Raw genomic sequence first — 55,334 nt, forward strand, 5'->3', positions numbered from 1 at the left:
CCGGCGCGGCGGCCGGAGCCGGGGCAGCGGCGGGAGCGGCCGCCGGAGCGGCGCCGGTCGGAGCCGTCGCCGTCGGCGCGGACTCTACCGCGGGTGCCGTGCCGTCGGCCGGATGGTAGGCCTCGAGAACGGGCCACCATGCCTTGTCGACGGAGTTCCGGTCGATCTTGAACTGTTCGTACAGCTCCTCGACGAGCCACTCGTTGGCTCCGAACTCTCCCTCGTTCGAAACCCCGACGCCCGTCACCTGGCTCGACACGCTGAATCGCCTGCTTTCATCGGTGAAGTTCTGGGATACGCGCGGGGCTCAAGATGCCTGCACACGCGTCTGTTAAGCCTAGCCCAGTCTGCGTGGGCGGTTCCGGCCTCACGGGGTCGCAAAGCTGAAAGAACCCGCATGATTATCCGCACAGGAACTGTCACTACCCTTGGCGTACATGGAGTTCTACGGCGAAGCACCCGACGTCGACTTGACCTATTCGGACGTCTTCCTGGTTCCGAGGCGGTCCGCGATCACGAGTCGGCTGGACGTCGATCTCGCCCCCGGCGACGGCACGACCGCGACGCTGCCGCTGGTCTCGGCGAACATGAACTCGGTCACCGGGGCGCGCCTCGCCGCCACCCTGGCGCGGCGCGGAGGTCTCGGCGTGCTGCCGCAGGACATGCCGCTGCAGGAGCTCGACGCCGCGATCCGCTGGGTCAAGGCGCAGCCCGTCGCGTGGGACACGCCGCTGGTGCTGCCCCCGGATGCCACCGTCGCCGATGCCGCGCGGCTTCTCCCCGCCACCGACGGCCACGGCATCGTGGTGGCCGACGCGTCGACGGGCCACGTCGACGCCGACGACATCCTCGGCATCGTGCCCGCCAAGCGCCTGGGCACCGCGCTGCCGGACGCGCGCCTGGGAGACCTCGCACGCGGGCGCGCGGCATCCGTCGACGCGGACGACATCGAAAGCGCGCGCCACGCGTTCGACGTGATCGTCGCCGCCGAGGCCGAGACGGTGTGCGTGCTGCACCACGGTCACCTCGTCGGCACCTTGTCGCGCCGCAGCGCCCTGCGCTCGACCCTGTACCGGCCGGCTGTCGACGCCTCGGGCCGCCTCATCGTGGCCGCCGCCGTCGGCATCAACGGCGACGTCGCCGCCAAGGCGCAGGCGCTCGCCGCCGCCGGCGTCGACGTGCTCGTCGTCGACACGGCGCACGGTCACCAGGAGGGCATGCTGCGCGCCCTGCGCGCGGTCGCCGACCTGGATCTCGGCATCCCGATCGCCGCGGGCAACATCGTCAGCGCCGAGGGCGTCCACGATCTCGTCACGGCGGGGGCGACCATCCTCAAGGTCGGCGTCGGGCCGGGAGCGATGTGCACCACGCGCATGATGACCGCCGTCGGGCGTCCGCAGTTCTCCGCGGTGCTCGAGACGGCCGAAGCGGCCCGCGTCATGGGCGCGCACGTGTGGGCCGACGGCGGCGTCCGCTACCCGCGCGACGTCGCGCTGGCGCTCGCGGCGGGCGCGGCATCCGTCATGATCGGCTCGTGGTTCGCCGGCACGATCGAGGCGCCCGGCGAGCTGCAGATCGACGAGGCCGGCCGTGCGTACAAGGAGTCCTGGGGCATGGCCTCGACCAAGGCGGTCCACGAGCGGTTCGGCAGGCTCGACCCCTACGAGCTCGCGCGCAAGGAGCTGTTCGCCGAGGGCATCTCGTCGTCGAAGATCTACCTCGACCCGCTGCGTCCGGGCCTGGAGGACCTGCTCGACATGATCACCTCGGGCGTCCGCTCGTCGTTCACGTACGCCGGCGCCTCGACGGTCGCCGAGTTCCACGACCGCGCGCGCGTGGGCCTGCAGTCCGCCGCCGGGTACGAAGAGGGCAAGGCGCTCCCCGTCAGCTGGTGACGGGCACCCGCCGGCACGACGCCGGGGGGACGGATGCCGTCGGGCTCGGCATCCGTCCAGCTCACGCGTCCTGGCGGCGGCCGTCTCGACGGTCATCGCGGCTCCGGTCGTCGGACTCGTCGCGGTCGTCGTCGTCCTCGTGCTGCTCTCGGATGCGGCGGCCCTCCTCGATGTCCTTCTTCTCCTTCTCCTCGGCCTTGTCGCTCTTGCGGGTGTCGCGCGGCGGCAGCTGGATGTCCTCCTCGGCGGCGATGCCCGCCTGCAGCTGGCGACCGCGTTCGAGCTCGGCATCGAACTCCGCGCCGAACAGCAGCGCGATGTTCGCGATCCACAGCCACAGCAGGAAGATGATGACGCCGGCCAGCGACCCGTACGTGCGGTCGTAGTTCGAGAAGTTGGCGACGTAGATGCCGAAGGCCACGGACGCGATGACCAGCGTGAGGATCGCCAGGAGCGACCCCATGCTGACCCACCGGAACTTCGGCTGCTTCGCGTTCGGCGTCGCGTAGTACAGGATCGCGACCATCAGCACCACGATGAAGGCGAGCACCGGCCACTTGACGATCGACCAGACGGTGGTCGCGACCTCGCCGAGGCCGAGCGCCGATCCGACGGCGTCGGCGACCGGGCCCGAGACCACGAGGATCACCAGGGCGATCACGATGAGCGCCACGCCGATGATCGTGACGAGCAGCTGAGCCGGCTTGAGCTTCCAGAACGGCCGGCCCTCCGGAATCTCGTAGATGCGGTTCATGGCGCGGCTGAAGGCCGCGACGTACCCCGAAGCCGACCAGATGGCCAGCAGCAGACCGAGGACGAGGCCCCAGCCGGCCGCGGGGGAGTCGGCGAGCTGCTCGAGGGGACCGGCAAGCGTCTCCGCGGTCTCGGGGGAGGCGGACTCCACGACTCCCAGGATCGCGTCGGTGGCCTGCCCGTTTCCGGCGATGAGCCCGAAGATCGAGAAGACCGCGACCAGGCCGGGGAAGATCGCCAGCACGGAGTAGTACGTGAGCGCGGCGGCGATGTCGGTGCACTCGTCGGCGGCGAACTCCCGGGCGGTCTTGACGAAGACGTACTTCCAGGAGCGTTTCTCGATCTCGCGCGGGCTGTCGGGCTTGTCAGGGTGCTCGGGGGAGGGAGCGTTGCGGGGGTCCGTCCGCCGATCGGCGCTCGTGTCGGTCATCCCGCGAGCGTGCCGGGCGCCGGGCGGATCCGCGGAGGGGGTTGACAGCGGGGGCGGTGCTCGGATGCCGCCGCTCGCGGTCCCCGTCGCGCAGGCGCGAACGCACGCAGACGCGTGCGGGCGCCTGCCGTAGACTGATCCGCACGATGGACGACCCTCCTAGTTGCAGACGATCGCCCCACCGACCCTCCTCCCGGACGAACGGGGGTGACGTGTGATGGATTACGTCATGTTGGGCGTGGGGCTCCTGCTCACCATCGGGACCGGACTGTTCGTCGCGAGCGAGTTCGCCCTGGTGAACCTCGACCGGGCCGACCTGGAGGCCCGCCAGACCGCCGGCGAGAGCCGCCTGTCGCTGACCATCGGTGCCCTGCGCATCACCTCCACCCACCTCTCCAGCGCACAGCTCGGCATCACGCTGACGACCCTCCTCACCGGTTACACGATGGAGCCGGCGATCTCGAACCTGCTCGCGCCGGTGTTCGACGCGTGGGGCATCCCCGAGGGCGTCTCGCGGCCGCTGGCCGCCGTCATCGGCGTGTCGATCGCCACGATCTTCTCGATGATCATCGGTGAGCTGGTTCCCAAGAACTTCGCGCTCGCCGTGCCGCGGCAGACCGCCAAGCTGGTGATGCCGTTCCAGGTGGCGTTCACCACGGTCTTCCGCCCCGCCATCGTCGTGCTCAACGGCAGCGCGAACGGCGTCCTTCGCGCGGTCGGCGTCGAGCCGAAGGAGGAGCTCTCGGGCGCCCGCACGGCCGAGGAGCTCTCGAGCCTCGTGCGCCGCTCGGCGAGCGCGGGCGTGCTCGAGGAGGACACCGCGTCGCTCCTGGACCGCAGCCTCACCTTCGCGCGCCTCTCCGCCGCCGACGTCATGACGCCCCGGCCCAGCATCCACGCCCTCGCCGCCGACGACTCGGCCGAGGACGTGATCCAGCTCGCCCGGCGCACCGGGCACAGCCGGTTCCCCGTGTACGGGGAGTCGATGGACGACATCACCGGCATCGTGCACCTGAAGGCCGCCGTCGGCGTGCCGCGCGAGCGCCGCGCCGACGTGCCCGCCGCGGCCCTGGCCACCGAGCCGCTGCGCTTCCCCGAGGCGGTGCACCTGGACGTCCTCGTCGCCGAGCTGCGAGCTCGCGGGTACCAGATGGCCGTGGTCGTGGACGAGTACGGCGGCACGGCGGGCGTCGTCACGCTCGAAGACCTCGTCGAGGAGATCGTCGGCGAGGTCCTCGACGAGCACGACCGCCGCCGGGCGGGCATCGTGCGCGTGGACGACACCGTCATCTTCCCCGGCGAGCTGCGACCCGACGAGGTGCGCGACCGCACCGGCATCCGCATCCCCGAGGGTGACGTCTACGACACCGTCGGCGGCTACATCATGAGCGTGCTGGAGCGCATCCCCGCGGTCGGCGACAGCGTCGAGATCGAGGACGGCACCATCGAGGTGCAGCGCATGGAGGGGCGCCGCGTCGACCGCGTGCGCTTCACGCCCACGCCGATGCCCCACGAAGAGGCTACGGAAGGGGGTGAGGGCCGATGAACGACTGGGCAGGAATCGCCTGGCTGGTGGTGCTCCTCATCGCCAACGCCTTCTTCGTCGGCGCCGAGTTCGCCGTCATCTCGGCGCGCCGCTCGCAGATCGAGCCGCTCGCCGAGCGCGGCTCGCGATCCGCCAAGACCGCTCTGTACGCGATGGAGCACGCGACGCTCATGCTGGCGACCAGCCAGCTCGGCATCACGATCTGCTCGCTGCTGATCCTCAACGTCTCGGAGCCGGCGATCCACCACCTGCTGGCGGAGCCCCTCGGCCTCACCGGCTGGTCGGAGGCCGTCGTGGACGGCATCGCGTTCGCCGTCGCCCTCCTGCTGGTGTCGTACCTGCACGTCGTGTTCGGCGAGATGGTGCCCAAGAACCTCGCCTTCTCGGTGCCCGATCGTGCGGTGCTGATGCTCGCCACCCCGCTGGTGTGGGTGTCGAAGGTCTTCCACCCGGTGATCGTCTCGCTCAACTGGACGGCGAACCACATCGTGCGCCTCTTCCGCGTCGAGCCGAAGGACGAGGCCTCCTCGACCTTCACGCTCGAGGAGGTCGCGACGATCGTGAACCAGTCGCGCATCGAGGGCGTGCTCGACGACGCCGCCGGAACGGTGGCGGCCGCGGTCGAGTTCACCGACAAGAAGGCGGCCGACGTCGCGGTGCCGCTGTCGCAGCTCGTGACGCTCCCCGAGACCACGACGCCCGACGAGATCGAGCGCGCCGTCGCCAAGCACGGCTTCTCGCGCTACGTGATCGTCGACGAGGCGCACGTGCCGCTCGGCTACGTCCACCTGAAGGACATCCTGCGGGCGGCGGAGGGGCCGGATGCCGCGGCCGACGTCGCACGGCCGATCGCGACCAAGCGCATCCATCACATGGTGCCGGTGCTCGAGTCGACCGACCTCGAGGACGCCCTGGCGCTGATGCGCCGCGCCGGTCGCCACCTCGCGCAGGTGCGCAACGAGTCCGGCGAGATCACCGCGGTGCTGTTCCTCGAGGACATCATCGAGGAGCTCATCGGCGAGGTGCAGGACGCCACCCGGCGCCGCCTGTTCTGACGCTGCTGCGATCGCTGAACGAGCGAGGCGAGACGAAGCGCCCTGAGTCTGCGAGAAGGCTCGAGCGTTTCGTCTCGCTCGTTCCTCGCTCGCTCAACGACCGGGATCAGGCGAGCGTCTCGTCTCGCTCGTTCCTGGCTCGCTCACCGACGGAGATCAGGCGAGCGTCGGGCCACCGGGCGGGCGCGGAGGTACTGCGCGGGCCAGTAGTCGATGTCGGCGCCGAGCTCGGAGGCCGCGCGGAGGGCGTAGTGCGGGTCGCGGAGCCATTCGCGCCCGGCCATGACGGCGTCGGCGTCCTCGTCGGCGATCACCCGTTCGGCGTGCGCGGCGTCGTCGATCATGCCGACCGCGTTCACCGGGACGCCCGCCTCGCGCCGGATGCGCGAGGCCAGCGGGACCTGGTAGCCCGGGCCCGTGGTCAGCTTCTGGTGCGCGACCAGCCCGCCGCTGGAGATGTCGAAGAAGTCGGCCCCGCGCTCGGCGGCCCAGCGGGCGACCGTGACGGTGTCTTCGGCATCCCATCCGCCGTCGGCCCAGTCGGTGGCCGAGAAGCGCACGATGACCGGCACGCCGGGTGCGGCATCCGTCACCGCGTCCAGCACTCGCAAAAGCAGCCGGGCGCGATTCTCGAGCGAGCCGCCGTACTCGTCCTCGCGGCGGTTGGACAGCGGCGAGAGGAACTGGTGCAGCAGGTAGCCGTGGGCGCCGTGGAGCTCGAGCACCTGGAAGCCCGCCTCGACCGCGCGGCGCGCGGCGGCCGCGAAGGCGGCCACGACGCGGTCGATGCCGTCGCGGTCGAGCGCCACCGGCTCGGCATAGCCGTCGAAGGCGATCGCCGACGGCGCGACCGTGGTCCAGCCGCCCTCGTCCAGCGGGACCGAGCCGCGGCGCTCGGCGAACGGCGGCCAGGTCGACGCCTTTCGGCCGGCGTGGGCGAGCTGCACGCCGGCGACGGCGCCGCGGCGGCGGATCGCCGCGACGATGGGCGCCCAGGCGTCGCGCTGCTCGTCGTTCCAGAGCCCGGCGTCGTCGGGCGAGATGCGCCCCTCGGGCGCCACCGCGGTCGCCTCGGCGACGATGAGACCGGCGCCGCCCGACGCGAACTGCACGAGGTGGGTGTGGTGCCACTCCTGGGGCACGCCGTCCACTGCGCTGTACTGGCACATCGGCGAGACCCACAGGCGGTTGCGCATCGTCACGTCGCGCAGGGTGAGCGGGGTGAACAGGCGACTCATCGGTCCTCCGGGTCGGGTCGGGGCAGCGGTACTGTGACCGCATGGCAAGGACGTGGGGGCGCGCGGACGCGGCGCTGGCCCTGCGGAGGCCGACGGCCTCCGACGACAAGTATTCCCGAGGCGTGCTGGGCATGCGGACGGGGTCGGACGCGTACCCCGGTGCCGCGGTGCTCGGCGTCGAGGCGGCGTGGCGCACGGGCCTCGGCATGGTCCGCTACCTCGGACCCGACCGGGCGAGCGGGATGGTGCTCGCCCGCCGCCCCGAGACGGTGACCGCCGACGGCCGCGTGCAGGCGTGGGTCGTCGGGTCGGGAACGGATGCCGCGGTCCGCACCTCGGCCGACACCGACGCCCTGCGGGCGATCCTGTCCGACACCGACCCCGTCGTCGTGGACGCCGGGGCGCTCGACCTCGCGGCGGAGGCGACCGCCCCGCGCATCCTCACGCCGCATGACCGGGAGCACGCGCGGCTGCGCTCCGCCCTGGGCCTCGGGCACGCGCCCTCCGATCGCGCGGCGGCCGCGCGCGAGACGGCGGAGGCGACCGGTGCGGTGGTCCTGCTCAAGGGATCGGCGACGATCGTCGCGGCGCCCGACGGCTGGACCGCGACCGTCGAGGCGGGTACGCCCTGGCTCGCCACCGCCGGAACCGGCGACGTGCTCGCCGGGGTGATCGGCGCGCTCGTCGCCGGTGCGATGGCGCGGGACGAGCAGGCGGATGCCGCGTCCCTGGCCGCGCTCGCCGCCTCCGGCGCGTGGCTCCACGGGAGGGCCGGGGCGGTCGCCGCCCTCGGTGCGAGCATCGCCGGAGTGCCGAGCATGCCGGCGTTCCCGGACGGGCCGATCACGGCGCTCGACGTCGCCGAGGCGCTGCCGCGCGCGGTCGCCGAGGCGCTGCGGCGCTGACCGGTGCGCCGGGAAGCCCACAGCCCTGCCCGCCGGCGCACAGAATCGGAGGTTCTGATCGACACGCCGGGTGGCGGCATCCGTCAGCCGGCGTGTCGCCGAAGTTCTCCGACGCTGTGCCGCGCTCGCGGGGGGACAGGAGCCTGCCGTCCCTAGGATGGGGAGGTGTCTCGGCGGGCGGTGGTGTGGATCGCGTTCGCGCTCGTCCACGCGGTGGTCATCTGGCTCGGCTTCGCCGACGACCACGCCGCCTCGTGGGACGTCGGCCAGCTTTACCGCTGGTGGGCCTGGCAGACGCTCAACGGAGAGGCGTTCCCGGGCATCACCGAGGACTGGATCTATCCGGCGCTGGCGCACCTGCCGATCCTCCTCGCCGGTGTGTTCTACCCCGTCGTCGACTACACGCTCGTGTGGGGGCTGCTCGTCACGGCGCTGGATGCGGCGGCCTTCGCGCTGCTCGTCGGTGGCGGGCGGTCGCGCGGTCGGCTGATCGCGGCCTGGTTCTGGCTCGCGGCGATCCTCGCCCTCGGCGGGGTCGGCATGTTCCGGCTCGACGGCGTGACAGTTCCCCTCGCGGTGGCCGGCTCGCTGTGGCTCGTCGGGCGTCCGTGGCTCGGATCGGCGATCCTCGCGGTGGCCACCTGGATCAAGGTCTGGCCGGCAGCCGTGCTCATGGCCGCGGTCATCGCGGTGCGACGGCGCCTCGCGATCGTGGGCGGCGCCGCCGCGGTGACGGCGGTGGTGGTCGCCGTCGTGCTCATCGCCGGCGGCGGTGCCCACCTCTTCAGCTTCGTGGGGGATCAGACCTCGCGCGGACTCCAGATCGAAGCCCCCGTGAGCACTGTCCACATGCTGATCGCACTGACCGGGCATTCTCACACCGCGGTCGTTCACGACCAGGAGCTCAACACGTTCCAGGTGGAGGGCCCGGCCGTCGATGTCGTGATCGCTGCGATGACCCCGGTGCTCGCGTTCGGCATGCTCGCCCTCGCCGCCATCGGTGCCGTCAAGGCCTGGCGGGGCGCGACGTTCGCCGCACTGTTCGCTCCTCTGGCCACAGCGCTCGTGCTCGGGTTCGTCGTGCTCAACAAGGTCGGTTCGCCCCAGTACATGACGTGGCTCATCGCGCCGCTCGTGATCGGACTGGTGCTGGACTCCCGGCGGTGGTGGCGGCCCGCCGCGCTCGTCGTGGTGATCCTCGCCCTCACGCAGGGCATCTTCCCGTTCTGGTACGACGCGATCCTCGTGCTGCGCCCCGGGGAGGTCTGGATGCTCGCCCTGCGGAACGTGCTGCTCGTGGCCCTCTTCGTGTGGGTCGTCGTGCGGCTCGTGCGGGTACGCGTGCGCGGAGCGGTGCGGCTGCCCGTGTCAGAGTAGAGGTCGGCCCCTCGCCGCTTCGCACCCGTCTCCCCGAACCGGAGGTTCGCATGCTCGTCGCCTTCTCCGTCGCCCCCAGCGGCACCGGCCGTGCTGACGGCTCCGTGCACGACGCGGTCGCCGCGGCGGTCCGCGTCGTCCGTGACAGCGGACTGCCCCACCGCACCACCTCGATGTTCACCGAGATCGAGGGGGAGTGGGACGAGGTGTTCGATGTCGTCAAGCGGGCCACGGAGGCGGTCGCGCCGTTCGGACCGCGCGTGTCGCTCGTGCTGAAGGCCGACATCCGGCCCGGCTGGTCGGGTGAGCTCGACGGCAAGATCGAGCGGCTGGAGGCGGCGATCGACCGCCACGCCGACGACGCCGAGCTCGCCTGACGACATCTTCCGACACACTCCGGCGTACCGCTCCGAATCGATTCGACACGGTGTCGTTGCCGCGGCTGCCGACGTCGACCTCAAGCGCACGCTCGCAGGACAACCAGTCGATCGCCGCCGCGCTCAACCACTCCGCCCTCAACATCGGCAACAGCCTGGGCGCACTCCTCGGCGGCGTCGTGATCGCGGCGGGCTGGGGCTTCCGCGCCCCCGCGTGGGTGGGCGTCACGCTCGCCGCGGCAGGTCTGGTGCTCGCCGCCGCCAGCCTCGCGACCGAGCGGCGTCGCGCTCCGGTTCACGTGTAGCCGCGGCATCCGTCCCCTCCTCGCGGGCTGGAGCGCGGCGCGGCCCGCGCACGCGCCGCGGATAGAGTGAACGCGTGTCAACGTCGAGACCCGCCGATCGCGCTCTGCGCGCCGTGGCGGACTCCGTGGCCGAATCGCGGACGCGGCGGCCCGAGGATGCGCGCGACCCGGCGATCCCCGTCGCGGCGACGGCCGTGCTCCTGCGGGACTCTGCCGGCTCGCTCGAGGTCCTGATGATCGAGCGACCCGACCGCGGGTCGTTCGCCGGCGCGTGGGTCTTCCCCGGCGGCAAACTCGAAGCCGGCGACCGTGACGCCCCCGACGAGCCCGAGGCCGAGACGGCTCGGCGCGCGGCGCTGCGCGAGACGCAGGAGGAGACCGGGCTCGCCCTCGAGGCCGACGACCTCGTCACCCTGTCGTGCTGGGATCCGCCGCCGGGCATCGCGCTGCGCATCCGGACGTGGTTCTTCCTCGCGCGCGTAGCGCGCGGCACGCTGGCCCTCTCGCCGGACGAGGCGGTGGCCGCGGAGTGGATGCGGCCCGCCGAGGCGCTCGCACGGCACGGCCGCGGCGAGCTGACGCTCTACCCGCCGACCTGGGTCACGCTCCATGGCCTGACGGTGCATGCCGACGCGGGTTCCGCCGTCGACGCTGCACGCCTGGTAGGCGTGCAGCGGTTCGAGACGGTCGCCCGCCGCGGTGGCGAAGGACCGCTGCTGCTGTGGGAGGGCGACGACGAGTACGATCCGGATGCCGCAGCCGCGGCATCCGGATCGCGTCATCGCCTCGAGATCGGCGCCCTGCCGTGGCGCTACCAGCGCAGCGGCTGAGCGGCCGTCACGGCTCGATGACCTTCGCGACGCGCACGAGGTCCGCGAACGTGAAGTCGCCCGGCGTCTCGCTCGGCAGCGACGGTGCGAAGGTGACGTTGAGCATCGACAGGGCGTCGCGGCGCAGCATGCGCACGAACGTGTCGGCGACGATCTTCGCGCCGAGCGGTCCGAGGTGCTCCCCGTCGCTGGCGACCATCGCCTCACGCAGCACGTAGTACCACAGCGGCGTCTTCTCGAGCAGCAGACCGTTCTGCTGCTGCAGCACGGCGATCTCGTTCGCCGGCAGCCCGTCCGTCAGCTGTGCGCTCGTGAGCACCGGCACGCCGAGCGCCGCGGCGGTGGCCTGGCCGCTCGGGAGCCCCAGCACGAGCCCGCGCTGCAGGTTGCGCGCGGCGAGCACGCTCATGAGCTGCGTCGTCGTGCCCTTGCCGTCGAGGTCCTCGAGGGCGCTGGCGAGCACGCTGTCGATCTTGCGGGCGTTGTTGAAGATCGGCACCGGGATGCCGGTCTCGAAGAACGCGTTGAAGTCGACGACCCAGTTCGAGCGCACCGGCAGGTGCGGCTCGTGGATGAACGCGAAGACGTCCGTCATGGGCTTGGTGCGCAGCTCGAAGTTGAGCCAGTAGTCGTCGCGGATCATGCTGTGGCCGAAGCGGTACGCCGCCACGGAGAACTCCACCGGCATCTCGAATCCGCCGCCGACCGGCGCCACGACGTTCGCCACCGCGTCGTCGACGGCCGCCTGCCCGCAGATTCGCGGCAGGAAGTCGTGCAGCACGGCCCACTGGTAGTGCAGCGTCGCCTGTCGCTTGGCCTCCACGAACACGTCGCCGCCGAACCCGTCGGCGACGAGCGTGTCGACGATCGCGTTGTGGAACTTCAACATCGCGAAATGCAGCTGCGACACGATGAGGTTCTCGTTGTTGCGCGGGTCGCCGATGATCGCCGTGAGCGCTGTCGTGCGCGGCACGTCGCGGTCGTTGTGCGAGATCATGCCTGCGGCGGCCGCGGGGCCGCCCGGTCCGCCCACGCCGCTCTGCAGGTTGGTGCCCAGCAGCATGCGGAACGCCGAGGCGGGTTCGCCCGGCGCCGGCGCGGCGTAGAGGTACGCGTCCACCGCAGGACCCCTGCCGTAGACGCTGTCGAGGTCGAGCATCGGCGAGCGCATGTTGTTGATGACGCGCGCGTCGACGATCTCCGGCGCATCCAGCGCCGACGACACGTCGAGGGTGATGTCGTGGTCCACGAACTGGCCGACGTAGGTGAACCCCGAAGGCGTGGCCGAGTCGGCCGCGGTTTCGCGGCCGCTGTCGCCCATGAGATGCCCGAGCTGCCCGAGCAGCTCGCGCGTGGCGTCGTCGAGGGGCAGGCGGCTCTGCGCGCGCACCTCTTCGGACGTCATGTACCCGAACTTGTCGGCCGCGGCCGAGAACACCTCGTGCTGCGGGAAGTATCCCAGCGAGAACTTCGCGCCGTGGAACCTTCCGATCTCGGGGCGCACGAGTTCGAGAGAGGCGCGGATGTCGACGGGAAGACGCGGTTCCGCGCCGCCCGGCCCGCGCTCGCGCGTGCCGTTGAGGCCCAGCTGCTCTCGCAGGAAGGGCTGCGCGGCGAACGCGTCTTCGGGCGTTTCGGCACCCGCTCTGGTTTCAGTGCTCATTGTTCCCTCCTTGGGACGGTTGGCGCCCTGAAGGAGGGCCGCCCCGCGGACGGTGATACCGAGCAGGTCAGGACTCGAGGAGACGCCGCACGTGCGCCCCGACGGCGGTCGTCTCGATGAGGAAGCCGTCGTGGCCGAAGTCGCTCGAGAGGACGACGGCGCGATCGCCGTCGAGGGTGTTGCGGATGCCGCGTGCGATGCGGTGCTGCCCGTCGATCGGGAAGAGCCGGTCGCTGTCGATGCCGAGCACGAGCGTCGTCGCCGTGACCCGGGCGAGAGCGTCCTCGATGCCGCCCCGGTCGCGGCCGACGTCGTGCGAGTTCATCGCCTCGACGAGCGTGATGTACGAGTTGGCGTCGAAACGGCGCGTGAACTTGTTGCCGTGGAAGTCGAGGTACGACTCGACTGCGAAGCGGCCGCCGTGGCCCAGCGGGCTCACGCCGGACTGCCAGGTGCGCTGGAACCGCTGGTTCAATTCGGTGGGGGAGCGGTAGTTCAGCAGCGCCATACGGCGGGCGAGGGCCAGTCCGCGCGTCGGACCGTCGCCGTCGCCGGCGTCGTAGTACTCGCCGCCCTGGAATCGCGGGTCGATGCGGATGGCCTCGAGCTGCACGGAGTTGAGGGCGACCTGATCGGCGGTGTTCACCGGCGGAGACGACAGGATGCCGACCCGCTCGACGCGGTCGGGGAGCGAGACCCCCCATTCCAGCGCGTGCATGCCGCCCATCGAGCCGCCCACGACGGCCGCCCACACGTCGATGCCGAGCGCGTCGGCCAGACGCACCTGCGCGTTCACCTGGTCGCGGATCGTCAGGTACGGGAAGCGCGAGGCCCACTCGTAGCCGTCGGGCCCGATGGACGCGGGACCGGTCGAGCCCTGGCATCCCCCGAGCATGTTCGGCGCCACGACGAACCAGCGGTCGGTGTCGATCGGGGCACCCGGGCCGACGATGTCGTCCCACCAGCCCGACGTCGGGTGCCCCGCGCCGGCAGGCCCGCGCACGTGGCTGTCGCCGGTGAGGGCGTGGAGCACGAGCACGGCGTTGTCGCGCGTGGCATTGAGCTCGCCCCACGTCTCGTACGCGAGGCGGTACGCGGGCAGCTCGCGGCCACCCTCGGTGCGGAACGCGCCGAAGGCGGCGAAGTGCCGGTCGCCGACCGGATCGCCGTCGCGCCACGCGCCGGTGGCGGGCGGGCGCCCCAGCAGCAGGCGCGCGTCGGCCTCCGTCACGGGCGCGCTGGGCACCGTGTCTTCGGAGGTCTGCCAGTCCATCGGTCCATTCTCGCCTGAGCATGCGGGCTCGTGCTGTCTGTTACACCTTGCGGCGTTCCGAGGGCGGCGGCCGTCCACCGGCGCATGGCAGAATGCGCGCATGTCCAGCGCCGAGCCGTTCATGCCCGCCCACGAGCCTCCCGCCCACCTGCCGCCGCAGGAGCACGACATCGATCACGACACCGACGTCCTGTTCGACTCCGAGAGCCCCGGTGCGCCCGAGACCGATCCGGAGCCCTGGCACACAGGCGACGCCCCCGCCACCCTGCCCCGGCCGGTGCCGGGCGAGCACCTCACGGCCGAGCAGCTCTCGGCCGATCTCGGCACGGACGAGGCGGAATGACGGATGCCCCGTCCCGACGCGTTGCGCCGGGACGGGGCATCCGTCATTCAACCGAGGAGGCGTCAGGCGCGAGCGGCCTCCGACACGCGCCGTGCCGCGGCGAGCGCCTGCTCGAGGTCGGCCTTCAGGTCGTCGATGTTCTCGAGGCCCACCGAGAGGCGCACGAGGCCCGGCGTGACGCCGGTCGTGAGCTGCTGCTCGGGGGTGAGCTGCGAGTGCGTGGTCGACGCGGGGTGGATGACGAGCGAGCGCACGTCGCCGATGTTGGCGAGGTGGCTGAAGAGCGTCAGCGAGTTGACGAACGCGCGGCCCGCCTCGACGCCGCCCTTGAGCTCGAACGACAGCACCGCGCCGACGCCCTTGGGGGCGTAGGTGTTCGCGGCGGCGTACCAGGGCGAGGTGGGCAGGCCCGAGTAGTTCACCGAGGCGACGTCGGAGTGGTTCTCGAGCCACTCTGCGATCTCCTGCGCATTCTGCACGTGGCGCTCGAGGCGCAGCGACAGGGTCTCGATGCCCTGGATGAGCAGCCACGCGCTGTTGGGCGAGATGGCCGAGCCGAGGTCGCGGAGCAGCTGCACGCGCGCCTTGATGATGTACGCGAGGCCGTCGCCCACCGCGGCCGTGTAGGACGCGCCGTGGTACGAGGGGTCGGGAACGGTGAGGCCCGGGAACTTGTCCACGTTCTTCGACCACTCGAACGTGCCGCCGTCGACGATCACGCCGCCGATGGTGGTGCCGTGGCCGCCGAGGAACTTGGTGGCGGAGTGGACCACGATGTCGGCGCCGTGCTCGAACGGCTTGATGAGGTACGGGGTCGCGATCGTGTTGTCGACGATGAGCGGCACGCCGTTCTCGTGGGCGACGTCGGCGACGCCGCGGATGTCGAGCACGTTGATCTTGGGGTTGCCGATGGTCTCGGCGAAGAACAGCTTGGTGTTCGGGCGGACGGCGCGGCGCCACTCCTCGAGGTCGTCCTGGTTCTCGACGAACGTGACCTCGATGCCGAGCTTTGCCAGCGTGTACTTGAAGAGGTTGTAGGTGCCGCCGTAGATCGAGCTGGACGACACGATGTGGTCGCCGGCCTCCGCGATGTTGAGAACCGCGAAGGTGGCCGCGGCCTGGCCGCTCGCCAGCAGCAGCGCGCCGGTGCCGCCCTCGAGGGCGGTGAGGCGCTCCTCGACGACCGCCTGCGTCGGGTTCTGGATCCGCGTGTAGATGTTGCCGAACTCCGCCAGGGCGAATAGGTTCGCCGCGTGGTCGGCGTTGTCGAAGACGTACGACGTGGTCTGGTAGATCGGCGTCGCGCGAGCCTTCGTCACCGGGTCGGGCTGAGCTCCCGAGTGGATCTGCTTGGTCTCGAAACGCCAGTTCTCGGGTGCGGACATGGCTTGCTCCTGCGGAATCGGATGCCGGGAGCGTGCCCCCCAGCCGCGTTCGAGAGTACGGAAACCGGCCACTTGTCAACAACGTGGGGGAAATGTGACGTAACGCGGTCGCGCTCCCCGAATGGGACGTCGGCGAGCGGATGGGTAGCGTTGACGCCATGGCGAACAGACGAGCGGTGGTGACCGGGGCGAGCTCGGGGATCGGTGAGGCTGCGGTGCGCGCCCTCCGTGCGAGCGGCTGGGACGTGGTGGGGGTCGCGCGGCGCGCCGACCGCCTCGCCGCGCTGGAGGCCGACACCGGCGCCGTCGCCTTCGCCGCCGACCTCACCGCCGATGCCGACGTCGAGGCCCTCGCGGCCTTCCTGGCCGACACCGGCCCGGTGCACGCGCTCGTGCACGTCGCCGGCGGTGCACGCGGCACGGACCGCGTCGAGGACGGCCGGGTCGAAGACTGGCAGTGGATGTTCGACGCCAACGTGCTGTCGGCCCAGCGGCTCGTCGCCGCGCTGCTGCCGCAGCTGCGCCGGGCGGCGGCATCCGACGGCCACGCCGACACCCTCTTCGTGACCTCGACGGCGGCGACGACCGCGTACGCCGGCGGCGCCGGGTACAACGCGGCGAAGGCCGGCGAGGCGATGCTGGCGCACGCGCTCCGCCTCGAGCTGAACGGCGAGCCGATCCGCGTGGTCGAGATCGCTCCGGGCATGGTCTATACGCCCGAATTCACCCTCAATCGCCTGGGCGGCGACAGCGTGGCGGCGGAGCGCGTGTACGAGGGCGTCCAGAACCCGCTCACGGCCGACGACGTCGCCGACGTCATCGCGTACGCGCTGAACGCCCCCGGGCACGTCAACCTCGACCTCGTCACGATGCGCCCGGTCGCGCAGTCCGCGCAGCACCTGCTCGCCCGCGGCCCGCTGCGCACGCGGGGCTCGGGGGAGCTGTGATCCCCGAAGCCGGAACCGTCATCACCTATCCGGCGGGCGACACCGCATCGCGCGGCACGGTCGTCCACGTGGCCGACGCCGGGGCCGGACGCACCGCCGTCGTGCTCGATCGGACCGCCTTCCACCCCGTCGACACCGCCTGGCCCGACCAGCCCGCCGACCGCGGTGCGCTGCGGATCGGCGGAACGGCGATCGAGGTGGTCGACGCGGTCGTCGGCGCCACCCAGGGCGACGAGCTCGTGCTCGGCGCCGACGTGCCGGTGCGCACCGGCACCGAGGGGTGGACGTTCGTCGTCGCCCACATCGTCGAGGGCGACGCCCCCGTCGCCGAGGGCGACACCGTCGAGGTGACGGTCGACCCCGACCACCGGGCGGCTCTGTCGGCCGGGCACACCGCCTGCCACCTCGCCTCCCTCGCGCTGGACGCCGCGCTGGCCGGCGCCTGGCGCAAGGACGCCCCCACCGACGCCCTGGGTGCGCCCGCCTTCGACGCCCTCGCGATCCAGCAGTCGCGGATCGTGCCCGACGGCTCCCGCGACGCGTACCGCATCGGCAAGTCGCTGCGCCGCAAGGGCTTCGATCCGTCCGTGCTCGACGACCTCGTCGGGCTCGCCGCGCGCGTCGACGCGCAGCTGGCCGCCTGGATCGCAGGCGGCGGCACCGTGCGCATCGACCCCGACGGCGACACCCTCGCCGACCGGCGGACCTGGGTGTGCGAGCTCCCGGGGGCCGACGCGCGCATCCCGTGCGGGGGCACGCACGTCGCCTCGCTCGGCGACCTCTCGGCCGCCACCGTGTCGTTCACCAGGACCGAGGTCGAGGGCGGCCTCGAGCTGGTCATGACCACGACCGTGGAGCGCGCCTGAGATGGCGATGACCCTGCCCGAGCTCGCCGACGCGGGTCTGCTCGATCCCGAGTGGTCCGCCGCGCTGGCCCCGGTCGCCCCCGACATCGCGGCGCTCGGCGAGCGCCTGCGCGCAGAGGTGGCCGCCGGGCGCCACTACCTCCCGGCGGGCGACCGCGTGCTGCGGGCCTTTCAGCGCCCGCTGCCCGACGTCAAGGTGCTGATCGTCGGCCAGGATCCGTATCCGACCCCGGGCCACCCCATCGGCCTGTCGTTCGCCGTCGACGTCCACGTGCGACCGCTGCCGCGGAGTCTCGCCAACATCTACCAGGAGCTCGAGGCCGACCTCGGCATCCCGCGAGCGGGCCACGGCGACCTGTCGGCGTGGAGCGATCAGGGCGTCATGCTCCTCAACCGCGTGCTGACCGTGGCGCCCGGGGCACCGGCATCCCATCGCGGCTGGGGCTGGGAGAAGGTCACCGAGCACGCCATCCGCACCCTCGTCGCCCGGGACCGGCCCCTCGTGGCGATCCTGTGGGGGAGGGATGCCGCGAACCTGCGGCCGATGCTGGGCTCGACGCCGATCATCGAGTCGGCCCATCCCTCGCCGCTGTCGGCGAGCCGCGGCTTCTTCGGCTCGCGTCCGTTCTCGCGGGCGAACGACCTGCTCGCCCGTCAGGGCGCCGAACCCGTCGACTGGCGGCTGCCCGAGGCGGTCGTCCCTCTGACCCCCTGACTCCGGGAGGATCCATGCTCGAAGAGGAATACGAGAAGGACCGCCGTCGGCTGCCGCGGCACCTGCAGCGCCAGCCCGAGCGCGAGCGGCCCTTCGCCTTCGCCATCCGGCCGGTCGAGGATCGCGACATCCCCGACATCCGCGAGATCTACAACTACTACGTCACCAACTCGGTCGTGACCTTCGACGAGGACACGTGGTCGGTCGGGCAGTGGCGCAAGAAGCGCGACCACCTGGCCAAGCTGGGGCTTCCGTTCCTGGTCGCGGAGTCGCCGAGCGGACAGATCCTCGGCTACGCGCTGGTGCAGCCGATGTCGAGCAAGTCCGCCTACCGGTTCTCCGTGGAGAACTCGATCTACCTGGGGCAGGCGGCGACCGGCAAGGGCCTCGGGCGGGCCTTGCTGGAGGCACTCATCGACGCCTGCGAGGCGGCCGGCATCCGCGAGATGGTCGCCGTCATCAGCGACAAGGGCGCTGAGGGCTCGATCGCGCTGCACGAGAAGCTCGGCTTCGTCGAGGTCGGACGCATGGGGCGGGTCGGCTTCAAGTTCGACCGCTGGCTCGGCACGATCTACATGCAGAAGAGCCTCAAGCCGTCGAAGAAGAAGGGACTGCTCGGCCGCGCGGCCGGCGGGTAGCCCACAGGCGAGAAGGCGCTTGCCGTAGCGGAACGTGACCCGCGCCGCTATCGTGTGGCCCGTGCGCCCCCGCCGATCCCTCGCCCGGACCGCCGCGGCCGTTTCGACGGCAGCGCTGCTGGTCGCGTGCGGACTCGTCGTCGGCGCCGCTCCCGCGAACGCCGCGGTGCCCGCCGACAACCCCTCGATCCCCCGCCAATGCGGGCTCGGGGTGACCCTCGTTCTGGATGCCTCGGGCTCGGTGCAGTCCTCCAACGCGGTCGGGTCCGTCCGGACCGCCGCGGACGCGTTCCTGGATGCGTTCACCGACACCGGATCGACGGCGCGCGTGCTGCAGTTCGCGACCTTCTCGGAGCAGCTCGCCCCACGGACGATCGTGGACGGCGCGAGCCTGGGAGGAGGCGGCGTGCTGGCGGACGCCGTCGCCGGCTACTACAACCCGATCCCGCCGCGGCCGTCGGGCTCGACCATCCACCGCTTCAACGGGGGAAGCATCTCCAACCCCGCGAGCTACACCACGTCCAACTCCAGCAACCAGTACACCAACTGGCAGCAGGTGCTCGATGACACCTCCGCCGATGCGGGCGACTACGTCATCTTCATCACCGACGGCGATCCGACGGCGTACGACTTCGGTGAGGCCGGCGACCCGTTCCCCGCACCCGACGTCGCCGTCGGCACCGACCGGACCGCGGCGTCTGCGGCCGAGACGCTCGACCGCGCCGTCACCAGCGCCAACGTCGTCAAGGCGAGCGGGGCGAGAGTGCTGGCGCTGGGCGTGGGCGAAGCACTCCAGAACTCCGCAAGCGTGCAGAGGCTGACGCAGGTCTCCGGGCCGGAGGTCGTCGACGACATGGCGGACTTCGACGTCGAGACGACGGATGTCGCCCTGGTGCGCGACTTCGACCAGCTCGCCGACGCCGTACGAACCCTCGTGCTCGACCTCTGCTCGCCCTCATTGACGATCCGCAAGCTCGCACAGTCCGCCGACGATGCAGCCTACGTCCCTGCCGAGGGATGGGACATGACCGTCACGCCCACGGTGGCCGGCGGTTCGTTCGACTGGGTGCTGCCCAGCGGCGCCGCCGGTCCCTCGTCGACGGTGTCGACCAACGCCGATGGATTCGCCCAGTTCCAATGGGAGCCGGATCCGGGTGATGCGCTCAGCGATGCCGACGTGGTCGAGACGATGGAGCCCGATTTCCTGCCCGGCCGCCCAGGGCCCGACAACGACTACCGGTGCGAGTTCCGCGATGCCGAGGGCAACCTGAGGATCGTCGAAGGCGAGCTCGAGGAGGACGACGCGACGGCGAGCTTCTCCCTGACGGGCATCGCGGCGGAGATCGGCACGTGCTCGGTGTTCAACTCGTTCGACTACCAGTCCGCGATCGCTCTCGAGAAGGTGAACTCGCCGACGGTGGTGCGCGGCGATCTCGATGGCGGAGCCCTCGTGACGTCCACCTATACGGCGACGAACCCTGGGAACGCCCCGCTCGCGCAGGTAGAGCTGACCGACGATCAGTGCGACGACGTGACGGCCGTGACGGCGCCGGGCGGCGATCTCAACGTCGGGGACGCCGACCAGGACACGCTCCTCGACCCGGGTGAGGAGTGGCTGTTCACGTGCGGCCGGAATCTGAACGCCTCCGCCGGAGCGCCCGGCCCGCAGACCATCGAGAACGTGGCAACCGTGTCGGGCGTCGATCCCACGGGCGCCTATCGATTCGCGACCGCCACCGCCGAGGTCGACCTCTACGTGCCGCTGATCACTCTCGACAAGCTCGCGAACGGCGCTGACGAGGTGACGGTCGTCCCCGGCACGACCGTCACCTACACGTACCGCGCCGAGAACGTCGGAGAGACGAGCCTGTCCGGCATCGTCATCGCCGACGACACGCCGCCCTGCGAGACTCCGGTGCGAGGGGCCGACGATCCCGGAGACGGAGACGACGTCATGGCGGTCGGCGAGGTGTGGACGTGGTCGTGCGACTCCGCAGTCTCGGAATCCGTCATCAACGTCGCCACCGTCGCGGGGACACCGCTCAATCCGGATTCCGGCGTCGCGTTCCCCGAACCCAACCCGCCCGTGTCGGCCACGGACGAAGCGTCGGTGGAGGTCACGACGCCGGAGCTCCTGCTCGTCAAGACCGTCGACCAGAATCTCGTCTTCCCAGGCACGACGGTCGACTACACCTACGAGGCGACCAACACCAGCGTCGATCCGGCGGTGGATCTGCGCAACGACACCGGAGTGGGGGCATGGGTGACCGACGACACCTGCCCCGGTGTCGCGCAGACCCTCGCGGGCGGCTTCAACGTGGGCGACGTGAACACCGACGGCCTCATGAACCCTGGCGAGACGTGGCAGTTCACATGTTCGATGCCGATCTCCGACACCACCGTCAACACCGCGGAGATCATCGCCCAGCCGCTGATCGCGGGGGAGGAGGCGGGGGCGGAACTGGTGCGGACAGACCAGGCGCTCGTGGAGGTGATCACCCCCGCCATCGATCTGCGCAAGCTCGCCGTGCGCGGCGTCGTCCTGGACCCCGATGCGACGCCCGTCGCCGGCCCCGACGTGCCGGATGTCCGCCCGGCCGAGTACGTGTACGCCGTCCGCAACACCGGCCAGGCTCCGCTGCGGGATGTGGTCCTCGGCGACGACAAGTGCGCGCCGGTGACGCTCCTCGGGGGAGACGAAGGCGACGACGGCATCCTCGCGGTCGGAGAGACCTGGGCCTACGAGTGCGCGACGGTGCTCGAGCGGCAGCAGGGAACGCCGCCGCCGCTCGGCGCCGAGTCGTCCCTGGTGAACAACACCGCGACGGTCACGGCGACCCCCTACCTGCCCACCGCCCCGGGGGTCGAGGGGGAACAGGTTCAGGACAGCGATCTCGCGCAGGTGCTGGTGACCGAGCCCTCCCTCGTCCTCACGAAGACTCCTTCCGCGCCGGTGGTGCGGCCTGGGGACACCGTGACCTACACGTTCGCGGTGACGAACACCGGTGACGTCGGGCTCGATCCGATCGCGATCAACGACGACAAGTGCGTCGACATCGAGTTCGTGGGCGGCGACCTTCGCCAGAACGGTCTGATCGACGGCGCGAACGGCGTGGACGGTGTCATCCTCACTCAGCCGGAGACGTGGACCTTCACGTGTTCGAGGGTCATCGAGATGCCGCCGGACGGGGCGGACGCCGATGAGAACGTCGCCACGGTGACCGCGTTCGGCACCCTCGGCAACGTCTACGGGGCGGACGCGTCGGCGACGGTCACCGTGATCGATCCCGCGATCCGACTGGAGAAGGCGGTGAGCGAGGTGCTCGTCCCCGCGGGGACCACCGTCGACTACAGCTTCGATGTCACCAACGTGGGTCGCAGCCCGGTCGCAGCCGACGACGTGCTCGCGCAGATCAGCCTGAGCGACGTGAGCCTGCCCGCCAATCCCGCGTGCGCGAACCCGGTCTTCGTCGGCGGGGACGACGACGGCGACGGACTGCTCGCCCGCGAACCTGCCGAGGTCTGGCATCACGAGTGCTCGGGGGTGATCACGGAGCAGACCGTGGACCTCGCGGGGGTCGCCGGTGTCGGTGGCACGACATTCGGACTGGAGATCCCGGTGTACGACTTCGACGCCGAGGTCGTGCAGCCGTTCCATCCGGCCCTGACGATCGAGAAGAGCGCGACTCCGACCCTGGTGGTGGCCCCCGGCGGGAACGTGACGTATGGCTACGCCGTCCGCAACACCGGCGACGTGCCGCTCGCGAACGTCGCCGAGACGATCCAGGATGACCGCTGCGCGCCGCTGACCTATCTCTCCGGAGACCTCGACGAAGACGGTCTGCTCGACACCCCCACGAGCATCTTCGAGGACGCCGCCGACGAGACGTGGCTCTTCTCGTGCACGGCCTTCATCGCCGAGGACACCGTGAACACCGTGATCGTCACCGGGTCCCCGGTGGACGCCGGCGGCGTGCCGCTGTGCGGTGCGGCGGACGCGCAAGCTCTCGCCCGGGTACTCGAGCCCTGCGATGTCTCGGCCACGGACACCGCGACGGTGACGGTGGCCGCGCCGCTGCCGCCGACGGGCGCGAGCGCGCCGTGGACCGCGCTGTGGGTCGCGGTGGCGACCATGCTCGGCGGGTTCGTGCTGTGGATGTGGGGCAGGGGGCGGCGGGCGGCGCGTCGCTGAGGTCAGCGCCCGGCGCATCCCTGGCCGTTCAGCGTCCCGCGCGCTCTGATCCGGGGCTCTGCCGGCTCCAGTCGCGTACGGCGTCGACGAGCTCGCGCCACGCGCCGACGACGTCTTGATCGGGCAGTTCGGCCTCCCGGGCGTCGGCTCCCGACCATGTCGCCCGGATCCACCACACGAAGCCGTCGGCGATCGGCTCGGCGGGAGGCGGTTCGTCCCAGGGGCAGCGGTCGATGAGCGAGATCCACTCGGATGCCTCCGCCGCCGGTGGCTGCGCCGACCACCGGCGCGTGATGCCGGCGATCCCGCCGGTGCGCGCGACGTCGACCTCCACCGCCGGCGGTCGGGCGGCCGCCTCAGTGCTCGCTTCGGGTTTGTGAGTCATCCGGGATCACGCCGACGCCCGTCCACCCGGCGCGGACGGCGTCGACCTCCTCCGAGTTCTCACCGTACTCCGACACCGCGGCCGAGAGGGTGGCGCGGGCGAACATGGAGAAGTCTGCCGTCGACGACAGCGTGCCCCCGGTGAGCGTGCGGTACCAGATGAGCCCGGCGCGCTCCCAGGCGCGGCCGCCCAAAGCGGACGCCGTGAGGTAGAACGCGTGGTTGGGGATGCCGGAGTTGATGTGCACGCCGCCGTTGTCGTCGCGGGTGTGGACGAAGTCGCGCATGTGCGCGGGCTGCGGGTCCTTGCCCAGCACATCGTCGTCATACGCCGTGCCGGGCTCGGCGAGCGACCGCAGAGCGCGCCCTTGCACGGCGTCGGTGAAGATGCCCTCGCCGATCAGCCAGGTCGCGGCGTCGGCGGTCTGACCCTCGTGGTGCTGTTCGGCGAGCGCGCCGAAGACGTCGGCGACGGACTCGTTGAGCGCTCCGGACTGCCCGCGGTAGAGCAGGCCGCCCTCGTCTTCGATCACGCCGTGGGCGAGCTCGTGCGCGATGACGCTGAGCGAGCCGGTGAAGCCGACGAAGACCTCGCCGTCGCCGTCGCCGAAGACCATGCGCTCGCCGTTCCAGAAGGCGTTGTCGTAGTCGCGGCCGTAGTGGACCGTGGCCAGCAGTGAGCTCCCCGAGCCGTCGATGCTGTCGCGCGCGTACGCGTCCCACCAGAAGTCGAAGGTGAAGCCCAGACCGTCGAACGCCTCGTCGACGGCCGCGTCGCCGGTGGCGGGGTCGTCTTCGCCTCGCGCCGGCACGCCGGGGAGCACCTCGCGCTGCTGGGCGTCGGAGATCTCGCGGTCAGGTGCGGGCGTCGCCTCGGCGACCAGTGTGCCCGGCTCCTGGATCGACAGGCGCAGCCGGGAGCGCACCGGGCGGTACTCGCGGGGGGCGGCGAGCGTCGACCGCGCCGCCTCGGCCGCGCGGGCCCACCCTTCCTCCTGCACGGCGGCGATACGGGCGAGCAGGTAGGGCGGGACGATTCCGGGGGCCATGCATCGAACCTATCGGCGGCCGCCGACGCCGAGCGGCGCCGCTCCGGAGCCCTCACGCACCAGGCGGGAGCCCGCCCGACTCGATGACGGGGATGGATGCGAGCAGCCGGCGCGTGTACGACACCTGAGGCTGCAGGAGCACCTTCTCGGTCGGACCCTCCTCGACGATGCGTCCGTCCTTCATCACGACGACCTCGTCGCACAGGTTCTGCACCACGCCGATGTCGTGCGACACCAGCAGGAGCGTGAGCCCGTCGCGAGCGCGGAGCTCGCCCAGCAGCTCCAGGATCTGCGCGCGCACCGTGACGTCGAGCGCCGACAGCGGCTCGTCGCCCACGAGCAGCCGGGGCCGGTGCACGATCGCTCGCGCGAGGGCGATGCGCTGCCGCTGACCGCCGGAGAACTCGTGGGGGAACCGGTCGGCCATCTCGGCCTCGAGCCCGACGTCGTCGAGCACTTCGCGCACCCGGGCGCGGCGGTCGCCCTCGATCCCGAGCGCCCAGAGCGGCTCGCCGACGATGCGGCCGACGCTCATGCGCGGGTCGAGTGAGGCGTACGGGTCCTGGAACACGATGCCCGTCTGCCGGCGCAGCCAGTGCAGCGCGCGCGCCGACGCCGTGGCGTCGACCTCGCGGCCGTCGAACTCGACGCTCCCTGCCGTCGGGGTGTCCAGTGCCAGGAGCAGCCGGACGAGCGTGGACTTGCCCGAGCCCGACTCGCCGATGACCCCGACGGCCGAGCCCTCGCGCACGTCGAGGTCGGCGTCCTCCAGTCCGGTGGTGAAGCTCCGCCGCTCGAACAGCGCCGTCTTCGGGACCGGGTACCGACGGGTCAGTCCGCGCGCGCGGATCAGCAGGTTCATACCGCGCCTCCCGGCCCCTCGTGCGAGACGTCCGGCGCGTCGCTGCGACCCACGGGCCGCCAGAGTGTGGCGGTCGCGTCGCGGAGCAGTTCCTGCGTGACGACGGATGCCGGGGCCGAAAGCAGCTGAGACACCGGCGCCTGCTCCACCACCCTTCCGTGCTCCAGCACGACGCCGTGCGTGGCGATCTGCGACAGCACCGCGAGGTCGTGCGTGATGAACACGAGCGACATGCCGTCGTCCCTTGCCAGCGACTGCAGCAGCTCGAGGATCTCGGCCTGGATGGTCACGTCGAGCGCCGTCGTCGGCTCGTCGGCGATCAGCAGGCGCGGACGGCACGCGAGGGCCATCGCGATCGCGACGCGCTGGCGCTGGCCCCCCGAGAGCTGGTGCGAGTAGCGAGCGACGATGCGCTGCGGGTCGGGGAGCGCGACGCGATCCGCCTCCTGGATGGCCCGGGTCGCGGCATCCCGCTTCGACAGCCCTTCGTGGATCCGGATGGACTCGGCGATCTGGCGGCCCACGGTGCGGATGGGGTTGAGAGCGGTCCGCGGCTCCTGGAAGACGATGCCGATCTCGTCGCCGCGCAGTTCCGCGAGCTCGCGGTCGGACAGCCCCAGGATCTCGCGGCCGTTCCAGCGGATGCTCCCGCTCGCCGCGGCTCCGTCGGGGAGGAGCCCGAGGACCGCGAGCGCGGTCAGCGACTTGCCCGATCCGGACTCGCCGATGAGACCGACGCGGGCGCCGTCGGGGACGTCGAACGAGACGCCGTCGACGACGACCCGATCGCCGATGACGATCGTGAGGTCGCGCACTTCGAGGCTCACGAGACGACCTCCGGGATATGCAGCCGTGCGCGACGAGTCGCGAAGGGACTGCGGGAGAGCGTGGGGTCGGTGGCCTCGCGCAGGCCGTCGCCCAGCAGGTTGAGGCCGAGGACGGTGAGGGTGATCGCCAGGCCCGGCCAGACGACCGACAGCGGGTGCACGCCGATGAACTGCTGCAGCTGCGCCAGCAGCAGACCCCACGACGGCTCGGTCACCGGCGCCCCGAAGCCGAGATACGACAGGCCCGCCTCGGCGAGCACGGCGACCGCCATGCCCCATGACAGCTGCACGATGAACACCGGCGCGACGTTGGGCAGCAGATGGCGCCACAGGTTCTGCGCGGAGGTGAGCCCCGAGGCCCGCCCCGCGAGCACGAAGTCGCTGTGCAGCACCCGCCGCAGCTCCGGTCGCGTCACGCGGGCGATGTTGACCCCGAAGCCGATGCCGACGGCCCAGATGACCACCCAGAGCGATCCGCCCCACACGGCGGAGATCATCATCGCGATGATGAGCACGGGGAAGGCGATGAGGATGTCGACGAACACCGCAACCGACTCGCGCACCCACCGCACGGTGAGCGCGCCGAGAGCCGCGAGCGAGATGCCGATGACCGTGGCGACCAGGCCGGCGCCGATCGCGACGAACACCGTGGTGCGGGCGCCGGCCATGAGAAGGCTCAGGATGTCGCGTCCCGACCCGTCGGTGCCGAGCAGGTGCGGCCAGCCCGGCGGCGCCCAGCGGTTCGAGATCTCGACCTGCTGCGGGTCGAACGGCGTCCAGAAGCGCGCGACCAGGGCGGTGAGCGCGACCACGGCGACCACGATGAGCCCGAACCGGCCGGTCGACAGGGCCCACAGCCGCCCGAGCCACGCCCACCGCGACGGGCGTCGCGATGCGGGCGGCGCCGCGGGCGCGGCATCCGGCATCTCCGCACCGGTGGAGGCGTTCGTCGAACGGGTCACGACGCCTCCCGCTGCCGGGGGTCGATGGTGCGGTGCACGAGGTCGACGACGAAGCCGACGATCAGCACGAACCCGGTGAGGGCCAGCAGCTCGCCCTGCACCTTCGGCAGATCGCGGGCGGCCACGTCGGCGACGAGCATGCGGCCGATGCCGGGGAGTGAGAAGAGCTGCTCGATGACGACCGCGCCGACGATGATGCCGGCCACCTGCAGGCCGAGCACCGTGATGACGGACAGGCCCACCACCGGAAGCCCGTGGCGGATGAGCGCCTGGTCGCGCGTGAGGCCCTTCGCCGCGGCGGTGCGCACGAAGTCCTGCCCGACGGCCTGGAGCGTAGCGCTGCGCACGAACCGCAGCAGCATGGCGCCCTCGACGATGCCGATCGTGAGGGCGGGGAGGATGAGCGAGCGCAGCGCCGCCCAGGGGTCGTCCCATCCGGAGCGGGGGAAGCCCTGTGCCGGGAGCCACCCGAGCCATACGGCGAAGACGACGACGAGCATCATGCCCGCCCAGACCACCGGCACCGCCGCCAGCGCCTGAGCGCCGACGCTGAGCCCGGTGCCCGACGCGCGCCCGCGGCGCATCGCCGACAGCACCCCGAGGGGGACGCTGATGATCACGGCGATCAGCAGCGACAGGATGCCGAGGGGCACGGTCACCTCGGCCTTCTCCACGAGCTCGTCCACGACGCTCGTGCCGGTCAGCAGCGACGTGCCGAGATCGCCGCGCAGCAGCCCGCCGATCCAGTCGAGGTACTGCTCGGGCAGCGATCGGTCCAGACCCAGCTGGTCGCGGATCGCGTCGCGCTGCTCCGCGGTGCTGCCCACCCCGGCGATGAGGTGGGCGATGTCACCCGGGAGCACGCGGAGGGTGAGGAAGATCAGCACGCTGGCGACGAGCAGCCCGAGCAGAAGCAGGGCGAATCGGGTCAGCGTGTACCGGATCACCCGTTGCTCTTGGCGATCTCGGCGAGGTTCAGGCGCTCGTTCACGTTGATCGAGGGCATACCGGTGATGTTAGTGCCGACCGCCACGACGGAGGCCCCGTTGTAGAGCCAGTCCGCGGCGTGGTCCTCCGACACGATGCGCGCGGCCTGCTCGAGCAGGTCGGCCGCCTCTGCCTCGTCGGTGGCGGCGAGCGACTGCGCGTACAGGTCCTGCACCTCGGGGTTGTCGTAGGTGAAGTAGTAGTCGGGGTCGGCCCAGTTCTCGAAGTCGCGCGCCTCGGTGTGCAGCACGAAGCTCAGCTCGTAGTCGTGGTTGGTGTAGACCTCGGTGAGCCAGGTGGTGAAGTCGACCGAGTCGACCTCGAGGGTGATGCCCACCTCGTCGAGGTCCGACACGAGGATCTGCGGGATCGTGGTGGAGTAGAAGCTCGGGATGGTGAGCGTGAGCTCGAGATCCTCGGCGCCTGCCTCCTCGAGGAGCGCACGAGCCGCCTCCGGGTCGTAGGGGGCGACGTCTTCGAGGTTCTCGTAGCCGGGATCGAGCTCGGGGATCGGCCCGAACTGCGTCTGACCCGACGCCAGCGCCTCGATGATGGCGTCGTGGTCGATCGCCTGCCGGATGGCCTGGCGGACGCGCTCGTCCTCCAGCGGGCTGCCCGGAGCCTGGTTGAAGGCGAGCGTGCCCTTGTCGGTGGACTGGCCGAGCACCAGTGCGAAGTCGCCGTTCGCCTCGACCTGCTCCTGCAGGTTGGCGTCGAAGCCGGTCAGCACGTCGACCTCGCCCGCGAGTGCGGCGTTGAGGGCCGCCTGGTTGTCGGGGATGTAGTCGAACACGACCTCGGCCACCCCGGCCTGATCGCCCCAGTACGCGTCGTTGCGCACGAGCGTGATGCTGTCGCCCTGGCGCCAGTCGTCGAGCACGAACGGCCCGGTGCCGTTCGCCGCCGTCTTGTAGTCGACGGCGTCGCCCTCCTTGAGGACGATGCCGGCGCGGCCGGTGAGGTTCCACAGCAGCGACGAGTCGGGCGCGCTGAGGGTGAGGGTGATGTCCTGGCCCTCGGCGGCGATCGTGGTGACGTTCGCGAGCCGGGCCGAGTCGCGCCACTCCGGCGTGTCGCGGCGGGTCGTGAGCGACCACACCACGTCCTGCGGCGTGAGCGCCTGACCGTCGTGGAAGGTCACGCCCTCGCGGAGGGTGAACGTGTACGTCAGCCCGTCGGGCGAGACGGTCCAGTCGCTCGCGAGCGACGGCACGATGTCCTGTTCGGGCGTGCGCGCCACGAGGCCCTGGTAGATGTTGTCGACCAGGATCTGGTCGAGGGCGGACCCCGCGGTCTGGCGGATGTCGAGGTTGCCGGGCTCCAGCACCAGGCGGATCGCCACCGACGCGTCGGGGTCGGGTGCTCCGGTCGCCGTCGGGGCGGCCTCCTCGCCTCCACCGCTGCAGGCGGTCAGCGCGAGAAGACCCGCGGTGAGCAGTGATGCGGCGACGAGGGTGGGGCGGCGGAGCATGGAGGTCCTTTCGGGGGAGGGTCCCGTGTGCTGTGCGGGCCGGGCTGCCGCGGGGGCGGCTGCGGGCGCCTCTCAGCCTAGGGATATCGCGACGGCGTGCGGCAATCCGGTACCCGGAACGCAACAGAAGCGTTAATGCTTCCCGCCGCCGGTCCGAGCTCACTCGGGTGCGGCGATCGCGCGCAGTCGCGCTCCGAGGTCGAGCGGGATCTCCTCCTGCACGTTGTGCCCCGACGGGACGACGATGACGGATGCCGCGGGCACGCGTCGCGCGAACTCGTCGGCGTCCTCCTCCGTGACGTAGCCGCGCTCGCCGCGCAGCAGCGTCGTGGGGGCGGTGACCTCGGCGAGGTCCTCCCAGCCGGCGTCGCCGAGGACCGACGAGACGGCGTCCTGCTGCTGCGCAGCCTCGGCGTCCTGCTGCTGCGCAGCCTCGGAATCCGGTCGCTGAGCCTGTGCAAGCGACGCCGCGTTCGCGAGATGGGCGAAGTGGTGCTTCCACTCGACGTGCCCGTCGGGCCGGATGCGCGAGTTGAAGTAGACGCCCCGCTCGGCCTTGCGACGAGTCCCGCCGCCCAATCCGAACGACAGCGCGCGGTCGACCAGCTCGTCGCGCGACGCCCAGTCGACGGGGCCGGCGAAGAACTCGCGGATCTGCGTCGGGCCGGCGTTCGAGTCGACGCCGGGCGTGATGTCGATGACAACCAGTTCGCGCACGAGGTCCGGCCGGGAGGCGGCGACCGCGGCCGCCGTGAGCCCGCCGAGCGACTGCCCGACGAGCACCTGCGGTGTCTCGGTCCACGCGTCGATGCCCGCCGCGACGTCGGGGGCGAGGACGCGGGCGACGTACGCGAAGTCGTCACGCCATGACGAGTCGCCGTGCCCCGGCAGGTCGATGGCGAGCGCGGGCAGCCCGAGGGCGAGGATCGTGGTGTCCCATGTGTGGGCGTTCAATCCCGCCCCGTGGAGGAGCGTCACCACCGGCGCGGCGTCGGGCGTCTCGGCCGGCGCCCAGCGCAGGGCGCTGAGCGACCGCCCGTCGGGGAGCGCGAGGGTCAGACGCTCGCCGCGGGGGACCGGTCCGCCGATCCCGGCCTCTGCGGCCTGCTCGGGAAGGAACGAGAACTCGTCGATGGGGTCGCTCACCCGCTCATCATGCCGCACGGCCGGCGTCGCCCGCGCCGGCGCCGCCGGCCCTCGGTAGTCTGGCGTCATGACGGCAGAACACCGCGTGCATCTCTCGCGAGCGGCGCGACCGGCCTACCAGGCGCTCTCGGCCTTCTCCAAGACGGTCGGGGGCATCGCCGCCGAGAACGGGATCGACGACCGGCTGAAGGAGCTCGTGCAGATCCACGCGTCGCAGCTCAACGGCTGCGCGTACTGCGTGCGCGTGCATGTGGAGCGCGCGCTCGCCGCCGGCGTGACCGCCGACGACATCGCACAGCTGCCGGTGTGGCGCGACTCGGGCGTGTTCACCGACCGCGAGCGCGCCGGTCTCGAGCTCGCCGAGGCGTACGTCTTCATCCACGACGACGGTGTTCCCGATGAGGTCTACGACCGCGTGGGCGGCGTGCTCAGCGAGAAGGAATACGTGGCGCTGAGCTGGATCCTCGTCTCCATCAACGCCTTCAACCGCATCGCGATCGCGGGCCGCTACAGCGTGCCGCCGCGCGACGACCTCGTCGGCGAGGACAAGGACGCCGCCACAGGCGCGGCGTGGTGACGGGGGAGCACCCCGACCCGGTGGTGTCGGGGGCTCTCAACCTCCGCGACGTCGGAGGGCTCCGGGCGGGATCGGCGAGCACGCGCTACGGCGTGCTGTTCCGCTCCGGCAACCTCGCGCGACTCGACGACGCCGGGACGCGAGCGCTCGCCGAGCTGCGACTGCGCCGCATCATCGACCTCCGCGCCGACGACGAGGTGACTCGCGAGCCGAGCCGCATCGCGGGCATCGAGGTCGTGACCCAGCGGGTGCCGCTCTTCCTCGGCTCGGTCGAGTCGTTCTTCCGCGACGATCTCAGCCTCGCCGAGCTGTACCGGCACCTGGTCGACGACTCGTCGGAGGGGGTCGTGGCCGTGGTGCGCGGCATCCTGGCGGATCAGCCGGTGCTGGTGCACTGCACCGTGGGCAAGGACCGCACCGGGGTGACGATCGCGCTCGCCCTGGCGGCCGCGGGCGTCGACTCCGACGCGGTGATCGCAGACTACGCCCGCACCGAAGGGCTCCTGCCCGCGAATCGCAACCGCCGGGTCCTGCAGCTGCTGCGGTCGATGCATCCCGACGCCGTGCACCTCGAGGACCTCGCCACGAGGTCGCCCGCGCCCGTCATGCAGGCCATGCTGGAGGATGTCGAGCGCCGCTACGGCTCCGCACAGGAGTACCTGCGTGCCCACGGTCTGGCCGACGACGAGATCGCCGAGCTGCGGCGCGTGCTGCTGCACCGCGACGCGGCGGGATGAGGCATCCGTCGCTCTTCTGATGACCGGAAGGGACGGCGCGGGATTTCTCACGGTCTCACTGAGGTTAGGCAACCCTTCATTCGCGGGTATAGTGGGAGCGTCATGACCCACACCACTTCGCATCAGACGATCGCGCACAACGCCTCGGCGTGCCGTGCGTCGCGTCACACGCGCGTGCAGCACCTGATCACGGCCGACGAGTCCTCGCTGGCCGAGCTCGAAGCCGTGCTCGCGACGCTGCCGATCTGCTCGACGGGCCGGGTCTTCGTCGAGATTCCGGAAGCCTCGTGGCAGGCCGACATCGCCGCGCCGAGCCGCATGGTGGTGACCTGGCTCGACCGCTCGCGTCGCTCCGGCGCTCCCGGCACCGGCCGCGGCTGCGCGTCGGGGGAGGCGCTGACCCGCGCCGTCACCGCGTGGGCCGACGAGATGCTCTGCGCCGAGGACGACCAGACGCGCATCCACCTGCTCGGGGGGTACCTCGGCACCGCCGACATCGTCGACCACCTGGTCGGACTCGGCATCCGCACCGAGGCGATCCACACGCCCGAGCGGTACGGGCTCACCACCGCCCGCTGAGCTGCGGGCACCGTCCCGGCTGCCGGGGGCTCAGGCTGTGCCGCGCGGGATGTAGTTGCCGTCGGCCAGGCCCGCCTCGATCTCGAATCGATTGCGCAGCGGGTTGCGGCCCGCCAGCAGGTACAGCAGCGGCATGAGCAGGCCGTAGCGCTGCCACTGGCGCTTGTGCACGGCCTCGTGGCGCAGCAGCGACTCCGTCAGGCGGCCGTCGCCGGTGAGGAAGCATCCGCCGACGCATGAGCCGCCGCGCGGGAAGGTCCACCGCGGCATCCCGCGGAAGATCCAGAGCCCGTGGCGCCGCTCGACGGGGCCCGTGCTCCACAGCGACCCCCAGATCCAGCCGACCGTGCATCCGTACCAGTAGCCGACGCGGCTCACCGGCGAGTCGAGCAGGAATGCGGGGATGAGGTCGTCGATGCGCCGCCCGCGGATGACGGCGCGCTCGGCGGCCGCCCGCCACCCGGGGGGCGGCGTCGGGATCGGGCTCACGCGAGAGCCCCGATCACCCGCAGGATCGGGCCGAGGTCGTCGGTCGCCGCCGCGACGGAGGCGGGGGAGTAGCCGGCGAGCGAGGCTCCCACGAGAGGCACCCGCGCGCGCAGCGCCGCGACGGCCGCCGTGAGCTCGGCCACCGTGACGCCGAACGGCTCGGGATGCGCATTGCCGGCGATCTCGGCGGGGTCGAGGGCGTCGATGTCGACGTGCACGTACACGCCCTCGGCTCCCGTGGCCACCACGGCCTCGGCGAGGGCGCCGGCGTCGCGCAGGTCCTCGACGGTGAGCGAGGTGATCCCGAGCTCCGAGACCGCCGCCAGCTCGGCGTCGTCGAAGGAGCGGGCGGCGCCGAGCACCACGCGCCCGGGGCCGACCGCCCCGTCGAGCGAGAGCTCGGGCACCGCGTCGCCGATGACGGCCCGCAGCGCCATGCCGGCGAACGCTCCGGACGGGGACGACTCGGGCGAGTTCAGGTCGGGGTGCGCGTCGATCCACACCACCGCGAGTCCCGGCGCCCGCTGCGCCGCGTGCGCGATGGGGGCGAGCGCGATGCCGCAGTCGCCGCCGATGGTGAGCACGGGCTCATCGGGCGCGGCGGCGTGATGCGCGTCGAGCGCTTCGGCCACCATGCCGTTCACGCGCTGGAGGGCGGACAGGCGATGGATGCCGCTTCCCAGCGCCTCGCCCGCCTCCATCGGCACCTCGAGCACCGTGGTCTTGGCGCGCGGCAGGTCTCCCGCGATGGCCTGGGCGCCGTCGATCAGCTGCATCGCGCGGGACGAGGGGCTGCCCTGCCACTGCGGGACCACGAGGTAGCGCGTCATCCCCTCATCTTCGCGCACACCGGGGCCCGCGGCATCCGTCCTCGCCCCTTCCGCCGAGAAACCGCGATGTCGTCGAGAAACCTCGTTACCGACGCCAGGGGCGTGGTCTCTCGTCGAGAAACCGCGATGTCGCCGAGCGACGGGTCCTGTCGCCATCGGCATCGCCCATCGTCGGATCCGCACCCGCGGATCCGCACCCGCGGATCGCGACGGCGACACGCCGCCAGGGCCGCGGCGGCCGGGGCGTGTCGCGGTGTACCTCCGCAACCGCGGATCCGATTCTGTGCGCCCTCAGGGGGTGTCCCGCGGCGGGCACGCGAAGGGCGCCCGGTCCGACGGACCGGGCGCCCTCATGCAGAGCGGTGGGCTCAGTTCTCGATCGCGGCCTGCACGGGCTGGCCGGACTTCAGCGCGGCCAGCCGCGCCTCGACCTCGGTCAGCTCGCCGACGTCCTCGGGGGCGTTGAACTGAGCGTCGAGCGTCGACGCGGCCAGCTCCTGCTTGCCGGCGGCCAGAGCCTCCTGTCGGCGCACCTTGTCTTCGAACCGGCCGAGCTCGCTCGTCGGGTCGAGCACGTCGATCGACTTGACCGCGTCGTGCACCTTGTTCTGGGCCTCGGCGGTCTTCGCACGCGCGAGCAGCTCGGACCGCTTGGCCTTGAGCTGCTCGAGCTTCTGCTTCATGCCGTTGAGGCCGTCCTTGAGCTTGTCGACGACCTCGTTCTGCGTCGCGATGGTCGGCGCGATCGCCTTCGCCTCGTTCTCCTCGCTGATCTGGCGCTGCAGCGCGATCTTGGCGAGGTTGTCGAACTTGTCGGCGTCGGTGGTGTTGCCGGCCTTGCGCAGCTCGTCGGCCTTGCGGCTCGCCGCGAGGGCCTTGTTGCCCCACTCGGCGGCCGCCTGCACGTCCTCCTGGTGGTCGCGCTCGAGGAGGCGCAGGTTGCCGATGGTCTCGGCGATGGCCGACTCGGCGTCGGCGATCGAGTTCGTGTAGTCGCGCACGAGCTGGTCGAGCATCTTCTGCGGGTCTTCGGCCTGATCGATCAGGGCGTTGACGTTCGCGCGGATGAGGGTCGAGATGCGACCGAAGATGGACTGCTTCGCCATCGGATTTCCTTCCTATCGGACTTCAGTTCTGGGTCGTGGGTGCTGGTAGGGGGACGGATGCCGCGCCCGCCGCGTGCGGACGGCTCCTGCGATCGGGTTCAGAAGCGGCCACCTCCTCGGCGCATGCGGGTGCCGCCGCCACCGAAGCTGCCGGGGCGGAATCCGCCGCCGCCGGACGAGCGGCCGCCACCTCCCAGCATGCCGCCGAGACCGCCGCCCATGCCACCGCCGAATCCGCCACCGGAGCGGCCGCTGTTCAGCACGGAGTTGAGCACGATGCCGCCGAGCACGGCGCCCAGCATGCCACCGCCGGACTGGCCGCCGCCGGGCTGCCCGCCGAACATGCCGCCCATGCCGCCGCCGAACGCGCCGACGTCGTTCTGCGCGAGCTGGATGGCCGCACCGGCGAGCTGGTCGGCGCGCTGCGCCTGCTGCATCGCCTGCTGCGGATCGCCGGTCTGCAGGCCCTGAGCCCGGGCGAGCGACGCCCCGGCCTCCGCGAGCCGCGTGCGGGCCTCGGCGCCGACGGCACCGCGCCGTGCGGTGATGTAGTCCTCGGCGGCCGACACCTGGGCCTGCGCCTGCATGATGACCTGGCCGACCATCTGACGGGCACGCTGCTCCTGCGCGGCGGCGTCCCGCACGCCCTGGACGAGCGTGTCGATCTGCGTGTTCGCCGCTTCGAGGGTCTGGAGGGCCGCGAGCGGCCTCTTGGCGGGTCCGGTGAGCTGAGCGCGGGCTGCGTCCACCTGCTGCCGCGTGGCGGCGACGACGCCCGCGAGGCGTCCGTCGGTGTCGGGGAGCGCGGAGGCGACGGCGATGTCGCTCTCGAGCTCGGCGACCAGCGCCGCGGCGTTGCGCTCTCCCTCGGCGAGGTCGGTCGCGAGCTTGTCGATCGCATTCTCGAGCAGCGCGGCCTGGCCGACCGCCTCCTCGGCCGCCCGGATGCCGACGGCGGCCTCGCCGCCGTCTCCGGCGCCGATGGCTGCCTGCGCCGCGTTCAGCTGCTCGTCGGCGAACGCCAGGCGCTGGCGCGCCTGGTCGGGGTTGTCGGCGACGGTGGCGAGCGCCTCGGGGGCGTACGCGGCCTGCAGCGTCTGCAGCTTCGCGGCGGCCGCGTCGAGTGCCGCGGCCGCCTTCGACCGCTGCTCCTGCACGCGGGCGAGCGCCTCGGGCGCATTCTGCTCGAGCTTGCGCAGCTCGTCGAACGCGGCCGCCTTCTCGTCGAGGAGTGCGTTGGCCGCCTCGCACAGCGCGATGATGCGCTCATTCCAGGCGCGGGTGTCCTGCTCCGAGTCGGGGATGTGGTCGTCGAGCTTCTGCTTCAGCCCGAACGCCTCGTCGAGGCTCTGCTGGGCGGTCACGAGCGCGGCCTCGAATTCGGTGGTCGCGGCGTCGCCGAACTGGGCCTTGGCGAAGGCCAGCTCCTGCGTGCTGGTCTTGAGCGCGTCGTCGGTCTCGACCAGAAGAGACGACGCACGGCGCTCGAGGTCCTCGATGCTCGGCTGCGGTGGGCCCGCGGGACCGCTCGTCACCTTGCCGCGCTTGCGGCGTCGCAGGAACATCATCAGCAACAGGATGCCCACGCCCACGACGACGATCACGAGCAGCCAGGTGAACCAGCCGGTGCCGCCCGACGACTCGCCACCGGGGGCGCCTGAGCCGCCGCCCTGCGCGTCCGTGATCCCGTTCGCCGCGGCGTCCACGGCACCCAGCCAGTCGTCCTGCGCGAGCGCGGGCTGGATCTGCTGCTGCTCGATGGCGGCGATCTGGTCGGGGGTGAGGGGTCCTTCCGAGTCCGCCGACAGGTAGTACTGGCGCGCCTCTGTCGCGACGGCGAGGAGGTACTGACTGACGCCGAGGCCGTTGTCGGAGGCCGTCTGGTTCGCCCAGTCCGCGGCGTCCGCCGGGTCGGTGAACTCGTCGACGTACACCACCCAGAGGTCGAGGCCCGTGTCGGTCTTGAGCTGCTCCAGCCGGCTCTGCGCCTCGGACTCCTCGGCCGCCGACAGGACGTCGGCCTCATCGAGCACGTAGGCGGTGCCGAGCGCGACCGGGGGAGTGGCGACTGCCGACGCGCCTCCGATCGCCGTGGCCACGACCACCGCAGCGGACGCCAGCGCTGCAGTCCATCGCAGTCGCATCGATCCCCCCTCTGGGACTCGGGTTCCCCTTCCCGCGAGTCTATTCAGGCGCGGGGATACGACGATAGCCCACGACCCCCGGCGCTCATGTGTGTTCGCCGAGAACGTACTCACCCGCGAGGCAGTGGGGACGGATGCCGCGGCCGGCGCCCGCGCCGGGTGCGACGCGCGGCCGGGCCGTAGGCCGAAGGGTGCAAGGCGGGTCGCTCCCGGTCGGGGCGCACGACGGAGGGTAGCCTGGCCGATCCGGAGGAGGACCATGGACGATCGCTACGGCGCCGATGTGCTGGCCACGGGCTGGAAGGGCCACGGGGTGCGCGAGCTGCCGCGGGTGGCGGCATCCCGTGATCTCGTGGTGGAGGTGGCCGACGACGGCTTCTGCGGCGCGGTCGTCGGGTCGGCGAGCGGCATGGTGGAGCTCGAGGACCGGCGCGGCCGTCGCCGCATGTTCCCGCTCGGTGCCGGCTTCCTGATCGACGGCAAGGACGTGGTGCTCGGCCCGCCGGCGGCCGCCCCGGCGCAGACCGGTCCGAAGCGCACGGCCTCGGGCTCGTTCGCGGCGCCCGAGTCGCGCGCGCGCACGGCGCGCGCGAGCCGCATCCTCGTCGAGGGGCGGCACGACGCCGAGCTCGTCGAGAGGGTGTGGGGCGACGACCTGCGCGAGGAGGGCGTCGTCGTGGAATACCTGCAGGGGATCGACCTGCTGGAGGCCGCGCTCGACGAGGAGCCGCCGTCCGCCGAGCGGCGCTACGGCGTGCTCGTGGACCACCTCGTGCCCGGCTCGAAGGAGTCGCGCATCGCGGACGCGATCGCGCGGACCCGGCACGGCGCGCACGTGCTCATCGTCGGGCATCCATGGGTCGACGTCTGGCAGTGCGTCACGCCGCGGGCGGTGGGCATCCCGCGCTGGCCGGACGTGCCCCGGGGGATCGAGTACAAGGTGGGCGTGTGCCGGGCGCTGGGCTGGCCGGCGCGAGATCAGGCCGACATCGCGCGCGCATGGCAGCGCATCCTCTCCTCGGTGAAGAGCTACCGCGACCTCGAGCCCGCGTTCCTCGGGCGCGTCGAGGAGCTCATCGACTTCGTCACCCTTCCCGGCTGACCCTCGCAAGCGGACGCTGCAGTCTCCCGCGACCGCTGCACGGATCGGCGCAGCGCTCGCAGGAAGCTGCAGCAGTGGGCTCGCACCGGGGCGCACGGGGCTGCGCCGGGCCGCGGTGGCACACAAGCGAGCGGCCGGACGGTCTGGGTAGCCTGGAGTGGTGAGTGACCCCGCCGTGCCCGAGACCCGTACGTTCCGCGAGAAGCCGGTGTCGTTCGTGCGGCGGAGCGGGCGGATGTCGGAGGCTCAGGAGCGCGCCTGGACCGAGCTCGCGCCGCAGTTCGTGATCGAGGTGCCGCGCGATCGCGCGGCCACCAGCATCCTCCCCGACTCGGCGATCGATCCGGTCGCGGTGTGGGGCCGCACGGCGCCTCTCGTCGCCGAGATCGGATCCGGACAGGGGCACGCCATCGTGCACGCCGCGTCGTCGCGGCCCGACACCGACTTCCTCGCCATCGAGGTGTTCCGGGCGGGGCTCGCCCGCACCATGCTCGACGCCGAGCGTGCCGGAGCCCACAACCTCCGCCTCGTCGAAGCGAACGCACCGGAGGTGCTGCAGCATCTGCTGCCCCCGGCATCCGTCGACGAACTGTGGGTGTTCTTCCCCGACCCGTGGCACAAGAAGAAGCACACGAAGCGGCGCCTGGTCGCCGACGGCTTCGCGTCGATCGCGGCGGGGGCGCTGAAGGACGGCGGGATGCTGCGCCTCGCGACCGACTGGGAGGACTACGCGCTGCAGATGCGCGAGGTGCTGGCGGCGGCGCCGGAGTTCGAGGCCGCCTTCGAGGGCGATTGGGCGCCGCGCTTCGACGGTCGCGTGCTCACGGCCTTCGAGCGCAAGGGCGCGCGCGTGGGACGCGACATCCGCGATCTCGCGTATCGCCGCGTCGCCAGGTCATGAGCGGCGCGCCGGACCCGACGGGCCCGGACCCGCTGCCCGAAGCGGCTCCGGCCGCGCGCCGCGATCCGTGGCGGTTCGTGCGGCCGCTCGCGCACCGCGACTTCCGCATGCTCTTCGGCGCGGTGGTGCTCTCGATCTTCGGGGCCGGCATGTGGGCCGTCGTCATGGTCTACACGGTCATCGGCGCCGGCGGCGGGCCGATCGAGCTGTCGGCGGTGGCCGCGGCGAACGCCGTGGGGCTGCTCGTGTGCGCGATCCCCGGCGGCATCGCCGCGGATCGCATCCCGCGCAGGCTCCTGCTGCGAGTGGTCGAGCTGGTCAACCTGCTCGCGATCACGTCGATCGCGGTGGCGGGCGTGTTCGGTGCCGTGACCATCCCGCACCTGGCCGTCGTCGCCTTCGTGCTGGGCGCCGGCGCCGGCTTCTTCTTCCCCGCGTACAGCGCGATCCTGCCCCGCATCCTGCCGCCTGCCCAGCTGCTCGCGGCCAACGGGCTGGAGGGAGCGATCCGTCCGGCCCTGCAGCAGGCCGCCGGACCTGCGGCGGCGGGCGTGATCGTCGCCGCGGTGCTCGCGCCCGCGCACGCCGCGTGGGGAGTCGTCGCCGCCCACGCGGTCGCGCTCGTGCTGCTGATGCTCGTTCGCCCGGAGCCGCCCGCGGCGCCGGGAGAGGTGCACGAGCCGCCCGAGGGGGTGCGGGGCGTCCTCCACGATCTGCGCGAGGCCGTCGGGTTCACGGTGCGCACGCCGTGGCTCCTGTGGACGCTGCTGTTCGCCACCGGCTGGGTGCTCGTGTTCGTCGGGCCGGAGGAGGTGCTGCTGCCGTTCATCACGCGCGAGCGGGTGGGCGAAGACCCACGACTGTTCGGCTTCCTCCTCGCGATCTACGGCGTAGGCGGCGTGCTCGGGTCGATCGTCGTCTCGTCGATGAAGCTGCCCCGGCGCTACCTCACGGTGATGATGGGCGTATGGGGCATGAGCACACTGCCCTTCGCTGTCGTCGGGATCACGCACCAGTACTGGCTCATGGCGCTGTGCCTCTTCATCGTGGGCTTCGGCTTCAGCTACGGCAACGTCATCTGGGGGACGCTCCTGCAGCGGCGCGTGCCCCGGCACATGCTGGGGCGCATCTCGAGCCTGGACTTCTTCGTCTCACTCGCCCTCATGCCGCTGTCGATGGCGCTCGCCGGCCCCCTCGCCGAGGTGATCCCGATCCAGGCGATCTTCATCGCCGCCGGCGTGATCCCGCTCCTGCTCGGCGCGCTCGCGTACGTCGTCGCGCGCATGCCGCAGGATGAGATCGCCCATCCGCTCGACCACTGATCGTCCCCCGACCCCTCAGGAGCCGCCGCGCATGCCCGCACACCCCGATGTCGCCGTCGTCCCGGTGGTCCGAGCCTGGTCGTGGCGGCTGGTGCCGGCGCTCCTCGTGTGCCTCGCGGCGCCGGCGTTCTTCGTGGCGCGGATCCCGTGGCTCGGCTGGGTGCTGCTGGCGGCCGGTCTTCTCGCGGCCCTCGTCGCGGAACGGACGGATGCCGCAGCAACGCCGGCCGCGGCTGCAGACGCGTCTCGGCCGGGCGCGGCGGGCACCGCGGCCGCCGGCATCCGTCCTCCGTCGCTGCTGCGGGATCTGTCGCTCATCGCGGTGGGCATGCTCATCGTCAGCGCGATCCCGCTCAAGGCCGAGCTCGACAACCTCGCGATCCTGCGATTCGCCCTCGCCCTCGGCGGGGCGGTCGCGGTGCCGTATGCGATCTCGCGGTGGGTGTACCGCGATCGCGCCATCCGCTTTCCGTGGAGCGGCGGCGGACGGTGGACGAGGTTCCAGTGGACCTGGCTCGTCGGCGTGCTCCTGCTCGCCTGGCTGATCCTGCCGTTCTACTTCATCACGTCGGGCGTCTACCTCAACTGGCCTGTCGTCGACACGCCGGAGCTGATCGCGCGCCTGTTCGTGGGTGTGGGCGCGGTCGGCATCTGGGACGAGCTCTTCTTCATCTGCACCTGCTTCGCGCTGCTGCGCCGGCATTTCCGGTTCTGGCAGGCGAACGTGCTGCAGTCGATCGTGTTCGTGTCGTTCCTGTGGGAGCTGGGCTACCAGGCCTGGGGGCCGTTCCTCACGATCCCGTTCGCGCTGCTGCAGGGGTTCATCTTCATGAAGACGCGTTCGCTCGCGTACGTGGTGACCGTGCATCTGCTCTTCGACGCGGTCGTGTTCCTCGTGCTCGTGCACGCGCACAATCCCGGCATGCTCGACTGGCTCTTCCTCGTCTGACCCTGGCGTCTGACCCTGCTCGCGGGGCTGCACAGGGGGTGACCAGGCGGGGCGGGTAGGCTCGAACGCGGATCCCGACCGGATCCCCGGACGACGGATCAGTACCCGGTACGCGACAAGACTGGCCAGGAGGCACAGTCATGTCGTGGGTCATCCTCATCCTCTCGGGCGTGCTGGAGGCCGTGTGGGCCACCGCGCTCGGCAAGACCGAGGGCTTCACCAAGCTCTGGCCGACCGTCGTCTTCGGCGTCTCGCTGGTGCTCAGCATGGGCGGCCTCGCGTGGGCCATGCGCGACATCTCGACCGGCACCGCCTATGCCGTGTGGGTCGGCATCGGCGCGTCGCTCACGGTCGCCTACGCGATGATCACCGGCGACGAGTCGTTCTCGTTCGTCAAGATGCTGCTGATCCTCGGGCTCGTCGGCTGTGTCGTCGGACTCAAGCTCGTCGGCCACGAGTGACGAGGAGACGGATGCCGCGGCTCGGCGCCTGCGCCGGGCCGCGGCATCCGTCCCGCGCGGATTTCATGAGAGCTCGATGAGAACCCTGAGGCGCGGTCTGGAACTGCGCGGGGGCGTGTGTGAGCATCCCACGCAGGAAGCCGGTGACAGAGGGGTCGCCGGCGGAAGGGCAACACCATGCCGAGCAGAACCAGGCGCACCTGGGCCATCGCCACCGCGGCGGCTCTCACGGGCGCCGTCGCACTGGCCAGTCCCGCGTATGCGGCACCGAACAACAACTCGGTGAAGAAGATCGAGAAAGCCGTCACGCTCGAGGGGGTGATGTCGCATCTCGAAGCATTCCAGGACATCGCCGACGAGTACGGCGACCGCGCCGCGGGGCGCCCGGGGTATCGCGCCTCGGTCGACTATGTCGTCGCCCAGCTCGAGGCCGCCGGGTACACGCCGGAGGTGCAGGAGTTCGAGTTCCCGTACTTCGAGGAGAACTCCGAGCTCATCCGCGTGGCGGGCGGGGTGACAACCGAGTTCGTCGACGGTGAGGACTTCCTGCGCAACAGGTTCGACAGCGGCAGTCCCGAAGGCAGCGCGACCGGATCGCTGGTGCTGGTCGACCTCGCGTCGCCCGACAACACCAGCGGATGCACCGTCGCCGACTTCGGCGACCTCCCCGACGACTCCGTGGTGCTCGTCCAGCGAGGCGGGTGCGGGTTCGCGGTGAAGGCGCTCAACGCCCAGCAGGCGGGAGCGGAGGGGGTCATCATCCGGAACAACCCCGGTGACGACACCCTGATCAACATGATCGGCGACGCGACGGGACTCACGATCCCCGCGGTGTTCGTCACGCACTCGGTCGGCGTGGACCTCGCCAGCACCCCCGGCGCCACGGTCACGGTCACCGTCGACTACGAGCAGGACACCCGCCTGGCGTGGAACGTGCTCGCCGAGACCGGCTCGGGCAACGATGACAACACCGTCATGGCAGGAGCCCACCTCGACAGCGTCCAAGACGGCGCCGGCATCAACGACAACGGCTCGGGCAGCGCCGCGCTGCTGGAGACGGCCATCCAGATGCAGAAGACCAAGCCCAACAACACGGTGCGCTTCGCCTGGTGGGGTGCCGAGGAGGAGGGCCTGCTCGGCTCGGAGCACTACGTCGCCGAGCTGTCGGACGAAGAGATCGAGGACATCGCCCTCTACCTCAACTTCGACATGATCGGTTCGCCCAACTACATGTTCGGCATCTACGACGGAGACAACTCCGGCGGCACTGCCGCACCCGGGTTCATCCCGGAGGGGTCGGCACAGATCGAGGACGTGTTCGAGGCGTTCTACGACGGCCGCGACCTGCCCTCGCAGGACAGCGAATTCTCCGGACGCTCGGACTACGGCCCGTTCATCGCCGTGGGCATCCCGGCCGGCGGACTGTTCACCGGCGCCGAGGTGGAGAAGACGGCTGCGGAGGCGGCCCTCTACGGCGGCGTCCCGGGCGCCTCGTACGACCCCTGCTACCACCAGCCGTGCGACAACCTGACCGGCGAGGGACAGGATGACGCGCTCTACGACGCACTGCGCGAGGACTACGACCTCGTGGGCAACATCAACACGTTCGCGCTGGACGTCAACTCCGATGCCGTCGCCGCGGCAGTGATGACGTTCGCGTTCGACACCTCGACGGTGAACGGGGTCAGCACCCCGGGCAAGTCGCACGGTGCGGGCAAGAGCATGGACGCGATGAAGGAGCGCTTCGCGGAGTGATTCTGAGGCGGGCTCGCCCGCTTCGCATTCGACGGCCGTCCCGGGTCAGCCCGGGGCGGCCGTCGGCTTCCGGTGGTCTGCGACGTCGGGGAGCCGTCCTCCGCGACTCGATTCCTCACCTTCAACCTGACGTCGAGATGACTTGTGCGTGAACTCTTGACGCGGCACCTGCGGGGGAGGACATTCAGTAGTGCGACAGACAACAGAAACGCGGAACCCGAAAGGGAACCGGACACAGAAACCGGAAATCGCACGACGATCCCCCCGGCGCTTCGGCACCGAGGGGATCATCATTTTGCGCCCGGCGTCGCCGGGGCTCTCGACCGAAGCCGGAGCCCCGGCGAGGCTCGCGAAGGCGCGGCCCTGCGCTCGTAGTCTGACGACGTGGATTTCAGCCAGTTCCTGAGCACGCCGATCACCTGGTGGCAGGTGCTCTGGGCGGTGCTCGCGCTCCTCGCCGGGTGGATCGCCTCCCGAGTCGCGAGGCGCGCCGTCACCGACCTCATGGCGCACGTGCCCACGGCGACGCCCGCCGCGACGCGGTTCGCCGCGCGGTTCGCCCAGTACACGCTCCTGCTTCTGGGCCTGGGCATCGCCCTGGCCTTCCTCGGGGCGAACGTGCAGCCCGTGCTCGCGGTCGTGCTGATCCTCGTCGTCATCGCGGTGCTCGTGCTGCGCGGTGTGGCCGACAACTTCGCCGCCAGCGTGCTCATAGCCACCCGCAAGCCGGTCGTGATCGGGGAGGAGATCACGGTCGAGGGACCGGACGGCAAACCGATCACCGGCACCGTCGTCGAGCTCAATTCGCGGGCCGTCGTCTTCACCACGCCCGATGGGCGCACGGCGCACGTGCCGAACGCGAAGCTCCTCGCCGAGACGCTCGTCAACAACTCTCGCCACGGCGGCCGGCGCAGCGAGGTGCAGGTGCGCGTCGAGCGCGGCGGTGCTGCGCTGTCCGAGATCACGGCCGTGATGACGGATGCCGCGGCCTCCGCGGACGGGGTTCACGCCGAGCCGGCCGTCGGCGTGCTGGTGACTGCCGTGTCGGATGCCCGCCTCACCGCGCGCGTGCAGTTCTGGCACGACTCGCCGCGCGGCCTCACCGCGACCTCGGCAGTGGTCGCTGCCGTCACAGAAGGGCTCGCCGCTCGCGGCTGGACCGCGACCGTCACCAGTGAGGCCGTCGCGCCCCCGCTCGTGCCGGGCGACCCGGTATGACGCCCGGGACCTCTGCCAGAGTTGGATCCGACCGTGGCCACAGATATCCAGGAGACGGCATGCAGCGACCTCTCGCCGGGCTGACCGCACGCAACCTCGTCACGGAGCTCACCGCGGGCGTCACGCTCCTCGCGATCGCAATCCCGCTCAACATCGGCTACGCGCAGATCGCCGGCCTGCCGCCCACCGCGGGCCTGTACGCCCTCATCGTTCCGACCATCGTCTACGCGCTGGTGGTGTCGTCCCGGCAGGTGGTGGCGTCGCCGGATGCGGCGGCGGCCGCGCTGGTGGCCTCCTCGATCGGCGGTCTCGCCGCAGCTGGAAGCGCCGATTACGCGACCCTCGCGCTCGCCCAGGCGATCATCTGCGGCGTCCTCTTCGTGCTGATGTCGATGTTCAAGCTCGGCTTCCTCGCGAACTTCCTGTCCAAGCCGATCCTCGTGGGCTTCGTCGGCGGTCTGGCGCTCGACATCCTGGTGAGTCAGATCGCGAAGATGCTCGGCGTCAAGATCGACTCGGGCGGCGAGTTCGTCGACAAGGTCGTCGGTCTGGTGTCGAACCTCGAGACGATCAGCGCGTGGTCGGTGGTCATCTCGGCCGTGTCGGTCGCGGTGCTCCTGGTGGGCAAGCGGTTCCTGCGGGCCGTGCCGTGGGCGCTCGTGGTGCTGATCCTGTCGACGCTGCTGGTGGTGCTCGCAGGCCTCGACCAGCGGGGCGTGGATGTCTTGGGCGAGGTGCCCGCGGGGCCGCCGACGCTCACGTGGCCGATCATCGACTGGCAGCTGTGGCTCGCACTCGTGCCGTCGGCGATCGCCCTCACGCTGGTGACCACGGCGGAGGGCCTGCTCGTCTCGCGGTCGTATGGCGAGAAGCGCGGCTACCCGTTCCGTGCCAACCGCGACCTGCTCGCCTTCGGCCTCAGCAACGTCGCCGCCGGTGCGCAGGGCAGCTTCACGATGGGGGCGTCGACCTCGCGCACGGCTGCCATGGACCAGGCGGGCTCACGCACGCAGCTGCCCTCTCTCGTCCTCGCCGCCGGCACACTCCTGCTCCTGCTCTTCGGCACCGCGCTGCTGGCCGACATCCCATCGCCGGCGATCGGCGCCGTGGTCGGCGTCGCGATCCTGCCTCTGCTGGGCATCGGCGAGTTCCGTCAGCTGTGGCGCCAGGATCGCTTCGAGTTCGCCATCGGCGCGGTGTGCTTCCTCGTGACGCTCTTCATCGGGGCGATCCCGGGCATCGTCGTCGCGTTCGTGCTCGCTCTGATCAACCTCGCCAAGCGCGCCGCCAACCCCGCGATCGACGTGCTCGCAGCCGACGACGACCCGAAGGAGTCACTCCTGGAGGACGCACCCGCCGGCGGCACGACTGCGCCGGGCGTCGTCGTGGTGCGCATGGCCGCTCCGCTGTTCTTCGCCAACGGCACGGTCTTCGGCTCCGCCGTCAAGCGCGCAGTCACCGGCGCGAGCGAGCCGGTCCACCACGTGGTCGTCGATATGGAGGCCGTCACAGACATCGATGTGACCGGCGCCGAAGCGTTCGAGGCGCTCGAGAAGTGGCTGGAGGACCAGGGCATCGGCCTGGCGTTCAGCCGGGTCAGGACGCCGACGCGGGCGCGCCTGGAAGAACTGGGACTGCTCGCGGGACAGACCTTCTTCACCACCAACCGCGCCGCCGTCGCCGCGCTGGTGACCCCGGACGCAGCGCCGCAGGACGGCGCCGGGCAACTGCCCGACGCTTCGGGACGTACCGGATGAGGACGTGCAAGGGCACCATCGCCGCCTAGCAAAGGCCCCGGAGAGGGTCAAGGCTGTCCCCGGCATCGCGCAGGCAGGCGAGACTGGGGCCATGAGCCGGTGGCGACGCGCGTGGAGCGTGCCCCTGCTGGTGATCGCACTCTGCGCTGCCGGATGCGGCGTCACGGTGCCGACCGACCCGCAGGGCACACTCGACCGCGTGCGCGGCGGAGAACTGCGCGCCGGCGCTTCGCCGTCGGGCGAGCTCGTCACCGTCGACGGGGAAGACGTGGGCGGCAGCCTCGCCGAGCTCGTCGAGGGCTTCGCCGAGTCCGTCGACGCGAGGGTCACGTGGACCGTGGGCAGCGAGGAGGACCTCGTCGACGCACTGGAATCGGGCGAGCTCGACCTCGCCGTCGGCGGCATGACCGACGCGACGCCGTGGACGCAGCGGGTCGCCGCGACGAGGGGATACGAGTCCATCCGCGGGGCGCACGGGCCCGTCGTGCTGCTGGTGCCGCTCGGCGAGAACGCGTGGCAGGCGGCACTCGAGGGGTACCTCGACGAGGAGGTGGCGCCGTGAAGACCATGGGCCGCACCGATCTGCCGCCTGCTCAGCAGAAGGCGCTGCGCAGCGCCATCCGCTGGGAGTGGTTCACGATCGGGTACACGCTGGTGACCATCGGGCTGATCGCCCTCGTGGTCGGCGGCTCGCAGGCGATGAAGACCGCCTGGATCGAGGACATGCTCTCCCTCATTCCCCAGATCTCTTTCCTGGTCGCGCTGCTGTTCATCCGCCGTCGCCCGACGCGCGCATTCCCCTTCGGCTACCACCGGGTGATGGGGGTGGGCCACCTGGTGGCCGGAGTCGCCCTCCTCGCCGTGGGCGGAAACCTGGCTTACGAGGCGATCAGCGGCCTGGTCCGCGCCGAGCACCCCTCCATCGGCACGGTGCAGGTGTTCGGCCAGACCGTCTGGCTCGGCTGGTTCATGGTCGCCGTCATGAGCGTGGTCGTGATCGGCCCCTTCTTCTACGGGCGCGCGAAGGCGAAGCTCGCGCCGACGCTGCACAACAAGGTGCTCTACGCGGATGCCGACATGGCCAAGGCCGACTGGACCTCGACGGTGGCATCCATCGTCGGTGTGCTCGGTGTGGGGATCGGGCTGTGGTGGCTCGACGGTGCAGCCGCCCTGTTCATCTCGCTGGGGATCATCTGGGACGGCTGGCGCAACTCCCGAGGGGCCGTGCGCGATCTCATCGACCAGCGGGCCCGCACCGAGGACGATGCCCGACCGCACCCCTTGATCGCACGGGTCGCGAACCGCGTCGACGAATTCGGGTGGGTGCGCGAGAGCGCCGTGCGCATGCGCGACATGGGGCAGGTGTTCCATGTCGAGGTGTTCGTCGTCCCCGCCCGGGAGGAGGTGACACTCGCCGAGGTCGAGGAGGCGCGTGAGGCGGTCGCCGCGCTCGACTGGAAGGTGCAGGACGTCGTTCTCGTCGCCACCTCATCGCTGCCGGACGAGGCCGAGCGGGCCAGTACGCAGTCGTCGTCCCGCGAGGCGTAGCAGCGGCATCCGCTCGTCTCAGCTCGCGGTCGGGGGTCCGCCGTCCGACCACACTTCGTCAGCCGATACGGAGTCGGGTGCCTCGTCGGGAACGGGCACGATCGCCAGCGGCACGCCGGGAGTCAGGAGCAGGTGCGCGGCGCGCATCATGCCCTCGCCGTCGTTGACCTCCAGCCAGTGGGTGCCCGCGCGCAGGCCCGCCTCCACCTCCTGCCGGAGGTCCTCGAGCCGTCGCCCCCCGACGCTGTAGTGCTCTCCGCCGTAGAAGATGTCGATCCGCTTCATGATCGCTCCCGTCGCCGTCCCCATCTCAGCGGCAGCTCGCGGCATCACGAAGCGTCTTGACAGCGGCCCTGCGGAGGCATAGACCGAGGTTCGCTCGCTCCAGCATCCGCACGCCGTCTACGCCCTCCGGTGCTCGCCGTCAACCCCTTCGTCTGTGCGCGTCGCCCGCCCTTAGCGTGCCACCACCGCCCACTTCTCATCGGGCGGAGGAGGCGATCATGCGCAAGCAGACAAGGACGTGGGTGGCCGCCGGCGCCATCGCACTGCTGGCCGTCACCGGCACAGGCTGTGCCGTCGGAACGGGCGGAGCCGGCGACGACGACGCGGAATACGACCCGGATGCCGACCTCAGCGGATCGATGTCGGTGATGGGCTTCTCGGGCGTCGATGAAGTCGCGACCAGCAGGCTCGACTACGCCGAGGAGCAGCTCGGCGAGGTGGAGGTCAACCTCTCCGAGGGCGAGCTCGACCTGCAGCAGTTCCTTTCCGCCGTCGCGACGGGCGAGCCGCCGGACATCGTCTACGCCAACCGCGACCAGATCGGCTCGCTCGCCGCGCGCGGCGCCGTCATCCCGCTCGACCGGTGCATCGACGGCGAGGGCATTCCGACCGACGAGTACGTGGAGGCGGCTCTGGCCCAGGTCACGCTCGACGGCACGGTGTACGGCATCCCGGAGTTCAACAGCGTGCAGCTGACGATGGCGAACGCTGATCTCCTCTCGGCCGCAGGCCTGAGCGTCGAGGACGTCAACGGCTCGAACTGGGAGGCGATGAGCGCCGCGAACCAGGCGCTGTCGGTCTCCGACGGTGGCAACATCCAGGTCATCGGCGTCGACAGCAAGCTGCCCGAGTTCCTGCCGCTGTGGGCCAAGGCCAACGGCGTCGACCTGATCTCGGAGGACGGCAAGACCGCGCAGCTCGACGATCCCGCCGTGGTCGAGGCGCTCGAGTGGGCGGTGTCGATCTACGAGGCGCAGGGCGGGTTCAGCGCCGTCAAGGCGTACCGCGACTCGGCCGATTTCTTCGGCGAGGGCAACCAGTTCGCGACCAGCGTGCTCGGGGCGATGCCGATGGAGCAGTGGTACGTCAACGTGCTGAACGACGTCTCACCCGATGCCCCCATGGCCTTCGACACCGTTCGCACCCGCGAGGGCGAGACGCTCGCGTACGCCTCCGGCTCCGCGTGGGCGATCCCCAGCGGCAGCGCGAACCCCGAGGCCGCCTGCCGGTTCGCCCGGGCCATGACCTCCACCGACGCCTGGCAGGCGGCGGCCGAGGCCCGGCTCGAGGCGCGCGAGGCCGAGGACAAGCCCTTCACCGGGATCCTCACGGGCAACAGGGCGGCCGACGAGATGGTCCGCGACATGACGACGTCCGGCGGAGAGCCGTGGGACACGGCGGTCGCGAAGATGTACGAGGCCAACGAGGCGACGTTCTCGCTGCCGGCCAACCCGGCGGACGCCGAGTTCAAGACGGCGATGTTCGACGCCGTCAACTCGGTGCTCGACGGCAACGCGACGCCGCAGGAGGCACTCGCGACCGCGCAGGAAGAGGCCCAGTCCGCGCTCGATGAGGCGTGGTCGGAACTCGAGGCGGAGGAGTGATGTCGGCGTCGACGCTGACGGCTCCGCCGCCGGCCCCGCCGGCCGACCGCTTGCGGGCGCGCCGGCGGGCCCGACGGCGGTACGTCGGCTCGGCGCTGCTGTTCCTCAGTCCTTGGCTGATCGGCTTCGGGGTGTTCACCGCCTGGCCGCTCATCTACAGCGTCTACCTGTCGCTCACGGACTACGACGTCATCAACAATCCCGAGTTCGTCGGCATGGACAACTACGTCCAGCTGTTCGAGGACCCGAAGATCGCGCTCGCCCTGGGCAACACCCTCATCTTCACGGCGGTGCAGGTGCCCCTGTACGTGCTGGTGTCGCTCGTGCTGGCGCTTCTGCTGAACAAGGCCGGACGCAGCGCGGGCTTCTTCCGCACGATCTTCTTCCTGCCGAAGATGACCCCGCCGGTGGCCGTCGGGATCCTGTTCCTGCTGCTGTTCAACGGTCAGAACGGCCTGTTCAACACGGTGCTGGGCTGGTTCGGCATCGACGGGCCGTCGTGGACGACGGATGCCGCGTGGGTGAAGCCTGGTCTCATCATCATGAGCCTGTGGACGGTCGGCGCCTCGGTCATCATCCTCCTCGCGGCGCTCCAGGCGGTGCCCGACGAGCTCTACGATTCGGCGCGGATGGACGGAGCCGGATTCTGGCGTCAGTCGCTGTCGGTCACCGTCCCGATGATCAGCCCTGCTCTGTTCTTCATCGTCGTGGTCAACACCATCGCCGGGCTGCAGACCTTCGATGAGGCGTATACGGCATTCTTCGGCGCGGGCAATACGACCTACAGCAACGACGCGGCGCTGTTCTACGTGATCTATCTGTTCCAGCAGGCGTTCGAGTTCCTCCACATGGGCTACGCGTCGGCGATGGCCTGGGTGCTCTTCGCGCTCATCATGGTGGTCACCGTCATCCAGATCGTCGTGTCGCGCCGCGTCGTCTACTACGAGGGGGAGGAGCGGTCATGAGCAGGGTGCTGCCGCCCGGCCAGTCCACTCCCGAGGAGATGGGCGCCCGTCACCCCAGCGGGCCGATCGACACCGCCGAGTCCGGCTCGCGCGCGACGGGGGCCGTCGAAGCCGGGAGAGGCCCGGCCTCCACGGCCGGGCGTGCCCGGCGTCGGCGGCGCGTGCGCACCGCGCTCGTCATCACGGCGCTCTCGCTGCTCGCGGTGGTCTTCGCCTACCCCTTCGTATGGCTGGTCAGCGCCTCGTTCAAGCCGCGCAGCGAGGTCTTCGACAACAAGCTGATTCCCGAGACCTTCACGCTGGACAACTACGTGCAGGTGTGGGAGACGGCGCCGCTCGCGCTGTGGCTGTGGAACACGCTGCTGGTCACGGTGCTCGCCGCGACGACTGTGACGCTGTCCAGCGCGATGGTGGCGTGGGGCTTCTCCTACTTCCGCTTCCGCGGACGCGGAGCCCTGTTCGGCGTCGTGCTGGCCACGATGATGCTGCCGGGCGCCGTGACGATGATCCCGACGTTCCTGATCTGGAACGCCCTCGGTTTCGTGGGCACGCTCGTCCCGCTGTGGGCGGGCAATCTCTTCGGCAGCGCCTTCTACATCTTCCTGCTGCGGCAGTTCATGCTGGGCCTCCCGCGCGAGTTCTTCGAAGCGGCACGCGTGGACGGGGCGTCCAACTGGCAGATCTTCTGGCGGATCGCGCTGCCGCTCAGCAAGCCCGCGCTCGCGGTCACCTTCGTGTTCGAGGTGCAGGCGGTGTGGACCGACCTCATGCGGGCGCTCATCTACCTGCGCGACTCGTCGGATTTCACCGTGCCGCGAGGGCTCAAGTCGCTCGTGGACGCCTTCGGATTCGGCGGCGAATGGCACTGGGAGCTCATCGTCACGGCGAGCGTCATCGCGACGGTCCCGATGATCATCGTGTTCTTCGTCGCCCAGCGGCAGATCATCCACGGGATCAGCGCGGGCGGGGTGAAGGGCTGACCGGGCGCCGGTCAGCCCTCTCAGCCGACGAGGTCGTGCTCGTCCTCGTGCTCGACGTGCGGCATGGCGGGTTCGGGCACCAGATACAGTCCGGCCGGCGAGTTCGCCGTATGGGCCAGCGCGTCGATCCATGCCGGATTCAGCTGCGGCTTGCGGCTGCCGTAGAACTTGTAGACCAGCGAGCATCGGGGATGCACCCAGATCGTCGTGCGTCCGTCGCCGATGCTCGCATCGTCGCGCCACGTGAAGTGGAACGGCTCTCCCCGCCTGAGTTTCGTGCCGATCACCAACTGCAGGTGAGCGAGCGTCCTGTCGTCGAAATCGACCTTGACAGCCCCTTCATAGATCAGCTTGCCCATGGTGGGCCTCCGTCCGAAGACTGCCGGCGTCCGGCGCGGTTGGGGGTCGCAACGAGGCGGACGTCGATCAGGCTCCGTGTCCATGGTCCTCCCAGGGACGGTGCCTGGCTAGGGCTTGACACCCGGTTCAGCGGGCCTGCTGTCCGTGGATCCCCCCTCTCCTGCGCTGACGGAAGGTGGCTCGTCACTCGCTCGACACGGACGACTCGTGGTGCGGTGCTCCGACGGGCTTGGACTCGCTCGAGCCGCGCTGGCGGAGGAAGATCGACAGCGCGATCATCGCCCCGACGGCGAGGAACTCCGACTGCCAGTTTTGCAGCGTCCGGTTCCAGAAGTCCGGTGTGCCGACGTACTGGATCCAGGTGATCGCGGGCTGCCCGTGCTCGGCGTTCTCGGAATTCATGACCACGGTGCCGGCCAGCGACTGCGCCAGCCACGAGAGCACGAACACGGCGCCCATCACGAGCAGCAGCGAGTTGGAGAAGATCGTCTGCCGGATGCCGCGCGCACGGGCCCACGAGGGCGAATCCGCCCGGGCGTGCTCTCCGACCAGCTGCTCCTCATCCGTGCCCGGTCCTTCATCGCCGGGCTTCTTGGACTCCGGGGACCCCCGCTGGACGAGCCAGATGGTCGCCGCGATGAACAGGAAGAACTGCAGGAACTCCGACTGCCAGTTCTCGGCGACGTCCACGACGAACTCGGACGAGCCGATGAAGGCGAGGAAGCTCTCGGCGGCCTGGCCGTGCTGCTGGAGTCGCTCGTTGTTCTCGAGCCACCCGGCGACGGACTGTCCGGCCAGGGCGAGCACGAACAGGGCGCCGAACAGGAAGCTGAGGGCGTTGTCGCGAAGCGGGCGCATCGTCATCGCCCCATCAACGGGATCGCGATCATGTACGCCAGGCCCGCCGCGAGCACCGCGATCCATGACCAGAACACGACCGCCTCGCCCCGGCGGGCGCCTTCCTCTTCCGGAGTGAAATCCACCATCTCGATCTCCCTTCGTCCCGTGCGGCTCGGTCGACGACATGCTGGCCACCACCTGCCGCGGCGGAAAGGTGCTTGACAGACGAACGTCGATCGGTCACGGCCAGGGCAGGTCCACCCGCGGATGCCTTCGATCCGCCCACCCCCTTTCCCCGCGACGGGCGCGGGGTTAGCGTCGAGGGGGCGGGGAGACCGGCGGGAGTCGGACGGAGGAGCCGCAATGGCACACATCGAAGTGCTCTACGGGAGTCAGACATTCACGATCGTCGACCGCACCATCGACGACGTGCAGAGCCACATCGACGCCGTCCTGGCCACCGGCACCTCGGGATGGATCTCGGCCTTCGACGGCCACGGGCCACGTGCCCCCGTCCGCCTTCTCGTCACCGCCGGCGTGCCCATCGCCCTGACCTTCGTCCCCTCGGACGACGAGCTCTGAAGCATCGGCGAAGCGACAAGGCCGGCTCTTGCGAGCCGGCCTTGTCGTGTTGCGCCCCCGACAGGAATCGAACCTGCGACCTTTGGTACCGGAAACCAACGCTCTATCCCCTGAGCTACGGAGGCGTGCCGATCGAGATTACCACCCTCGGCGGGGTGCGCCCGCCAGGTCAGGGGATGGCGGGGGTGCCGTCGTGCGGGGCGTCGGCGACGATGGCCGGCTGCCCCTCGAGCCGCTCGACGGCACGCGCGACCCTGTCGGCGAGGTAGGCATGGCCCGCGGTCGACGGGTGGTCACGGCCGACCGGGCCGGTGTCGATGACGTCGAGGTAGTTCGCCGTCGTGATCCAGTCCTCGGCGATGGGGGAGATGTACCACCAGCCGCGCGCGGCGGCCAGCGCGCTCAGCTCGGCGTCGATCTCCCTCGTCGCGCTCTGCACGGGGAGCACCTGCGGAGACGGGCCCAGGATCACGATGTCGGCGTCGGGATAGGTGGAGGCGAGCGCATCCCACGCGGCGGTGACCGCCTCCCGGTATCCGGCCGGGTACAGCTTGCGGTCGTTGATCGAACCCTCGACGAGGATCAGGTCCGGCGCGAGGGCCGGGTCCAGCGCCGCGATCCGCTCGCCATAGGACGGTCCGTCGAGGCCGGGCTTGAGGTAGCCGCTGCCGCGGACTCCGTCCACGATCGTCTCGACGCCCAGCTGGCCGGCCAGCAGGTACGCGAATCCGAGGGTCGGCACGTTCGCCGCCGAGCCGTACACCCACGAGTCGCCGAAGACGAGCACGCGCGCACCCTCTTCGAGCGCCAGCGGAGCGGGAGGGACGGATGCCGCGGCCTGCGCCTCGCCTTCCGCCGCAGCGACCGGGCGCACCGGCTCGGACGGGGCTCCCCAGGGCCGGAGGACCGCCACCGTGCACACCGCGGCGACGGCCAGCGCGGCGGCCAGCAGGGGAAGCCAGAGCCGCTGTGCGCGGGTGCGGCCGGGCGCGTGCATGAGAAGAGGGTAAGTCATCTCCCGCCGACCTCCGCACGCGGGGTGCGATCTGGGGAAAAGCAGGGGTCGATCCTGAGCTTCGAGGGCGCTTCCAGCACACTCACGGCGGCCGCCGGGCAAGACCGCACGGACCGGTGCCGACGGCATGCGAGGATACTTCGGTGCAACGCGTCGTGACCGCTGAGATGGACCTCGAATTGGGGGCATCCGTCGACCTCATCTTCCAGATCGCGGCCGCTCAGGCGGTGCCGATCTCGAATGAGCAGCTGACCTTCACTCAGGGCGATCGCGTCTACACGCCGACCGAGATCGTCGACCAGTCCGGGAGCCGGCTGCACCGCCTCACGGGCGAGCCCGGCCGGCTCGAGATCCGGTACGAGGCGACCGTCGACGGGCAGGCATCATCCAGCCGCACGAGCGACCTCGAGGCCATCACCTACCTGCGCCCGAGCCGGTACGCGCAGTCCGACGAAGTGTTCCAGCAGGCGCGCCGGCAGTTCAAGGGGCTGTCGGGCCACGACCTGATCGCGGCGGTCTCGGAGTTCGTCTCCACCAGCACCACCTACACGCCCGGCCTCAGCCAGGGGACCGACAGCGCCGTGACGACGCTCATGACCGGTCAGGGGGTGTGCCGCGACTACGCGCACGTCGTCATCGCCCTCCTGCGGGCGATGGACATGCCGGCCCGCTACGCGGCCTGCTTCGCGCCCGGCCTGCGTCCCATGGACTTCCATGCCGTCGCCGAGGCCTACCTCGACGGCGCCTGGTACGTGATCGACGCGACCCGCCTCGCCAACCGCAACTCGCTGGTGCGCATCGCGACGG

The 55,334-nt window shown here is 71.0% G+C and carries 54 protein-coding genes, 1 tRNA gene, 1 pseudogene and 1 riboswitch (1 of these 57 running past the window's edge); of the genes and pseudogenes, 32 read left to right on the forward strand and 24 right to left on the reverse strand.

Going from position 1 to position 55,334, the window contains the following annotated elements:
• Positions 1-259: 2-oxoglutarate dehydrogenase E1 subunit family protein (locus tag IM767_RS20915; RefSeq protein WP_194398931.1), on the reverse strand; the 259-nt coding region annotated here is incomplete at its 3' end.
• Between the two features lie 178 nt (positions 260-437).
• Between IM767_RS20915 and guaB1 the strand changes: the two genes are divergently transcribed.
• The gene (gene guaB1, locus IM767_RS18200; protein WP_109209993.1) at positions 438-1,895 is read left to right on the forward strand and encodes a GMP reductase; all 1,458 of its coding nucleotides are present in this window, start codon (positions 438-440) and stop codon (positions 1,893-1,895) included.
• Positions 1,896-1,956: 61 nt separating this feature from the next.
• On the opposite strand, the gene IM767_RS18205 is transcribed toward guaB1, so the two are convergent.
• Positions 1,957-3,078 (reverse strand): YihY/virulence factor BrkB family protein, encoded by a 1,122-nt coding sequence (locus tag IM767_RS18205; RefSeq protein WP_109209994.1) that lies wholly within the window; start codon positions 3,076-3,078, stop codon positions 1,957-1,959.
• 217 nt (positions 3,079-3,295) lie between these two features.
• Here IM767_RS18205 and IM767_RS18210 point away from each other — a divergent pair, with 217 nt between their 5' ends.
• Both IM767_RS18210 and IM767_RS18215 read left to right on the forward strand, forming a co-directional pair.
• Positions 3,296-4,624, forward strand: coding sequence for a hemolysin family protein (locus IM767_RS18210; protein ID WP_109209995.1), 1,329 nt, complete (start codon positions 3,296-3,298; stop codon positions 4,622-4,624).
• Positions 4,621-5,679, forward strand: a complete 1,059-nt coding sequence (locus IM767_RS18215; protein ID WP_109209996.1) for a hemolysin family protein — start codon at positions 4,621-4,623, stop codon at positions 5,677-5,679. The genes IM767_RS18210 and IM767_RS18215 overlap by 4 nt, the downstream gene beginning before the upstream one ends.
• A gap of 143 nt (positions 5,680-5,822) precedes the next feature.
• On the opposite strand, the gene IM767_RS18220 is transcribed toward IM767_RS18215, so the two are convergent.
• Positions 5,823-6,917 carry an NADH:flavin oxidoreductase/NADH oxidase gene (locus IM767_RS18220; protein WP_109209997.1) on the reverse strand — a complete coding sequence of 365 codons (1,095 nt, stop codon included), beginning with the start codon at positions 6,915-6,917 and terminating at the stop codon, positions 5,823-5,825.
• Between the two features lie 41 nt (positions 6,918-6,958).
• Here IM767_RS18220 and IM767_RS18225 point away from each other — a divergent pair, with 41 nt between their 5' ends.
• The 5 genes and pseudogenes from IM767_RS18225 (at position 6,959) to IM767_RS18245 (ending at position 10,711) form a co-directional block, all read left to right on the forward strand.
• On the forward strand, positions 6,959-7,822 hold the full coding sequence (locus tag IM767_RS18225) for an ADP-dependent NAD(P)H-hydrate dehydratase (protein WP_109209998.1): 864 nt from the start codon (positions 6,959-6,961) through the stop codon (positions 7,820-7,822).
• 165 nt (positions 7,823-7,987) lie between these two features.
• Positions 7,988-9,199 (forward strand): glycosyltransferase 87 family protein, encoded by a 1,212-nt coding sequence (locus IM767_RS18230; protein WP_109209999.1) that lies wholly within the window; start codon positions 7,988-7,990, stop codon positions 9,197-9,199.
• Between the two features lie 50 nt (positions 9,200-9,249).
• Positions 9,250-9,576 (forward strand): thiamine-binding protein, encoded by a 327-nt coding sequence (locus IM767_RS18235; RefSeq protein WP_109210000.1) that lies wholly within the window; start codon positions 9,250-9,252, stop codon positions 9,574-9,576.
• A gap of 98 nt (positions 9,577-9,674) precedes the next feature.
• Positions 9,675-9,881 (forward strand): annotated as a pseudogene (locus tag IM767_RS18240) (MFS transporter); the annotation flags it as partial.
• Between the two features lie 74 nt (positions 9,882-9,955).
• Positions 9,956-10,711 carry an NUDIX hydrolase gene (locus IM767_RS18245; RefSeq protein WP_109210001.1) on the forward strand — a complete coding sequence of 252 codons (756 nt, stop codon included), beginning with the start codon at positions 9,956-9,958 and terminating at the stop codon, positions 10,709-10,711.
• Positions 10,712-10,718: 7 nt separating this feature from the next.
• Here IM767_RS18245 and IM767_RS18250 read toward each other — a convergent pair whose 3' ends face one another.
• Together IM767_RS18250 and metX are read right to left on the reverse strand one after the other, a co-directional pair.
• Positions 10,719-12,374, reverse strand: coding sequence for a peroxidase family protein (locus IM767_RS18250; protein ID WP_109210002.1), 1,656 nt, complete (start codon positions 12,372-12,374; stop codon positions 10,719-10,721).
• A gap of 67 nt (positions 12,375-12,441) precedes the next feature.
• Positions 12,442-13,647 carry a homoserine O-acetyltransferase MetX gene (metX, locus tag IM767_RS18255; RefSeq protein ID WP_109210003.1) on the reverse strand — a complete coding sequence of 402 codons (1,206 nt, stop codon included), beginning with the start codon at positions 13,645-13,647 and terminating at the stop codon, positions 12,442-12,444.
• Between the two features lie 100 nt (positions 13,648-13,747).
• On the opposite strand from metX, the gene IM767_RS18260 reads away from it, so the two are divergent.
• On the forward strand, positions 13,748-13,990 hold the full coding sequence (locus tag IM767_RS18260) for a hypothetical protein (protein WP_109210004.1): 243 nt from the start codon (positions 13,748-13,750) through the stop codon (positions 13,988-13,990).
• A gap of 62 nt (positions 13,991-14,052) precedes the next feature.
• Here IM767_RS18260 and IM767_RS18265 read toward each other — a convergent pair whose 3' ends face one another.
• Positions 14,053-15,375, reverse strand: a complete 1,323-nt coding sequence (locus IM767_RS18265; RefSeq protein ID WP_109210005.1) for a bifunctional o-acetylhomoserine/o-acetylserine sulfhydrylase — start codon at positions 15,373-15,375, stop codon at positions 14,053-14,055.
• A 158-nt stretch (positions 15,376-15,533) separates the two neighbouring features.
• On the opposite strand from IM767_RS18265, the gene IM767_RS18270 reads away from it, so the two are divergent.
• The 5 genes from IM767_RS18270 (at position 15,534) to IM767_RS21200 (ending at position 22,733) form a co-directional block, all read left to right on the forward strand.
• Complete coding sequence (locus IM767_RS18270) at positions 15,534-16,322, forward strand: SDR family oxidoreductase (protein ID WP_194398932.1); 789 nt, start codon at positions 15,534-15,536, stop codon at positions 16,320-16,322.
• Complete coding sequence (locus IM767_RS18275) at positions 16,319-17,188, forward strand: alanyl-tRNA editing protein (RefSeq protein WP_109210007.1); 870 nt, start codon at positions 16,319-16,321, stop codon at positions 17,186-17,188. The genes IM767_RS18270 and IM767_RS18275 overlap by 4 nt, the downstream gene beginning before the upstream one ends.
• Position 17,189: 1 nt before the next feature.
• On the forward strand, positions 17,190-17,903 hold the full coding sequence (locus IM767_RS18280) for a uracil-DNA glycosylase (RefSeq protein WP_109210008.1): 714 nt from the start codon (positions 17,190-17,192) through the stop codon (positions 17,901-17,903).
• Between the two features lie 14 nt (positions 17,904-17,917).
• Positions 17,918-18,541 (forward strand): GNAT family N-acetyltransferase, encoded by a 624-nt coding sequence (locus IM767_RS18285; RefSeq protein ID WP_109210009.1) that lies wholly within the window; start codon positions 17,918-17,920, stop codon positions 18,539-18,541.
• A gap of 61 nt (positions 18,542-18,602) precedes the next feature.
• Positions 18,603-22,733: a vWA domain-containing protein gene (locus tag IM767_RS21200; protein ID WP_162564257.1), complete on the forward strand. Its 4,131-nt coding sequence runs from the start codon at positions 18,603-18,605 to the stop codon at positions 22,731-22,733.
• Positions 22,734-22,761: 28 nt separating this feature from the next.
• On the opposite strand, the gene IM767_RS18295 is transcribed toward IM767_RS21200, so the two are convergent.
• The 8 genes from IM767_RS18295 to IM767_RS18330 form a co-directional block, all read right to left on the reverse strand.
• Positions 22,762-23,118 carry a protealysin inhibitor emfourin gene (locus IM767_RS18295; RefSeq protein WP_198426133.1) on the reverse strand — a complete coding sequence of 119 codons (357 nt, stop codon included), beginning with the start codon at positions 23,116-23,118 and terminating at the stop codon, positions 22,762-22,764.
• On the reverse strand, positions 23,090-24,166 hold the full coding sequence (locus IM767_RS18300) for a M4 family metallopeptidase (RefSeq protein WP_109210012.1): 1,077 nt from the start codon (positions 24,164-24,166) through the stop codon (positions 23,090-23,092). The genes IM767_RS18295 and IM767_RS18300 overlap by 29 nt, the downstream gene beginning before the upstream one ends.
• Positions 24,167-24,218: 52 nt before the next feature.
• Complete coding sequence (locus IM767_RS18305) at positions 24,219-25,028, reverse strand: ABC transporter ATP-binding protein (protein WP_109210013.1); 810 nt, start codon at positions 25,026-25,028, stop codon at positions 24,219-24,221.
• Entirely contained in the window at positions 25,025-25,855 is an 831-nt protein-coding gene (locus tag IM767_RS18310; RefSeq protein WP_109210014.1) for an ATP-binding cassette domain-containing protein, read from the reverse strand. The genes IM767_RS18305 and IM767_RS18310 overlap by 4 nt, the downstream gene beginning before the upstream one ends.
• Positions 25,852-26,781, reverse strand: coding sequence for an ABC transporter permease (locus tag IM767_RS18315; protein WP_194398939.1), 930 nt, complete (start codon positions 26,779-26,781; stop codon positions 25,852-25,854). Before IM767_RS18315 ends, IM767_RS18310 begins: the two co-directional genes overlap by 4 nt.
• Before the next feature lie 32 nt (positions 26,782-26,813).
• Positions 26,814-27,764, reverse strand: coding sequence for an ABC transporter permease (locus IM767_RS18320; RefSeq protein ID WP_109210015.1), 951 nt, complete (start codon positions 27,762-27,764; stop codon positions 26,814-26,816).
• Positions 27,761-29,275, reverse strand: a complete 1,515-nt coding sequence (locus tag IM767_RS18325) for an ABC transporter substrate-binding protein (RefSeq protein ID WP_109210016.1) — start codon at positions 29,273-29,275, stop codon at positions 27,761-27,763. Before IM767_RS18325 ends, IM767_RS18320 begins: the two co-directional genes overlap by 4 nt.
• A 159-nt stretch (positions 29,276-29,434) precedes the next feature.
• Positions 29,435-30,421: an alpha/beta fold hydrolase gene (locus IM767_RS18330; protein WP_239453258.1), complete on the reverse strand. Its 987-nt coding sequence runs from the start codon at positions 30,419-30,421 to the stop codon at positions 29,435-29,437.
• Between the two features lie 67 nt (positions 30,422-30,488).
• On the opposite strand from IM767_RS18330, the gene IM767_RS18335 reads away from it, so the two are divergent.
• The 3 genes from IM767_RS18335 to IM767_RS18345 all read left to right on the forward strand — a co-directional run bounded on the left by IM767_RS18335 (position 30,489) and on the right by IM767_RS18345 (position 32,314).
• Positions 30,489-30,998 (forward strand): carboxymuconolactone decarboxylase family protein, encoded by a 510-nt coding sequence (locus tag IM767_RS18335; protein ID WP_109210018.1) that lies wholly within the window; start codon positions 30,489-30,491, stop codon positions 30,996-30,998.
• The gene (locus tag IM767_RS18340) at positions 30,995-31,735 is read left to right on the forward strand and encodes a tyrosine-protein phosphatase (protein WP_194398933.1); all 741 of its coding nucleotides are present in this window, start codon (positions 30,995-30,997) and stop codon (positions 31,733-31,735) included. The genes IM767_RS18335 and IM767_RS18340 overlap by 4 nt, the downstream gene beginning before the upstream one ends.
• Before the next feature lie 102 nt (positions 31,736-31,837).
• Positions 31,838-32,314 (forward strand): SIP domain-containing protein, encoded by a 477-nt coding sequence (locus tag IM767_RS18345; protein WP_109210019.1) that lies wholly within the window; start codon positions 31,838-31,840, stop codon positions 32,312-32,314.
• Between the two features lie 30 nt (positions 32,315-32,344).
• Here the strand turns inward: IM767_RS18345 and IM767_RS18350 are convergent, their stop codons facing one another.
• From IM767_RS18350 to IM767_RS18365, 4 genes are all read right to left on the reverse strand, one after another.
• The gene (locus IM767_RS18350; protein ID WP_194398934.1) at positions 32,345-32,803 is read right to left on the reverse strand and encodes a Fe-S oxidoreductase; all 459 of its coding nucleotides are present in this window, start codon (positions 32,801-32,803) and stop codon (positions 32,345-32,347) included.
• Complete coding sequence (locus IM767_RS18355) at positions 32,800-33,633, reverse strand: arginase family protein (RefSeq protein WP_109210020.1); 834 nt, start codon at positions 33,631-33,633, stop codon at positions 32,800-32,802. The genes IM767_RS18350 and IM767_RS18355 overlap by 4 nt, the downstream gene beginning before the upstream one ends.
• 368 nt (positions 33,634-34,001) lie before the next feature.
• Positions 34,002-34,739 carry a PspA/IM30 family protein gene (locus IM767_RS18360; protein WP_109210021.1) on the reverse strand — a complete coding sequence of 246 codons (738 nt, stop codon included), beginning with the start codon at positions 34,737-34,739 and terminating at the stop codon, positions 34,002-34,004.
• A gap of 98 nt (positions 34,740-34,837) precedes the next feature.
• On the reverse strand, positions 34,838-36,883 hold the full coding sequence (locus IM767_RS18365) for a TPM domain-containing protein (protein WP_109210022.1): 2,046 nt from the start codon (positions 36,881-36,883) through the stop codon (positions 34,838-34,840).
• Between the two features lie 259 nt (positions 36,884-37,142).
• On the opposite strand from IM767_RS18365, the gene IM767_RS18370 reads away from it, so the two are divergent.
• From IM767_RS18370 to IM767_RS18415, 10 genes are all read left to right on the forward strand, one after another.
• On the forward strand, positions 37,143-37,985 hold the full coding sequence (locus tag IM767_RS18370; protein ID WP_109210023.1) for a DUF3097 domain-containing protein: 843 nt from the start codon (positions 37,143-37,145) through the stop codon (positions 37,983-37,985).
• A gap of 160 nt (positions 37,986-38,145) precedes the next feature.
• On the forward strand, positions 38,146-38,886 hold the full coding sequence (gene trmB, locus IM767_RS18375; RefSeq protein ID WP_109210090.1) for a tRNA (guanosine(46)-N7)-methyltransferase TrmB: 741 nt from the start codon (positions 38,146-38,148) through the stop codon (positions 38,884-38,886).
• Positions 38,887-38,993: 107 nt separating this feature from the next.
• Positions 38,994-40,208: an MFS transporter gene (locus tag IM767_RS18380; protein WP_422613786.1), complete on the forward strand. Its 1,215-nt coding sequence runs from the start codon at positions 38,994-38,996 to the stop codon at positions 40,206-40,208.
• Between the two features lie 31 nt (positions 40,209-40,239).
• Positions 40,240-41,157 carry a CPBP family intramembrane glutamic endopeptidase gene (locus IM767_RS18385; protein WP_109210024.1) on the forward strand — a complete coding sequence of 306 codons (918 nt, stop codon included), beginning with the start codon at positions 40,240-40,242 and terminating at the stop codon, positions 41,155-41,157.
• Between the two features lie 65 nt (positions 41,158-41,222).
• Positions 41,223-41,287, forward strand: a riboswitch (guanidine-III (ykkC-III) riboswitch).
• A gap of 10 nt (positions 41,288-41,297) precedes the next feature.
• Positions 41,298-41,618 carry a DMT family transporter gene (locus IM767_RS18390; RefSeq protein WP_109210025.1) on the forward strand — a complete coding sequence of 107 codons (321 nt, stop codon included), beginning with the start codon at positions 41,298-41,300 and terminating at the stop codon, positions 41,616-41,618.
• A 177-nt stretch (positions 41,619-41,795) separates the two neighbouring features.
• Positions 41,796-43,373 carry a M20/M25/M40 family metallo-hydrolase gene (locus tag IM767_RS18395; protein ID WP_109210026.1) on the forward strand — a complete coding sequence of 526 codons (1,578 nt, stop codon included), beginning with the start codon at positions 41,796-41,798 and terminating at the stop codon, positions 43,371-43,373.
• A gap of 384 nt (positions 43,374-43,757) precedes the next feature.
• Positions 43,758-44,591: a mechanosensitive ion channel domain-containing protein gene (locus IM767_RS18400; RefSeq protein WP_109210027.1), complete on the forward strand. Its 834-nt coding sequence runs from the start codon at positions 43,758-43,760 to the stop codon at positions 44,589-44,591.
• Between the two features lie 59 nt (positions 44,592-44,650).
• A complete protein-coding gene (locus IM767_RS18405; protein WP_109210028.1) occupies positions 44,651-46,348 on the forward strand; it encodes a SulP family inorganic anion transporter in 1,698 nt (565 codons plus the stop codon).
• Between the two features lie 91 nt (positions 46,349-46,439).
• Entirely contained in the window at positions 46,440-46,910 is a 471-nt protein-coding gene (locus IM767_RS18410) for a transglycosylase SLT domain-containing protein (RefSeq protein WP_109210029.1), read from the forward strand.
• A 5-nt stretch (positions 46,911-46,915) separates the two neighbouring features.
• On the forward strand, positions 46,916-47,896 hold the full coding sequence (locus IM767_RS18415; protein WP_109210092.1) for a cation diffusion facilitator family transporter: 981 nt from the start codon (positions 46,916-46,918) through the stop codon (positions 47,894-47,896).
• Positions 47,897-47,914: 18 nt separating this feature from the next.
• Here the strand turns inward: IM767_RS18415 and IM767_RS18420 are convergent, their stop codons facing one another.
• Positions 47,915-48,226 (reverse strand): hypothetical protein, encoded by a 312-nt coding sequence (locus IM767_RS18420; protein WP_239453259.1) that lies wholly within the window; start codon positions 48,224-48,226, stop codon positions 47,915-47,917.
• A gap of 173 nt (positions 48,227-48,399) precedes the next feature.
• Between IM767_RS18420 and IM767_RS18425 the strand changes: the two genes are divergently transcribed.
• From IM767_RS18425 to IM767_RS18435, 3 genes are read left to right on the forward strand one after another with little or no spacing between them, the layout of a single operon-like run.
• Positions 48,400-49,785 carry an ABC transporter substrate-binding protein gene (locus IM767_RS18425; protein ID WP_109210030.1) on the forward strand — a complete coding sequence of 462 codons (1,386 nt, stop codon included), beginning with the start codon at positions 48,400-48,402 and terminating at the stop codon, positions 49,783-49,785.
• Entirely contained in the window at positions 49,785-50,750 is a 966-nt protein-coding gene (locus tag IM767_RS18430; RefSeq protein WP_109210031.1) for a carbohydrate ABC transporter permease, read from the forward strand. The genes IM767_RS18425 and IM767_RS18430 overlap by 1 nt, the downstream gene beginning before the upstream one ends.
• Entirely contained in the window at positions 50,747-51,730 is a 984-nt protein-coding gene (locus IM767_RS18435; protein WP_239453260.1) for a carbohydrate ABC transporter permease, read from the forward strand. Before IM767_RS18430 ends, IM767_RS18435 begins: the two co-directional genes overlap by 4 nt.
• Before the next feature lie 20 nt (positions 51,731-51,750).
• Here the strand turns inward: IM767_RS18435 and IM767_RS18440 are convergent, their stop codons facing one another.
• From IM767_RS18440 to IM767_RS21070, 3 genes are all read right to left on the reverse strand, one after another.
• The gene (locus IM767_RS18440; protein ID WP_109210032.1) at positions 51,751-52,089 is read right to left on the reverse strand and encodes a DUF7882 family protein; all 339 of its coding nucleotides are present in this window, start codon (positions 52,087-52,089) and stop codon (positions 51,751-51,753) included.
• A gap of 184 nt (positions 52,090-52,273) precedes the next feature.
• Positions 52,274-52,948 carry a DUF6766 family protein gene (locus tag IM767_RS18445; RefSeq protein ID WP_109210095.1) on the reverse strand — a complete coding sequence of 225 codons (675 nt, stop codon included), beginning with the start codon at positions 52,946-52,948 and terminating at the stop codon, positions 52,274-52,276.
• A gap of 2 nt (positions 52,949-52,950) precedes the next feature.
• On the reverse strand, positions 52,951-53,076 hold the full coding sequence (locus IM767_RS21070) for a hypothetical protein (protein WP_275426017.1): 126 nt from the start codon (positions 53,074-53,076) through the stop codon (positions 52,951-52,953).
• A 217-nt stretch (positions 53,077-53,293) separates the two neighbouring features.
• On the opposite strand from IM767_RS21070, the gene IM767_RS18450 reads away from it, so the two are divergent.
• Positions 53,294-53,512: a hypothetical protein gene (locus IM767_RS18450; RefSeq protein ID WP_109210033.1), complete on the forward strand. Its 219-nt coding sequence runs from the start codon at positions 53,294-53,296 to the stop codon at positions 53,510-53,512.
• A gap of 52 nt (positions 53,513-53,564) precedes the next feature.
• Here IM767_RS18450 and IM767_RS18455 read toward each other — a convergent pair.
• Both IM767_RS18455 and IM767_RS18460 read right to left on the reverse strand, forming a co-directional pair.
• Positions 53,565-53,637 (reverse strand) — tRNA-Arg (locus tag IM767_RS18455).
• A gap of 44 nt (positions 53,638-53,681) precedes the next feature.
• On the reverse strand, positions 53,682-54,509 hold the full coding sequence (locus tag IM767_RS18460; protein WP_239453261.1) for an SGNH/GDSL hydrolase family protein: 828 nt from the start codon (positions 54,507-54,509) through the stop codon (positions 53,682-53,684).
• A 161-nt stretch (positions 54,510-54,670) separates the two neighbouring features.
• Here IM767_RS18460 and IM767_RS18465 point away from each other — a divergent pair, with 161 nt between their 5' ends.
• Positions 54,671-55,334 carry the 5' portion of a transglutaminase-like domain-containing protein gene (locus IM767_RS18465; RefSeq protein WP_109210035.1) on the forward strand. 179 nt of this gene lie beyond the right edge of the window, so 664 of the gene's 843 nt are visible here — the first part of the coding sequence; it begins with the start codon at positions 54,671-54,673; its stop codon lies off the right edge, out of view.

This window comes from Microbacterium ureisolvens (assembly GCF_015278315.1).
Classification (GTDB): Bacteria; Actinomycetota; Actinomycetes; order Actinomycetales; family Microbacteriaceae; genus Microbacterium; species Microbacterium ureisolvens.

What these genes read in the sequence shown, in the direction of transcription:
- guaB1 (WP_109209993.1), top strand. Translation starts at nt 438, where the DNA reads ATGGAGTTCTACGGCGAAGCACCCGACGTCGACTTGACCTATTCGGAC.
- IM767_RS18205 (WP_109209994.1), bottom strand. Translation starts at nt 3,078, where the DNA reads ATGACCGACACGAGCGCCGATCGGCGGACGGACCCCCGCAACGCTCCC.
- IM767_RS18210 (WP_109209995.1), top strand. Translation starts at nt 3,296, where the DNA reads ATGGATTACGTCATGTTGGGCGTGGGGCTCCTGCTCACCATCGGGACC.
- IM767_RS18215 (WP_109209996.1), top strand. Translation starts at nt 4,621, where the DNA reads ATGAACGACTGGGCAGGAATCGCCTGGCTGGTGGTGCTCCTCATCGCC.
- IM767_RS18220 (WP_109209997.1), bottom strand. Translation starts at nt 6,917, where the DNA reads ATGAGTCGCCTGTTCACCCCGCTCACCCTGCGCGACGTGACGATGCGC.
- IM767_RS18225 (WP_109209998.1), top strand. Translation starts at nt 6,959, where the DNA reads ATGGCAAGGACGTGGGGGCGCGCGGACGCGGCGCTGGCCCTGCGGAGG.
- IM767_RS18235 (WP_109210000.1), top strand. Translation starts at nt 9,250, where the DNA reads ATGCTCGTCGCCTTCTCCGTCGCCCCCAGCGGCACCGGCCGTGCTGAC.
- IM767_RS18250 (WP_109210002.1), bottom strand. Translation starts at nt 12,374, where the DNA reads ATGAGCACTGAAACCAGAGCGGGTGCCGAAACGCCCGAAGACGCGTTC.
- metX (WP_109210003.1), bottom strand. Translation starts at nt 13,647, where the DNA reads ATGGACTGGCAGACCTCCGAAGACACGGTGCCCAGCGCGCCCGTGACG.
- IM767_RS18260 (WP_109210004.1), top strand. Translation starts at nt 13,748, where the DNA reads ATGTCCAGCGCCGAGCCGTTCATGCCCGCCCACGAGCCTCCCGCCCAC.
- IM767_RS18265 (WP_109210005.1), bottom strand. Translation starts at nt 15,375, where the DNA reads ATGTCCGCACCCGAGAACTGGCGTTTCGAGACCAAGCAGATCCACTCG.
- IM767_RS18270 (WP_194398932.1), top strand. Translation starts at nt 15,534, where the DNA reads ATGGCGAACAGACGAGCGGTGGTGACCGGGGCGAGCTCGGGGATCGGT.
- IM767_RS18280 (WP_109210008.1), top strand. Translation starts at nt 17,190, where the DNA reads ATGGCGATGACCCTGCCCGAGCTCGCCGACGCGGGTCTGCTCGATCCC.
- IM767_RS18285 (WP_109210009.1), top strand. Translation starts at nt 17,918, where the DNA reads ATGCTCGAAGAGGAATACGAGAAGGACCGCCGTCGGCTGCCGCGGCAC.
- IM767_RS18295 (WP_198426133.1), bottom strand. Translation starts at nt 23,118, where the DNA reads ATGACTCACAAACCCGAAGCGAGCACTGAGGCGGCCGCCCGACCGCCG.
- IM767_RS18300 (WP_109210012.1), bottom strand. Translation starts at nt 24,166, where the DNA reads ATGGCCCCCGGAATCGTCCCGCCCTACCTGCTCGCCCGTATCGCCGCC.
- IM767_RS18305 (WP_109210013.1), bottom strand. Translation starts at nt 25,028, where the DNA reads ATGAACCTGCTGATCCGCGCGCGCGGACTGACCCGTCGGTACCCGGTC.
- IM767_RS18315 (WP_194398939.1), bottom strand. Translation starts at nt 26,781, where the DNA reads ATGCCGGATGCCGCGCCCGCGGCGCCGCCCGCATCGCGACGCCCGTCG.
- IM767_RS18325 (WP_109210016.1), bottom strand. Translation starts at nt 29,275, where the DNA reads ATGCTCCGCCGCCCCACCCTCGTCGCCGCATCACTGCTCACCGCGGGT.
- IM767_RS18335 (WP_109210018.1), top strand. Translation starts at nt 30,489, where the DNA reads ATGACGGCAGAACACCGCGTGCATCTCTCGCGAGCGGCGCGACCGGCC.
- IM767_RS18345 (WP_109210019.1), top strand. Translation starts at nt 31,838, where the DNA reads ATGACCCACACCACTTCGCATCAGACGATCGCGCACAACGCCTCGGCG.
- IM767_RS18355 (WP_109210020.1), bottom strand. Translation starts at nt 33,633, where the DNA reads ATGACGCGCTACCTCGTGGTCCCGCAGTGGCAGGGCAGCCCCTCGTCC.
- IM767_RS18360 (WP_109210021.1), bottom strand. Translation starts at nt 34,739, where the DNA reads ATGGCGAAGCAGTCCATCTTCGGTCGCATCTCGACCCTCATCCGCGCG.
- IM767_RS18365 (WP_109210022.1), bottom strand. Translation starts at nt 36,883, where the DNA reads ATGCGACTGCGATGGACTGCAGCGCTGGCGTCCGCTGCGGTGGTCGTG.
- IM767_RS18370 (WP_109210023.1), top strand. Translation starts at nt 37,143, where the DNA reads ATGGACGATCGCTACGGCGCCGATGTGCTGGCCACGGGCTGGAAGGGC.
- IM767_RS18380 (WP_422613786.1), top strand. Translation starts at nt 38,994, where the DNA reads ATGCTCTTCGGCGCGGTGGTGCTCTCGATCTTCGGGGCCGGCATGTGG.
- IM767_RS18385 (WP_109210024.1), top strand. Translation starts at nt 40,240, where the DNA reads ATGCCCGCACACCCCGATGTCGCCGTCGTCCCGGTGGTCCGAGCCTGG.
- IM767_RS18390 (WP_109210025.1), top strand. Translation starts at nt 41,298, where the DNA reads ATGTCGTGGGTCATCCTCATCCTCTCGGGCGTGCTGGAGGCCGTGTGG.
- IM767_RS18395 (WP_109210026.1), top strand. Translation starts at nt 41,796, where the DNA reads ATGCCGAGCAGAACCAGGCGCACCTGGGCCATCGCCACCGCGGCGGCT.
- IM767_RS18405 (WP_109210028.1), top strand. Translation starts at nt 44,651, where the DNA reads ATGCAGCGACCTCTCGCCGGGCTGACCGCACGCAACCTCGTCACGGAG.
- IM767_RS18410 (WP_109210029.1), top strand. Translation starts at nt 46,440, where the DNA reads ATGAGCCGGTGGCGACGCGCGTGGAGCGTGCCCCTGCTGGTGATCGCA.
- IM767_RS18415 (WP_109210092.1), top strand. Translation starts at nt 46,916, where the DNA reads ATGGGCCGCACCGATCTGCCGCCTGCTCAGCAGAAGGCGCTGCGCAGC.
- IM767_RS18420 (WP_239453259.1), bottom strand. Translation starts at nt 48,226, where the DNA reads ATGCCGCGAGCTGCCGCTGAGATGGGGACGGCGACGGGAGCGATCATG.
- IM767_RS18425 (WP_109210030.1), top strand. Translation starts at nt 48,400, where the DNA reads ATGCGCAAGCAGACAAGGACGTGGGTGGCCGCCGGCGCCATCGCACTG.
- IM767_RS18430 (WP_109210031.1), top strand. Translation starts at nt 49,785, where the DNA reads ATGTCGGCGTCGACGCTGACGGCTCCGCCGCCGGCCCCGCCGGCCGAC.
- IM767_RS18435 (WP_239453260.1), top strand. Translation starts at nt 50,747, where the DNA reads ATGAGCAGGGTGCTGCCGCCCGGCCAGTCCACTCCCGAGGAGATGGGC.
- IM767_RS18440 (WP_109210032.1), bottom strand. Translation starts at nt 52,089, where the DNA reads ATGGGCAAGCTGATCTATGAAGGGGCTGTCAAGGTCGATTTCGACGAC.
- IM767_RS18445 (WP_109210095.1), bottom strand. Translation starts at nt 52,948, where the DNA reads ATGCGCCCGCTTCGCGACAACGCCCTCAGCTTCCTGTTCGGCGCCCTG.
- IM767_RS21070 (WP_275426017.1), bottom strand. Translation starts at nt 53,076, where the DNA reads ATGGTGGATTTCACTCCGGAAGAGGAAGGCGCCCGCCGGGGCGAGGCG.
- IM767_RS18450 (WP_109210033.1), top strand. Translation starts at nt 53,294, where the DNA reads ATGGCACACATCGAAGTGCTCTACGGGAGTCAGACATTCACGATCGTC.
- IM767_RS18460 (WP_239453261.1), bottom strand. Translation starts at nt 54,509, where the DNA reads ATGCACGCGCCCGGCCGCACCCGCGCACAGCGGCTCTGGCTTCCCCTG.